This window comes from Variovorax sp. P1_H2 (assembly GCF_056405295.1).
This window is the reverse complement of record NZ_JBFUCJ010000054.1, coordinates 1-43,006: the sequence shown is the minus strand read 5'-3', so window position 1 is coordinate 43,006 and position 43,006 is coordinate 1. Positions and strand designations below refer to the sequence as shown.

The 43,006-nt window shown below is 68.6% G+C and carries 39 protein-coding genes; 20 read left to right on the top strand and 19 right to left on the bottom strand.

What is annotated here, in order from left to right; genetic code table 11:
* On the top strand, positions 1-1,278 hold a 1,278-nt coding region (locus AC1D2E_RS19055), incomplete at its 5' end, for an alpha/beta fold hydrolase (protein WP_478198839.1).
* Between the two features lie 18 nt (positions 1,279-1,296).
* Here the strand turns inward: AC1D2E_RS19055 and AC1D2E_RS19050 are convergent.
* Entirely contained in the window at positions 1,297-1,854 is a 558-nt protein-coding gene (locus tag AC1D2E_RS19050) for an HNH endonuclease (RefSeq protein WP_478172850.1), read from the bottom strand.
* Positions 1,855-2,019: 165 nt separating this feature from the next.
* Here AC1D2E_RS19050 and AC1D2E_RS19045 point away from each other — a divergent pair, with 165 nt between their 5' ends.
* The 4 genes from AC1D2E_RS19045 (at position 2,020) to AC1D2E_RS19030 (ending at position 8,229) form a co-directional block, all read left to right on the top strand.
* Positions 2,020-3,057, top strand: a complete 1,038-nt coding sequence (locus AC1D2E_RS19045) for a bifunctional riboflavin kinase/FAD synthetase (protein WP_478198838.1) — start codon at positions 2,020-2,022, stop codon at positions 3,055-3,057.
* Between the two features lie 110 nt (positions 3,058-3,167).
* A complete protein-coding gene (gene ileS, locus AC1D2E_RS19040; RefSeq protein ID WP_478198837.1) occupies positions 3,168-6,011 on the top strand; it encodes an isoleucine--tRNA ligase in 2,844 nt (947 codons plus the stop codon).
* The gene (lspA, locus tag AC1D2E_RS19035; RefSeq protein WP_478198836.1) at positions 6,011-6,508 is read left to right on the top strand and encodes a signal peptidase II; all 498 of its coding nucleotides are present in this window, start codon (positions 6,011-6,013) and stop codon (positions 6,506-6,508) included. The genes ileS and lspA overlap by 1 nt, the downstream gene beginning before the upstream one ends.
* 65 nt (positions 6,509-6,573) lie before the next feature.
* The gene (locus AC1D2E_RS19030) at positions 6,574-8,229 is read left to right on the top strand and encodes a Na/Pi cotransporter family protein (RefSeq protein WP_478198835.1); all 1,656 of its coding nucleotides are present in this window, start codon (positions 6,574-6,576) and stop codon (positions 8,227-8,229) included.
* A gap of 269 nt (positions 8,230-8,498) precedes the next feature.
* Here AC1D2E_RS19030 and AC1D2E_RS19025 read toward each other — a convergent pair whose 3' ends face one another.
* The 5 genes from AC1D2E_RS19025 to AC1D2E_RS19005 form a co-directional block, all read right to left on the bottom strand.
* A complete protein-coding gene (locus AC1D2E_RS19025) occupies positions 8,499-9,485 on the bottom strand; it encodes a quinone oxidoreductase family protein (RefSeq protein ID WP_478198834.1) in 987 nt (328 codons plus the stop codon).
* A gap of 250 nt (positions 9,486-9,735) precedes the next feature.
* Positions 9,736-10,533, bottom strand: coding sequence for an SDR family oxidoreductase (locus AC1D2E_RS19020; protein WP_478198833.1), 798 nt, complete (start codon positions 10,531-10,533; stop codon positions 9,736-9,738).
* A gap of 16 nt (positions 10,534-10,549) precedes the next feature.
* Complete coding sequence (locus AC1D2E_RS19015; RefSeq protein WP_478198832.1) at positions 10,550-11,467, bottom strand: DMT family transporter; 918 nt, start codon at positions 11,465-11,467, stop codon at positions 10,550-10,552.
* A gap of 101 nt (positions 11,468-11,568) precedes the next feature.
* Complete coding sequence (locus AC1D2E_RS19010; RefSeq protein ID WP_478198831.1) at positions 11,569-13,182, bottom strand: gamma-glutamyltransferase family protein; 1,614 nt, start codon at positions 13,180-13,182, stop codon at positions 11,569-11,571.
* A gap of 1 nt (position 13,183) precedes the next feature.
* Positions 13,184-14,155 carry a Bug family tripartite tricarboxylate transporter substrate binding protein gene (locus AC1D2E_RS19005; protein ID WP_478198830.1) on the bottom strand — a complete coding sequence of 324 codons (972 nt, stop codon included), beginning with the start codon at positions 14,153-14,155 and terminating at the stop codon, positions 13,184-13,186.
* 97 nt (positions 14,156-14,252) lie between these two features.
* On the opposite strand from AC1D2E_RS19005, the gene AC1D2E_RS19000 reads away from it, so the two are divergent.
* Positions 14,253-15,179, top strand: a complete 927-nt coding sequence (locus tag AC1D2E_RS19000; RefSeq protein ID WP_478198829.1) for a LysR family transcriptional regulator — start codon at positions 14,253-14,255, stop codon at positions 15,177-15,179.
* A 54-nt stretch (positions 15,180-15,233) separates the two neighbouring features.
* Here AC1D2E_RS19000 and AC1D2E_RS18995 read toward each other — a convergent pair whose 3' ends face one another.
* The 5 genes from AC1D2E_RS18995 to AC1D2E_RS18975 all read right to left on the bottom strand — a co-directional run bounded on the left by AC1D2E_RS18995 (position 15,234) and on the right by AC1D2E_RS18975 (position 20,535).
* Entirely contained in the window at positions 15,234-16,751 is a 1,518-nt protein-coding gene (locus AC1D2E_RS18995) for a tripartite tricarboxylate transporter permease (RefSeq protein ID WP_478198828.1), read from the bottom strand.
* A 12-nt stretch (positions 16,752-16,763) separates the two neighbouring features.
* Positions 16,764-17,252: a tripartite tricarboxylate transporter TctB family protein gene (locus AC1D2E_RS18990; protein WP_478198827.1), complete on the bottom strand. Its 489-nt coding sequence runs from the start codon at positions 17,250-17,252 to the stop codon at positions 16,764-16,766.
* A 103-nt stretch (positions 17,253-17,355) separates the two neighbouring features.
* Entirely contained in the window at positions 17,356-19,134 is a 1,779-nt protein-coding gene (tfpB, locus tag AC1D2E_RS18985; RefSeq protein ID WP_478198826.1) for a type IV pilus assembly ATPase TfpB, read from the bottom strand.
* 127 nt (positions 19,135-19,261) lie between these two features.
* Positions 19,262-20,005: a class I SAM-dependent methyltransferase gene (locus AC1D2E_RS18980; RefSeq protein WP_478198825.1), complete on the bottom strand. Its 744-nt coding sequence runs from the start codon at positions 20,003-20,005 to the stop codon at positions 19,262-19,264.
* The gene (locus AC1D2E_RS18975) at positions 20,002-20,535 is read right to left on the bottom strand and encodes a DNA-deoxyinosine glycosylase (RefSeq protein ID WP_478198824.1); all 534 of its coding nucleotides are present in this window, start codon (positions 20,533-20,535) and stop codon (positions 20,002-20,004) included. The genes AC1D2E_RS18980 and AC1D2E_RS18975 overlap by 4 nt, the downstream gene beginning before the upstream one ends.
* Before the next feature lie 50 nt (positions 20,536-20,585).
* Between AC1D2E_RS18975 and AC1D2E_RS18970 the strand changes: the two genes are divergently transcribed.
* A complete protein-coding gene (locus AC1D2E_RS18970) occupies positions 20,586-21,416 on the top strand; it encodes a mechanosensitive ion channel family protein (RefSeq protein ID WP_478198823.1) in 831 nt (276 codons plus the stop codon).
* A gap of 55 nt (positions 21,417-21,471) precedes the next feature.
* Here the strand turns inward: AC1D2E_RS18970 and AC1D2E_RS18965 are convergent, their stop codons facing one another.
* Both AC1D2E_RS18965 and AC1D2E_RS18960 read right to left on the bottom strand, forming a co-directional pair.
* Complete coding sequence (locus tag AC1D2E_RS18965) at positions 21,472-21,834, bottom strand: hypothetical protein (RefSeq protein WP_478198822.1); 363 nt, start codon at positions 21,832-21,834, stop codon at positions 21,472-21,474.
* 123 nt (positions 21,835-21,957) lie between these two features.
* Positions 21,958-22,818 carry a TatD family hydrolase gene (locus AC1D2E_RS18960; RefSeq protein ID WP_478198821.1) on the bottom strand — a complete coding sequence of 287 codons (861 nt, stop codon included), beginning with the start codon at positions 22,816-22,818 and terminating at the stop codon, positions 21,958-21,960.
* 88 nt (positions 22,819-22,906) lie between these two features.
* Here AC1D2E_RS18960 and AC1D2E_RS18955 point away from each other — a divergent pair, with 88 nt between their 5' ends.
* From AC1D2E_RS18955 to AC1D2E_RS18930, 6 genes are all read left to right on the top strand, one after another.
* On the top strand, positions 22,907-23,884 hold the full coding sequence (locus tag AC1D2E_RS18955; RefSeq protein ID WP_478198820.1) for a S1C family serine protease: 978 nt from the start codon (positions 22,907-22,909) through the stop codon (positions 23,882-23,884).
* A gap of 22 nt (positions 23,885-23,906) precedes the next feature.
* Positions 23,907-24,917 (top strand): AAA family ATPase, encoded by a 1,011-nt coding sequence (locus AC1D2E_RS18950; RefSeq protein ID WP_478198819.1) that lies wholly within the window; start codon positions 23,907-23,909, stop codon positions 24,915-24,917.
* On the top strand, positions 24,898-25,890 hold the full coding sequence (locus AC1D2E_RS18945; protein ID WP_478198818.1) for a DUF58 domain-containing protein: 993 nt from the start codon (positions 24,898-24,900) through the stop codon (positions 25,888-25,890). The genes AC1D2E_RS18950 and AC1D2E_RS18945 overlap by 20 nt, the downstream gene beginning before the upstream one ends.
* Positions 25,887-26,927, top strand: a complete 1,041-nt coding sequence (locus AC1D2E_RS18940) for a VWA domain-containing protein (protein WP_478198817.1) — start codon at positions 25,887-25,889, stop codon at positions 26,925-26,927. The genes AC1D2E_RS18945 and AC1D2E_RS18940 overlap by 4 nt, the downstream gene beginning before the upstream one ends.
* 54 nt (positions 26,928-26,981) lie before the next feature.
* On the top strand, positions 26,982-27,740 hold the full coding sequence (locus AC1D2E_RS18935) for an SDR family NAD(P)-dependent oxidoreductase (RefSeq protein WP_478198816.1): 759 nt from the start codon (positions 26,982-26,984) through the stop codon (positions 27,738-27,740).
* Between the two features lie 107 nt (positions 27,741-27,847).
* A complete protein-coding gene (locus AC1D2E_RS18930) occupies positions 27,848-28,483 on the top strand; it encodes a dioxygenase family protein (protein WP_478198815.1) in 636 nt (211 codons plus the stop codon).
* A gap of 87 nt (positions 28,484-28,570) precedes the next feature.
* Here AC1D2E_RS18930 and lolD read toward each other — a convergent pair whose 3' ends face one another.
* Positions 28,571-29,248 (bottom strand): lipoprotein-releasing ABC transporter ATP-binding protein LolD, encoded by a 678-nt coding sequence (lolD, locus tag AC1D2E_RS18925; protein ID WP_478198814.1) that lies wholly within the window; start codon positions 29,246-29,248, stop codon positions 28,571-28,573.
* Entirely contained in the window at positions 29,241-30,497 is a 1,257-nt protein-coding gene (locus AC1D2E_RS18920; protein WP_478198813.1) for a lipoprotein-releasing ABC transporter permease subunit, read from the bottom strand. Before AC1D2E_RS18920 ends, lolD begins: the two co-directional genes overlap by 8 nt.
* 124 nt (positions 30,498-30,621) lie before the next feature.
* Between AC1D2E_RS18920 and AC1D2E_RS18915 the strand changes: the two genes are divergently transcribed.
* The 3 genes from AC1D2E_RS18915 (at position 30,622) to AC1D2E_RS18905 (ending at position 34,025) form a co-directional block, all read left to right on the top strand.
* Complete coding sequence (locus AC1D2E_RS18915; protein WP_478198812.1) at positions 30,622-31,590, top strand: hypothetical protein; 969 nt, start codon at positions 30,622-30,624, stop codon at positions 31,588-31,590.
* Positions 31,591-31,592: 2 nt separating this feature from the next.
* A complete protein-coding gene (gene recJ, locus AC1D2E_RS18910) occupies positions 31,593-33,302 on the top strand; it encodes a single-stranded-DNA-specific exonuclease RecJ (RefSeq protein ID WP_478198811.1) in 1,710 nt (569 codons plus the stop codon).
* A gap of 372 nt (positions 33,303-33,674) precedes the next feature.
* The gene (locus AC1D2E_RS18905; protein ID WP_478198810.1) at positions 33,675-34,025 is read left to right on the top strand and encodes an alpha/beta hydrolase; all 351 of its coding nucleotides are present in this window, start codon (positions 33,675-33,677) and stop codon (positions 34,023-34,025) included.
* Positions 34,026-34,029: 4 nt separating this feature from the next.
* Here the strand turns inward: AC1D2E_RS18905 and AC1D2E_RS18900 are convergent, their stop codons facing one another.
* From AC1D2E_RS18900 to AC1D2E_RS18890, 3 genes are read right to left on the bottom strand one after another with little or no spacing between them, the layout of a single operon-like run.
* Positions 34,030-34,695, bottom strand: coding sequence for a hypothetical protein (locus AC1D2E_RS18900; protein ID WP_478198809.1), 666 nt, complete (start codon positions 34,693-34,695; stop codon positions 34,030-34,032).
* Between the two features lie 29 nt (positions 34,696-34,724).
* On the bottom strand, positions 34,725-35,744 hold the full coding sequence (locus tag AC1D2E_RS18895) for a response regulator (RefSeq protein WP_478198808.1): 1,020 nt from the start codon (positions 35,742-35,744) through the stop codon (positions 34,725-34,727).
* Positions 35,741-39,403: a hybrid sensor histidine kinase/response regulator gene (locus AC1D2E_RS18890; RefSeq protein ID WP_478198840.1), complete on the bottom strand. Its 3,663-nt coding sequence runs from the start codon at positions 39,401-39,403 to the stop codon at positions 35,741-35,743. Before AC1D2E_RS18890 ends, AC1D2E_RS18895 begins: the two co-directional genes overlap by 4 nt.
* Before the next feature lie 220 nt (positions 39,404-39,623).
* Here AC1D2E_RS18890 and AC1D2E_RS18885 point away from each other — a divergent pair, with 220 nt between their 5' ends.
* The 4 genes from AC1D2E_RS18885 to ureC all read left to right on the top strand — a co-directional run bounded on the left by AC1D2E_RS18885 (position 39,624) and on the right by ureC (position 42,712).
* On the top strand, positions 39,624-39,926 hold the full coding sequence (locus AC1D2E_RS18885; protein ID WP_478167403.1) for an urease subunit gamma: 303 nt from the start codon (positions 39,624-39,626) through the stop codon (positions 39,924-39,926).
* A gap of 145 nt (positions 39,927-40,071) precedes the next feature.
* Positions 40,072-40,677 (top strand): HupE/UreJ family protein, encoded by a 606-nt coding sequence (locus AC1D2E_RS18880; RefSeq protein WP_478198807.1) that lies wholly within the window; start codon positions 40,072-40,074, stop codon positions 40,675-40,677.
* A gap of 10 nt (positions 40,678-40,687) precedes the next feature.
* Entirely contained in the window at positions 40,688-40,993 is a 306-nt protein-coding gene (locus tag AC1D2E_RS18875; RefSeq protein ID WP_478172884.1) for an urease subunit beta, read from the top strand.
* Entirely contained in the window at positions 40,994-42,712 is a 1,719-nt protein-coding gene (gene ureC / locus AC1D2E_RS18870; RefSeq protein ID WP_478198806.1) for an urease subunit alpha, read from the top strand.
* 3 nt (positions 42,713-42,715) lie between these two features.
* On the opposite strand, the gene AC1D2E_RS18865 is transcribed toward ureC, so the two are convergent.
* On the bottom strand, positions 42,716-43,006 hold a 291-nt coding region (locus tag AC1D2E_RS18865), incomplete at its 5' end, for a type II toxin-antitoxin system death-on-curing family toxin (protein WP_478198805.1).

Below are 43,006 nucleotides of genomic sequence, written 5' to 3'. Positions count from 1 at the left end.
GTGCACGGCAACGGCGACTCGGCGGCCCTCTGGCAGACCACGATCTGGCGCTTCGAGTCGAACGGCTGGCCGCGCGACCGCCTGATCGCGCTCGACCAGCCTTTCCCGCTGGCGCGCGACGACGACGGCGTGGCCCAGCCGGGCCGAAGCTCGACCGCCGAATCGATGGCCTTCCTCCAAGGCGAGGTCGACCGGGTGCTGAAGCGCACCGGCGCCACCAAAGTGGTGCTGATCGGCAACTCGCGCGGCGGCAACACGATCCGCAACTACGTGCAGAACGGCGGCGGCGACCGGGTGGTGAGCCACGTGGTGCTGGGCGGCAATCCGGCGCACGGCATCTGGGCCGTCAAGGGGCGGCTGGAGGGCAGCGAGTTCTCCGGATTGAGCCCTTTCATGCAGCGGCTCAATGCGCCGAAGAACGCCGAGGGCCACGAAGTGACGCCCGGCGTGAAATGGCTCACGCTGCGCTCGGACAACAACGACAAGTACGCCCAGCCGGACGGCCTGTGGATCGGCAGCCAGGGCCAGCCGACACGGGTCGGATTCGACGGACCGGCGCTCAAGGGGGCCACGAACCTGGTGCTGCCGCGCGTCGATCACCGCGAGACTTCGTTCTCGCCCGCCGCCTTCGAGGCCACCTGGCGCTTCGTCACCGGCGAGGCGCCGCGCACCCTGCAACCGGTGCCGGAAGCCTCCGTGGCACTGTCCGGCAGGGTCACGGGACTGGGCCTCGACCCGGCCAACCCGGCCAGCGGCAGCTTTCCCAACAACCTGGCGCTGACGGGCGCCCGCCTGTCGGTGTTCGCCATCGACCCGGCCACCGGGACCCGGCAGGGGCCGGCGGCCTGGGAACAGACCATCGGTCCGGACGGCCGCTGGGGACCCTTCACGGGCCGACCGGACACCGCCTGCGAGTTCGTGATCGCGGCGCCCGGCTACGCCACCACGCACATCTACCGAAGCGCCTTCCCACGTTCGAGCGGCATCGTCCAGCTGCGCCCGGAACGGATCGCGGAGACCGACCGCGATGCGCGGGCGCTGGTGATCTTCACACGGCCACGCGGTTATTTCGATGCCGAACGGGACCGGCTTCGCTTCGTTGGCCAGACCACCCTGCCCGGCGTCCCGCCGAAGGGAGCGGGCGTGTCGAGCGCGAAGATCAAGCTCGACAGCGAGGTACCGCGGTCGGTGGAAGCCGAATTCAACGGCGAAAGAGTGGTCGGGCGGACCTGGCCCGCCGCGCAAGGCGAGATCAGCGTCCTCGAGCTGACCTATTGACGCGCGCCCGCTGCGCGACTACCCGTGCAGCCGGGAACTCTGCGGCAGGTGCGCCATCAGGAACTCCATCTGGTCCGCCAGGATGCGGCGGTTGCGCAGGATGAAGTCCTCCCACAGGCTGGGCACATAGGGCGCATAGAGCAGCGCCATGCCGGCCTGCTCGGGCGTGCGGCTGCTCTTGCGATGGTTGCAGGGCCGGCAGGCCGTCACCACGTTCATCCAGGTGTCGATGCCCTTCTGGGCGAACGGGATGATGTGCTCGCGCGTGAGTTCTTCTTCATGGAAATGCCCGCCGCAATAGGCGCAGATGTTGCGGTCGCGCGCGAAAAGCTTGCTGTTGGTGAGTCCCGGGCGCTGCGTGAAGGGATTGATGCGCGGCACGCCCTTGGTGCCGATGATGCTGTTGATCGCGATCTGCGACTGCTGGCCGGTGACCGCGTTGTGGCCGCCGCGGAATACAGCCACCTGCGCGCCCACCTCCCACCGGACCTCGTCGGAGGCGTAGTGGATCACCGCCTGTTCGAGCGAAATCCACGATTGGGGCAGCCCTTGGGCCGACAGCTTCAAGACCTTCACCAGACGCCTCCTCAATCAAAGAGAACCACGGAAAGACCAGGACATGACGCTCGCCCGATGGGCTTGCGCACGACGCAGTGCGTCACAATATACCGGCTTTGTGACAAAAAGGCCCTGATGTGCCCATTCCATGGGCGCAAAGTGCTATCAAAAAGATACCAGACGATGCAGGTTTTCCGGGGCTTCAGGCATCCGGGCGTGGCTCCGGCCTGTGCCCTGACCATTGGCAATTTCGACGGTGTGCACCGTGGCCACCAGGCGATGCTGGGGCTGCTCAACACCGAGGCCCGCCTGCGCGGGCTGCCGAGCTGCGTGTTGACCTTCGAGCCGCACCCGCGCGACTACTTCGCGGCCCTCACCAAGCGGCCCGAGCTGGCGCCGGCGCGCATCGGCACCCTGCGCGACAAGCTCAGCGAACTCGCGGCCGGCGGCGTGGCGCAGACCATCGTGCTGCCCTTCGATGCCCGGCTGGCCTCCCAGACGCCGGAAGAATTCATCCAGCACGTGCTGATCGAGGGCCTGGGCACACGCTACGTGCTGGTCGGCGACGATTTCCGCTTCGGCGCCAAGCGGGCCGGCGACTACGCGATGCTCGACCGCGCCGGCGAGCAGCACGGCTTCGATGTCGCCCGGATGAACAGCTACGAGGTGCACGGCCTGCGGGTGTCGAGTTCGGCGGTGCGCGAAGCGCTGGCCGAAGGGCGGATGGCCGACGTCCAGGCGCTGCTGGGCCGGCCCTATGCCATCTCCGGCCACGTGGTCCACGGCCGCAAGCTCGGCCGTGCGCTGGGGGCCTCGGAACCCGGGCGCGACGATGGCTTCCGGACCCTCAACCTGCGCTTCAAGCACTGGAAACCGGCCGCCAGCGGCATCTTCGCGGTGCTGGTGCATGGTCTGGCCGCGACACCGCTGCCGGGCGTGGCCAACCTCGGCGTGCGGCCCTCGCTGGACGCCAACGACGTCAACGCCGGACGGGTATTGCTCGAGACCCACTGCCTCGATTGGCCGGCCGAACTCGGCAGCGAGGGGGCCTACGGTAAAATCGTCCGCGTGGAACTGCTGCACAAACTGCACGACGAATTGCGCTACACCAGCCTCGAGGCCCTCACGGCGGGCATCGCGAAGGATGGCCGCGACGCGCGCGCCTTCTTTGCATCCACCCACGCCGAGACCCATCGCCAGACCACGCGCGACCGAATTTAGAGCGGAAACCGTCGCTTTTCCGCCGCGTTCGGCCGCCCTGGGAAGCCAGGGGCCGCATGCCCCCCTCGATCCCCGAGCGCTGCAAGGCAGCGCAGATTTCTGGAACTTCCATGGCTGACAACAAGACCGACGGCGCCACCGACTACCGCGCCACGCTGAACCTGCCCGACACCCGCTTCCCGATGCGCGGCGACCTGCCCAAGCGCGAGCCGGGCTGGGTCAAGGAATGGAACGACGAAGGCCTCTACCACCGCCTGCGCGACGCCCGCCACGGCGCGCCCAAGTTCATCCTGCACGATGGCCCGCCTTATGCCAACGGCCAGATCCACATGGGCCACGCGGTGAACAAGATCCTCAAGGACATGATCGCCAAGGCGCGCCAGCTCGAAGGCTTCGACGCCCTCTACGTGCCCGGCTGGGACTGCCACGGCCTGCCGATCGAGAACGCGATCGAGAAGAAGTACGGCCGCAACCTGAGCCGCGACGAGATGCAGGCCAAGAGCCGCGCCTATGCCACCGAGCAGATCGCCCAGCAGATGGCCGACTTCCAGCGCCTGGGCGTGCTGGGCGAATGGGACCATCCGTACAAGACCATGGACTTCGCCAATGAAGCCGGCGAGATCCGCGCCTTCAAGCGCGTGATCGAGCGCGGCTTCGTCTACCGCGGCCTGAAGCCTGTGTACTGGTGCTTCGACTGCGGCTCCTCGCTGGCCGAGTTCGAGATCGAGTACGCGGACAAGAAGTCGCAGACGCTCGACGTCGCCTTCAAGGCGCATGACCCGGCCAGGCTGGCCGCCGCCTTCGGTCTGCCCGCGCTCGCGAAGGATGCCTTCGCGGTCATCTGGACCACCACCGCCTGGACCATCCCGGCCAACCAGGCCATCAACCTGAACCCCGAGCTCGACTACGCGCTGGTCGACACCGAGCGCGGCCTGCTGGTTCTGGCCGCCTCGCTGGTCGAGATGTGCATGAACCGCTATGCGCTCGATGGCACCGTGCTGGCCACGGTCAAGGGCGAGAAGCTCGGCGGGCTGGAATTCGAGCATCCGCTGTACGACGTCGACGCCGGCTACCGCCGCCTGTCGCCGGTCTACCTGGCCGACTATGCAACCGCCGACGACGGCACCGGCCTGGTCCACTCCTCGCCGGCCTACGGCGTGGACGACTTCAACTCCTGCATCGCGCACGGCGTGGCGTACGACGACATCCTGAATCCGGTGCAGGGCAACGGCTCCTACGCGCCCGATTTCCCGTTGTTCGGCGGGCAGAACATCTGGAAGGCCGTGCCGGTGATCATCCAGGCGCTGCGCGATGCCGGCCGCCTGATGACCACCGAGGCCATCACCCACAGCTACCCGCACTGCTGGCGCCACAAGACGCCGGTGATCTACCGTGCGGCCGCCCAGTGGTTCATCCGCATGGACGAGGGCGAAGGCGTGTTCACCAAGGACAAGGCGCCGCAGACGCTGCGCCAGACCGCGCTGGCCGCGATCGAAGAGACCACCTTCTATCCGGAGAACGGCAAGGCGCGGCTGCACGACATGATCGCCAACCGGCCCGACTGGTGCATCAGCCGGCAGCGCAGCTGGGGCGTGCCGATCCCGTTTTTCCTGCACAAGGATTCGGGCGAGCTGCATCCGCGCACGATGGAGATCCTCGACCAGGCCGCGGCCATCGTCGAGCAGGGCGGCATCGAGGCCTGGAGCCGCGTGACCACAGAGGAAATCCTCGGCGCCGAGGACGCGCCGCACTACACCAAGAGCACCGACATCCTCGAGGTCTGGTTCGATTCGGGCTCGACCTTCTATCACGTGCTGCGCGGCACCCACCCGAACGTGCACCACGCCACCGGCCCCGAGGCCGACCTGTACCTCGAAGGCCATGACCAGCATCGCGGCTGGTTCCATTCGTCGCTCTTGATCGCCAGCGCGCTCGAAGGCCGCGCGCCCTACCGCGGCCTGCTGACGCACGGCTTCACGGTCGACAGCCAGGGCCGCAAGATGAGCAAGTCGCTCGGCAACGGCATCGACCCGCAAGAGGTCAACAAGAAGCTCGGCGCCGAGATCACCCGCCTGTGGGTGGCCGCGAGCGACTACTCGGGCGACATCGCGGGCGACGACAAGATCCTGGCACGCGTGGTGGATGCCTACCGGCGGATCCGCAACACGCTGCGATTCCTGCTGGCCAACACCAGCGACTTCGACATCGCGAAGGATGCGGTGCCGCTCGGCGAGCTCCTTGAGATCGACCGCTATGCGTTGAGCCGCGCCGCCCAGTTCCAGGCCGAGATCCTCGCGCACTACAAGGTGTACGAATTCCACCCGGTGGTCGCCAAGCTGCAGGTGTACTGCTCCGAGGACCTCGGCGCCTTCTACCTCGACGTGCTCAAGGACCGGCTCTACACCACCGCGCCCGGCTCGCCCGCACGCCGCAGCGCCCAGACCGCGCTGTGGCACATCACGCAAGCCATGCTGCGCTGGATGGCGCCGTTCCTGAGCTTCACGGCCGAAGAGGCCTGGAAGTTCTGCGGCGACGGCCGCTCGATCTTCGTCCAGACCTACAGCGACCTCGGCACGCCCGACGAGGCGCTGCTGGCCAAGTGGAGCCGCATCCGCGAGATCCGCGATGCGGTCAACAAGGAGATCGAGACCGTGCGCACGGCCGGCCAGGTCGGCTCCTCGCTGCAGGCCAACGTGACGATCACGGCACCCGCCGATGACCACGCGCTGCTGGCCTCGCTCGGCGAGGACCTGAAATTCGTGCTGATCACCTCGGCGGTCGCGCTGGCGGCGGGCAATGTCCTGTCGGCACAGGTGGCCGCGAGCACCGCGACCAAGTGCGAGCGCTGCTGGCACTGGCGCGACGACGTCGGCCACGATGCGACGCACCCGGGTCTCTGCGGCCGCTGCACCAGCAACCTGTACGGCGCCGGAGAGCAAAGGATGCTCGCCTGATGGCCCGCAAACCTTCGGGCAAGTCGGGCTTGGGGATCTGGCCCTGGCTCGGCCTCGCACTGGTGATCGTGATCGTCGACCAGTTCACCAAGACGCTGATCCTGGGCTACTACAAGTACAGCGACGTGACCTACGTCACCAGCTTCTTCAACGTGGTCCGGGCCCACAACACCGGCGCGGCATTCTCGTTCCTCGCCGATGCGGCCGGCTGGCAACGCTGGTTTTTCACCGCCATCGGGGTGGCGGCGGCGGTGTTCATCATCTGGATGCTGAAGTCGCATGCCGGCCAGAAGCTGTTCTCGTTCTCGATGGCCGCCATCCTGGGCGGCGCCGTCGGCAACGTGATCGACCGGATGATGCACGGCTACGTGGTCGACTTCCTCGACTTCCACATCGCCGGGCGCCACTTTCCGGCCTTCAACGTCGCCGACAGTGCCATCACCCTCGGCGCCCTCTGCCTGATCCTCGACGAACTCCGGCGCGTCCGAAGGAAGTAGCCGCGGCCACAGGCAGGCAGGCGGGATGAATCCGCCGGGGGCTTGGTCTATAGTCCCCTGCTTCCATGAAGCATCTGTTGAATTTACTTGCGGCGGTGGCGCTGCTGGTATGGGGCACCCATCTCGTTCGCACCGGCGTCCTGCGCGTCTTCGGGGCCAACCTGCGCAGGATCCTGGTCCACAGCATGCGCAACCGCTTCACGGCGGCCCTCTCGGGCATCGGCGTGACGGCCCTGGTGCAATCCAGCACCGCGACCTCCCTGATGACCTCGTCCTTCGTCGGCCAGGGCCTGGTGACGCTGCCGGCCGCGCTGGCCGTGATGCGCGGCGCCGACATCGGCACGGCCTTGATGTCGGTGCTGTTCTCGGCCGACCTGTCCTGGCTGTCGCCGCTCTTCATCTTCGTCGGCGTGGTGCTGTTCATCACGCGGCCGTCGAGCGTGGCCGGCCGGGTCGGACGGGTGCTGATCGGACTGGGCCTGATGCTGCTCGCACTGCAGCTGGTGGTGGCGGCCACCGGCCCGCTGTTCGAGGGCCAGGCGATGCGCGAGCTGCTGGGCAGCCTGGGCAGCGACGTGCTGCTCGAGATCACGATCGGCGCCGCGCTCGCGATCGTCGCCTACTCCAGCCTGGCGGTCGTGCTGCTGGTGGCCGCGATGGCCAGCTCGAGCGTGGTGCCGCTCGATGTGGCGATGGGCCTGGTGCTCGGCGCCAACCTGGGCAGCGGCCTGCTGGCGGTGCTGACCACGGCCAAGTCGGTGGTCTCGGTGCGCCAGGTCACGGTCGGCAACCTGGTCTTCAAGCTGCTCGGCGTGGCGATCGCGGCGCCTTTCGTCGGCCTTTGGCTGCGCGAGGTCAGGCCCTACATCTCGGACGCCACGCAATTCGTCGTGCTGTACCACCTGTCCTTCAACGTGCTCGTGAGCGTCGGCTTCATCGGGCTCACCAACTGGGTTGCCAAGCTGGTGACCCGCCTGCTGCCCGTGCCTGTCGAACCGGCGGCCACGCAGCGGCCGCAGCACCTGGACCCCTCGGCCCTGTCGACGCCGACGCTGGCCATCTCGAACGCCGCGCGCGAGGCGCTGCACCAGGCCGACGTGGTCGAGACCATGCTGATCGGCGTGCTCGGCGTGATCCGCAACAACGACCTGCGCCTGGCCCAGGAACTGCGCAAGCTCGACGACACGGTCGACCAGCTGTACTCGGCCATCAAGTACTACATGACGAAGATCTCGCGCGAGGCCCTGGGCGAAGAGGAGAGCCGGCGCTGGACCGACATCATCAGCTTCACCATCAACATGGAGCAGATCGGCGACATCATCGAGCGCGTGATCATCGACATCGAGGACAAGAAGATCAAGCCGCAGCGCAACTTCTCCGAGGCCGGCATGCGCGAGATCGTCGAACTGCACGAGCGCCTGGTAGCCAACCTGCGGCTCAGCATGAGCGTCTTCCTGAACGGCAGCGTGCGCGACGCCCAGAAGCTGCTCGAGGAGAAGGCGCGCTTCCGAGACCTGGAACGCGCCTACGCCACCACCCATCTCGGGCGCCTGTCGGACCAGACCACGCTGAGCATCGAGACCAGCTCGCTGCACATCGACCTGATCAGCGACTTGAAGCGCATCAATTCGCACATCTGCTCGATCGCCTACCCGATCCTCGAGTCGGCCGGCGCGCTGGCCCCGACCCGCATGCGCGAATCGCGGCTGAATGCACTTTAGCTCGCCCCCAGGTTGCCCCGCACTTCGTGTCGGGGCGCCCACCCCCTACCGGGGGCAACACCAGCGGCCCGGCAAAGCCGGTTCCGCGGTGTTTCACCAACGGGCCTGGCTGCGCCGGCCGGTGAATGCTGGCGCTGTGGTTGTTCGACGGCGGCGCGCAGCGCACGCCTGTTCGTGGGCAGTCGCGGAACCGGCTTCGCCGGGCCGCTGACTGCGCCCCCGGTAGGGGGTGGGCGGGCTACACGCAGTGAGCCCAACCTGGGGGCGAGCTACAACGTGAAGATCGTGCAGCCGGTGGTCTTGCGCGCCTCGAGATCGCGGTGCGCCTGCTGCACGTCCGCCAGGGCGTAACGCTGGTCGATCGGGATCTTTACGGCGCCGCTCTCGACCACCGCGAACAGCTCGTCGGCCATCGCCTGCGTGCTTTCGCGCGTGGCGATGTGCGTGAACAGGGTCGGACGCGTGACGTAGTAGGAGCCCTTGGCCAATGTGCCGAGGTTGAAGGCCGCCACGGGCCCCGAGCCGTTGCCGAAGACCGCCAGCAGGCCGAAGGGCCGCAGGCAGGCCAGCGAGCCCTCGAAGGTGTCCTTGCCGACCGAGTCGTAGGCCACCTTGACTCCCATGCCACCGGTGATCTCCTTCACGCGCTCGGCGAAGTTCTCGGTGCTGTAGTTGATCGCGTGTGCGGCCCCGTGGGCCAGCGCGAGCCGGCACTTGGCATCGGTGCCGGCGGTGCCGATCAGTTGGAATCCCAGCGCCTTGGCCCATTGGCAGGCGATCAGTCCGACGCCGCCGGCCGCGGCATGGAACAGGATGAAGTCGCCGGGCTGCAGGCCTTCGGCGGGCAGCGTCTTCTTGAGCAGGTACTGCGTCGTCAGGCCCTTCAGCATCATCGCCGCGCCGGTCTCGAAGGAGATCGCCTCGGGCAGCTTGCAGACGTTCTTGGCCGGCATGACGCGCAGCTCGCAATAGGAGCCGGGCGGCGCGCTGGCATAGGCCGCGCGGTCGCCGGCCTTCAGGTGCGTGACGCCCTCGCCCACCGCCTCGACCACGCCCGAGGCTTCCATGCCGAGCTGCAGCGGCATCGGGAACGGATAGAGCCCGCTGCGCTGGTAGGTGTCGATGAAGTTCAGGCCGACCGCCTTGTGGCGGATCCGGATCTCGCCCGGGCCGGGATCTCCGACCTCGACCTCGACGATCTTGAGTTCCTCGGGACCGCCGTTGCGGTCGATTCGCACTGCCTTGCTCTTGCTCATGATGCTGCTCCTGATAAGTCGCCTATGCTGCCACGCCAACGACTCGCCGTGTCGTGGCCGGCGCAGCCAGGCCCGTTGGTGAAACACCGCGGAACTGGCTTCGCCAGGCCGCTGGTGTTGCCCCCGGCAGGGGGCTGAGGAGCCGCGGCTCCAAGCCTGCCTGCGCAGGCTTGGACGGCTCCGAAGGGCCGCTGCCTCTGGCAGCGACTCGAGGCGCCGGACACGAAGTGCCGGCAACCTGGGGGCGAGCCTAGTACGTCCCGGGATACGCCCCGCCGTCGGCCAGCACGTTCTGGCCGGTGACGTAGGCGGCATGCACGCTGCACAGGAAGGCACAGATGGCGCCGAATTCCGCCGGCGTGCCGAAGCGGCCCGCCGGTATGTTCTTCTGCCGGCTGGCGCGGATGGCGTCGATGTCCTGGCCGGTCTTCTTGGCCGCCCCCGCCAGCGTGCCCTTGAGCCGGTCGGTGTCGAAGGAGCCCGGCAGCAGGTTGTTGAGCGTCACGCCCTCGGCCGCGAGACCGGTACGCGCAACGCCGGCAACGAAGCCGGTGAGCCCGCTGCGCGCGCCGTTGCTGAGGCCGAGGATGTCGATCGGCGCCTTCACCGAGCTCGAGGTGATGTTGACGATGCGCCCGAAGCCGCGCGCCGCCATGCCGTCGACCGTGGCCTTGATCAGCTCGATCGGCGTCAGCATGTTGGCGTCCAGCGCCTTGATCCAGGCCTCGCGGTCCCAGTCGCGGAAATCGCCGGGCGGCGGGCCACCGGCATTGGTGACCACGATGTCGTAGTCGGCGTGCGCAGCGAAGGCCGCGGCACGGCCATCGGGGGTCGTGATGTCGGCCGCCACATGCTTGACGAAGGGCTTGGCCGCGTTGGCCGCCGCCGTGGCCTGCAGGCTCCTTGCCGCCACCTCGAGCGCCTCGGCGCCGCGCGCCACGACCACCAGGTTGACGCCCTCGCGCACCAGCGCTTCGGCGCAGCCGTAGCCCAGTCCCTTGCTGGCGCCGCACACCAGTGCCGTCCTGCCTGCGATTCCCAGATCCATGTTGATTCCTTCGGGCTCAGCGCCCCATTCGTGTGAAGACAAAAATGCCGGTGATGACCAGCACCGTGCCGGCCGCGATCCAGGCGGTGAAGGGCTCGCCGAGCAGCAGCACCCCCATCAGGATCGTCGACATCGGCCCGACCATACCCGTTTGCGCCGCCATCGCGGGGCCGATGCGCTCGATCGCCATCATGACGGCGAGGACAGGCACGGCGGTGCACAGCGTGGCGTTGAGCACCGACAGCCAGATCACCTCGGGCGCCACCTCGAAGGCCGCGCCCATCGGCCGCAGCAGCAGGAACTGGGCGATGCACAGCAGGCAGGCCACGCTGGTGGCCAGCCCGACCAGCCGCAGAGAGCCGAGCCGCTTGACGAACTCGCCGCTGGCGACCAGGTAGATCGCATAGCTCACCGCGCTCAGGAACACCAGGAAGGCGCCCCACGCGGCCGCCGCGCTCTGGCCCAGGCTGAGCTCGTGGCCGAACACCAGGAGCGCGCCCGAATAGCTGATGGCCATGCCTGCGAACTGCCAGCGCGTGATGCGCCGCCGGTAGACGATCCAGCCGAACAGCAGCACCAGCGTCGGATTGAGGTACAGGATCAGCCGCTCGAGGCTGGCCGTGACGTAGGCCAGCCCGGCGAAGTCGAGGAAGCTCGACAGGTAGTAGCCCGAGAAGCCGAGCCCGACCACGCCAAGCCAGTCGCGCCGCGTGAGCGCCGGCTTGCCGCGCCCCGCCCACCACGCCATGAGCGCGAACAGCGGCAGCGCGAACAGCATGCGCAGCATGATCAGCGTCACGGCATCGACGCCGTAGCGATAGGCCAGCTTGACGATGATCGCCTTGCCGCTGAAGGCGATCGCGCCGAAGGTGGCGAGCGCCAGGCCCGGCGCGAGATTCTTGCGTGCGGCGAAGTGGCCCCCACGCTCCGTCACTGCGTGTACTCGCTGCCCCCCGAGGGGGCCGCAGGCCGCCTTGGGAGCGGCCCGGCGCCGGCCTGAGCCTCGCCGTCGGAGGTCCTCCCGTCGCAGGCCATCTAGAACCCGGCAGCCAGGCCGTCGCGGCGGGCGTCGCTGGCCGCAACGTAGCCTTCGACCGCCGGGTCTCCCGCGCGCCAGATGAACTGGCCGGCACCGAAGTCCTGGTAGGAGTCGTTGATGACGTCGACCTTGTGGCCGAGCGCGGACAAGCCTTGCACCGTGGCCGGCGCCATCGCCGACTCGACGTTGATCTCGAGCCCCGCGTTGAAGCGCCAGCGCGGCGCATCGCAGGCCGCCTGCGGGTTCTGCTGGTAGTCGAGCATGCGCACCAGCGTCTGCATGTGGCCCTGCGGCTGCATGTTGCCGCCCATCACGCCGAAGCTCATCACCGGCGCACCGTCCTTCGTGAGGAAGGCCGGGATGATGGTGTGGAACGGGCGCTTGCCCGGCGCCACGAGGTTCGGGCTGCCGTCGTTCAGGCTGAAGCCGTGGCCCCGGTTCTGCAGGCTGATGCCGAACTCGGGCTCGACGCAGCCCGAGCCGAAGCCCATGTAGTTGCTCTGGATGAAGCTCACCATCATGCCGCTCTCGTCGGCCGCCGTAAGGTAGATGGTGCCGCCCTTGACCGGGTTGCCCGCCTTGAAGTCCTGCGCTTTGTTCACGTCGATGAGTTTGGCACGCGAGGCGAGGTAGGCGCCATCGAGCATTTGCAGCGGTGTCACCTCCATCGACGATGGCTCGGACACGTAGCGGTAGGTGTCGGCGAAGGCCAGCTTCATGGCCTCGATCTGCAGGTGCTGCGAGCGCACGGAGTCGACCGGGATCGAGCCGATGTCGAAGTGCTCGAGGATGCCCAGGGCGATCAGCGCCGCGATGCCCTGGCCGTTCGGCGGAATCTCGTGCAGCGTGTGGCCGCGGTAGTCCTGGGCGATCGGCTCGACCCACTCCGGCTTCCAGTTGGCAAGGTCGCTCGCCTTCAGGCTGCCGCCGTTCGCGCGCGAGAACTTCTCCAGCGCCGCAGCGATTTCACCGCCGTAGAAGGCATCCCCCCGGGTCGCCGCGATGGCCTTGAGGGCGCGCGCCGCGGCCGGGAAGCGGAACAGCTCGCCGACCTCCGGCGCCCGGCCCCAGGGCAGGAAGCTCTGCACGAAGCCAGGCTGCGACCGCAGGATCGGGGTCGCGGCGGCCCACTTCTGCCGCACCACCGGCGGCATCAGGTAGCCGCGCTCGGCGATCTCGATCGCCGGCGCCATGAGATCGGCGAAAGGCAGCTTGCCGAAGCGCTCCGACAGCGCGACCCAGCTGCCGACCGCGCCCGGCACCGTGACCGAGTCCATGCCGCGCATCGGCGGCGTCGCGGCGTCGGCGCCGTACTTGCTGCGGAAGTAGTCGGGTGTCCAGGCCGCGGGCGCGCAACCCGAGGCGTTGAGGCCGTGCAGCTTCTTGCCGTCCCACAGGATGCAGAAGGCGTCGCTGCCGAGGCCGTTGCTGACCGGCTCGACCAGCGTCATGACCGCAGCGGTCGCGACGGCGGCGTCGACCGCGTTGCCGCCCTGCTGCAGGATGCGCAGGCCGGCCTGGGCGGCCAGGGGATGCGAGGTCGACACCACATTGCGGGCGAAGACCGGGATGCGGGTGGAGGTGTAGGGGTTTGCGTAGTCGAACTTCATGTCAATCGCCGGTGATCTTTCTGTCGATGATGATCTTCTTCCACTTGGCGGCGTCTTCCGCCACCATGCTCGCGAGCTGCGCCGGCGTGCTGGTGGTGGGTTCGATGCCCAGCCGTGCCAGCTTGTCGCGCACTTCCGGGTCGCTCAGCGACTGGTTGGCGGCGCTGTTGATGCGGGTCACGAGATCGGCCGGCAGGGCCTTCGGGCCGTACAGGCCGAACCAGGTATTCGACTCGAAGCCCGGCAGCACATCGGCGATCGGCGGCAGCTCCGGCGCCAGCGGGCTGCGCTTCAGCGTCGTCACGCCCAGCGCCCGCAGCCGGCCGTCGCGCACGTGCGGCATGCCGGTCGGCAGCGAATCGAACAGCACGTCGACCTTGCCGGTGATCAGGTCGGGGATCGCCAGAGCGGTGCCCTTGTACGGAATGTGGGTCACGAAGACACCGGCCTGCGCCTTGAAGAGCTCCGCCGTGAGCTGAACGATGGTGCCGTTGCCGCTCGACGCGTAGTTGAGCTTGCCCGGGTTCTTCTTGGCATAGTCGATCCACTCGCGCACGGTCTTCGCCGGCGAGTTGTTCGGCACCAGCATGATGCTGGGCGCGTCGCCCACGTGCGCGATCGGCGTGAAGTCGCGCACCGTGTCGTAGGGCAGCTTGGGCGTGATCGCCGGCCCGATCGAGTGGGTGCTGGTGGTGGCCAGCAGCAGCGTGTAGCCGTCGGGCGGCGACTTGGCCGCGGCGTCGGAGCCGATCGCGCCGCCGGCGCCGGGCTTGTTGTCGATCACCAGCGTGGTGCCGAGCTTCTCGCCCATCTTCTGCGACAGCGTGCGCGCGAACAGGTCGGTGGCGCCGCCGGCCGGGAAGGGCACGATCAGGCGGATCGGCTTGGTTGGATAGCCTTGTGCCAGGCCGGCGGGCGATGCGGCCACGCACAGCGCGGCGGCACAGGCCTGAAGGAACCTGATTCGTTTCATGGTCTGGATTCTGTCCCTGTGGAGATGAAATCGAATGCTATGCAAGGCCAGGACATCAAGCCAGATAATCCAGCTTATCGAACTATAAATACGGCTTATGACGAGGAACTCCACCGAAGAGATCTCCCTGCAACAGCTCCGGGCCCTGTCGGCGGTGGCCGAAACGAGCAGCTTCACCCTGGCTGCGGAGGCCCTGCAGCTCACGCAGCCGGCGATCAGCCATTTGATCAAGCGCATGGAGCACGAGCTCGGGCAGCCGCTGGTGGTGCGCGGCCGCCGCATCCGGATGACCAATGCGGGCCAGATGATGGTCGATACCGCCGTGCGCGCGCTGCGCCTGATCGATGAGTCCGTCGACGCCTGCCGGTCGCAGTCCGAGCTGCGGGAGGGGCGCGTGGTACTGGCGGTGGGCCATCTCACGGCCGGCGCCCTGCTGCCGCCGCTGCTGGGCCGTTTCTCGCAGCAGCACCCGGCGCTGGCGACGGCGCTGATGGACAGCACGGCCGAGCAGATGATCTCGCGCATCCTCTCGCAGGAAGCCGACCTGGGCTTCGGCTCGGACATCGGCCAGAAACACTCGGAGCTGGCCACCGAGCCGCTGTTCAGCGAGCGCATGGCACTCTTCGTGCGCGAGGACCATCCGCTGGCCCAGCGGGTGGTGATCGATGCCAGGCACCTCGACGCATTGCCCTTCATCCACGTCAATCCGGATGCCAACATCTGGCGCTCGGTCAGCCGCCAGCTGTCGAGCGTGGCCAACGTGTACCCGCGCGTGGTGCACCACGTGTCGATGCTGTCGACGGCCTTCGGGCTCATCCAGTCGGGTGCGGGGGTTGCACTGTTGCCGCGCTATGTGGAGGTGCTGATGCCCGGCAACCTGCGCGCCGTTGCCGTGACACGTCCCACCCTGGAGTACCCCGTCGTCGCCGTGCGGCTTGCAAAGCATCCGCTCAATCCCGCGGCCATGGCTTTCCTGGCGATGGCGCGGCAGCACATGAAGTCGACACGCATCTCGAAGCCCTGAAAAGCAAAACGGCACCCGAAGGTGCCGTTGGAGAGCAAGGCTATCCGCCCGCGGTCAGGCCTCTTCCTCGTGGAAGGCTTCCTCGCGCTTGGACTTCACGGCCGGCAGCAGCACGATCACCAGCAGCAGCAGCGCCGCAGCGAGCAGGCCGGCAGAGATCGGGCGTGTGACGAAGACGATCCAGTCGCCGCGCGACAGCAGCAGCGCACGGCGCAGGTTCTCCTCCATCATCGGCCCGAGGATGAAGCCCAGCAGCAGCGGCGCCGGTTCGCACCCGAGCTTGAAGAAGCTGTAGCCGATGAAACCGAAGATCGCCACCATCCAGATGTCGAAGGTGTTGTTGTTGGTCGAGTACACCCCGATCGCGCAGAACAGCACGATGGCCGGGAAGAGGTACTTGTAGGGCACCGACAGCAGCTTGATCCACATGCCGATCAGCGGCAGGTTCAGGATGATGAGCATCGCGTTGCCGATCCACATCGAGGCGATCAGGCCCCAGAAGAGTTCGGGGTTGCTGGTCATCACCTGCGGGCCCGGCTGGATGTTGTGGATGGTCATCGCACCCACCATCAGCGCCATCACGGCGTTGGGCGGAATGCCCAGCGTCAGCAGCGGGATGAAGGAGGTCTGCGCGCCGGCATTGTTGGCCGACTCCGGCGCCGCGACGCCGCGGATGTTGCCCTTGCCGAACGGCACTTCGCCCGGATGCAGCTTGGTCTTCTTCTCGATGGTGTAGGCCGCGAAGGCCGCCAGCAACGCGCCGCCGCCGGGCAGGATGCCGAGTGCCGCGCCAAGCGTCGTGCCGCGCAGCACCGCAGGCAGCATGCGCTTGAAGTCTTCCTTGGTCGGGAACAGGCCGGACACCTTGGCGGTGAACACTTCGCGCTCGTGCTCGGGCCGCGACAGGTTGGCGATGATTTCGCCGTAGCCGAACACGCCCATGGCGATGGTCACGAAGCCGATGCCGTCGGTGAGTTCGGGGATGTCGAAGCTGAAGCGCGCGACACCCGAGTTCACGTCAGTGCCGACCAGACCCAGCAGCAGGCCCAGCACGATCATCGCGATGGCCTTGAGCAGCGAGCCCGAAGCCAGCACCACGGCGCCGATCAGGCCCAGGATCATCAGAGAGAAGTATTCGGCAGGGCCGAACTTGAAGGCCAGTTCGGTCAGCGGCGGCGCGAAGGCCGCCAGGATCAGCGTACCGACGCAACCTGCGAAGAACGAGCCCAGGCCGGCAGCGGCGAGCGCGGGACCGGCCCGCCCTTTCCGGGCCATCTGGTAGCCGTCGATCACGGTCACCACGGAAGACGATTCACCCGGCAGGTTGACCAGAATCGCAGTGGTGGAGCCGCCGTACTGCGCGCCGTAATAGATGCCGGCCAGCATGATCAGCGCCGACACGGGCGGCAGCGCGTACGTGGCGGGCAGCAGCATCGCGATGGTCGCGACAGGGCCGATGCCCGGCAGCACGCCGATCAGCGTGCCCAGAATACAACCGGCCAGGCAGTACAGCAGGTTGGTGAAGGTGAAGGCGACGCCAAAACCCAGCGAGAGATTTGCGATGAGATCCATTTTTTGTCGTCCTCAACCCGTGATGAAGGTGGGCCACACCTGGATCTGCAGTTTCAGCGCCCAGATGAAGGCGATGTAGCTGCCGATGGCCAGCGCCGTTGCGAGCACCAGCACCTTGGGGAGGTTGAACTCGCTGCCCGCCAGGCTGGCAATGATCACGAGCGCGTAGATGGCGATGATCATTCCCATGGCAGGCACGCCGACGCTCGGCAGGCCACCGAGCAGCAAGCCGAAGGCAAGGTTGGCGCCGATGATGTAGACCACCTGCTTCCACGCCCACTTGCCGATCAGTTCACCGTCCTCGGTCTCGACCGTGAGGCCGGTGAACATGATGGCCAGGCCGATGACGGCCATCAGGATGCCGAGCATCAGCGGGAAGTAGCCGGGGCCCATGCGGGCGCCGCTACCGACGTTGTAGGTTGTCGCCCCCCAGGCGAACGCAACTCCCACGACGGCGAACATCACCCCCGAGAAGAAGTCTTTCTGACTCTTGATTTTCACGACAGTCTCCACGAAAAAACTCGATCGGAGATTGTGTGGTCAGGTACGAGTCAGCTCGATGTGGATTCCACCTATCGGGCCTTCAGGGTAATCCCTGCTTGAATCATTCCAGCGGCGGTGTCGCGCTGAGCACTTCCTCGATGGTGGTCACGCCCTCGGCGACCCGCAACGCGCCGGCCAGCCGCAGCGGCCGCATGCCGTCGGCCACAGCCTGGCGGCGCAGTCCGACCGTGTTCGGCTCCTTCGTGACCAGGGCCTTGAACTCCTCGCTGATGCTGAGCAGCTCGTACAGCCCCATGCGCCCCATGTACCCGGTCATGCGGCAATCGACGCAGCCGACCCGCTTGTAGGCCCGCACCGAGCCGTTGATCTGCCAGGGCTTGACGAACTCGGCCAGCTTCTCGCGCGTGATCGACGCGTCAGGTTCCTTGCAATGCGGGCACAGCGTGCGCACCAGCCGCTGGGCCAGCACGCCGAGCATCACGGCGTTGATCAGGTAGGAGGGCACGCCGAGCTCCATCATCCGCGTGATCGCGCTCGGCGCATCGTTGGTGTGCAGGGTGCTGAAGACCAGGTGGCCCGTGAGCGCCGCCTGCACCGCCATCTCGGCCGTGGCGAGGTCGCGGATCTCGCCGACCATGATGATGTCCGGATCCTGGCGCATCAGCGCCCGCAGGCCCTCGGTGAAGCCGAAGTCGAGCTGGTGCTGCACCTGCGTCTGGTTGAAAGAGGGTTCGATCATCTCGATCGGATCTTCGACCGTGCTGACGTTGACCTGCTCGGTGGCGACGCGCTTGAGCGTCGAATACAGCGTGGTGGTCTTGCCCGAGCCGGTCGGCCCGGTGACCAGGATGATGCCGTGCGGCCGCGTCACCAGCTTCTCCCAGCGCTGGGCGTCGTGCTGGGCGAATCCGAGGGCGTCGAGGTCCTTGACCGCGGTGTCGGGGTCGAAGATCCGCATCACCATCTTCTCGCCGAAGGCGGTGGGCAGCGTCGACAGCCGCATCTCGACCTCGTCGCCGCGCAGGTTGCGGGTCTTGATGCGGCCGTCGAGCGGGCGCCGCTTCTCGACCACGTCCATGCGGCCCAGCAGCTTGATGCGCGCCACCATCGCGTTCATCACGCCCATCGGCATCTGGTAGGCCGGGTGCAGCACGCCGTCGATGCGGAAGCGGATCACGCCCTGGTCGCGCCGCGGCTCGAGGTGGATGTCGCTGGCGCGCTGGTCGAAGGCGTACTGCCACAGCCAGTCGACCACCTGCACCACGCTCTGGTCGTTGGCGTCGAGCTGCTTGTTGCTCTTGCCGAGCTCGACCAGCTGCTCGAAGCTGGCGCCGCCGGTGTTGCCGCCGGCCTTCTGTGCCGCCCGCACCGATTTGGCAAGAGCGAAGAATTCGGCCGTGTAGCGCTGGATGTCGGTCGGGTTGGCGACCACCCGGCGCACCGCGCGGCGCGACTGGCGCTCGACCTCGGCGATCCAGTCGGTCAGGAAGGGCTCGGCCGTGGCCACCACCACCTCGCTGGGCGTCACCTGCACCGGCAGCACCTTGTGCCGCTCGGCATAGGCTGCGCTCATCGTGTCGGCCACCTTGCCGACATCGACCTTCAGCGGATCGATGCGCAGGTAGGCGAGCCCGGCCCGGCCGGCCAGCCACTGCGTGAGCATCTCGAGATCGAGCGGCTTGCCGTCGCTCTCGCGTGTCATCGCGACGTTGGCCAGCCGCACCAGCGGCGCCTGGCGGCTCTCGGCCTGGGCGCAGCGCGCCAGCGTGCGCTTGGCCTCGACCGGCGAGATCAGGCCATCCTTGGCCAGCCATTCGATCAGGTGGCGCAGGACCAGCGGGCCTTCATGGCCGGAAGAAGAAGACAGTACAGCGTTCATATCCAACCCAAAGCGACGTCTACGTCTGTTTCAGAAACACCGCGGAACCGGCTTTGCCGGGCCGCAGGTGTTGCCCCCGGCAGGGGGTGGGCGGGCTACACGCAGTGAGCCCAACCTGGGGGCGAGCTTAGTCTTGCGGTTTGAATACCCGCAGCCACTTCGGTGCAGGCAGGCCCCAGCGAGTCTGGATGCTTTGGGCCCGATCGGCAAGCGCGGGGCGCTTCGGACGGCTGGCGCTCGCCTGGGCCAGCACCACCGTGTTGCCTTCGCGCGTCGGCTTGAAGGCCCAGACCGCCTCGGCGCCGAAGGCGGCCGTGATCTTCTCGAGGCTGCGCTCGTAGCTCGAGGAGCGGCCGAAGAGATTGACCGTCATGGCGCCGTCCTCGGTCAGCAAGGCGCGGCAGTCGGCATAGAAGTCTTCGCTGTCGAGTACCGGTGCGGCCGCCTCGTGGTCGTACAGGTCGACCTGCAGCGCATCGACCGTGCCGAGCCAGCGCGGCTTGCGAATCTCGGCGGCGGCATCGGCGACCACGACCTCGAGCTTGGCATCGTCGGCCGGCAGCTTGAACCAGCCACGGCAGGCCGCCACCACCTGCGGATTGAGCTCGACCGCGGTAGTGCGCATGCGCAAGGTCTTGCGACAGAACTTGGTCAGGCTGGCGGCACCCAGGCCGAGCTGCATCGCGTGACGCTGGGCAACGCCGGCCGGATCGGCGAACAACAGCCAGACCATCATGCGCTGCACGTATTCGAGCTCGATCTCGAAGGGCGCATCGAGCTTCATCGAGCCCTGCACCCACTCGGTGCCGAGGTGCAGATAGCGGACATCGCCCCAGTCGGAAAAATTGACCTCGGGAAGGGAGAGCTTCATGGAATGACCAGATACCTTTCAAACACCTCGCGCCAGGCCTGGACCTTGCGATCGAAGCTCCAGCTCGCATTGGCCGGGCTCGACGACGGCAGCCGATGCACCGGCACCCCGAGCACCCGCGTGTGCCGCGCGTGCCGGAAGCTCTCGCCGCCGTTGTGCGCGATGGCCGCGAGCCGGGGCAGCCGCAGGCTCGCGATGTCGTTCGCCACCGGGTCGCGGATCGCCGAATCGAGGCTTCCCTCGCGCTCGCAGCTGGCATACACGTCCCACACGCCGAGACCGCGGTCGAGCAGCCACCTGCTACGCTTTTGATAGCTATCTTCGCCCACTGGCAGCGGGTTTCCGGGCCACAGCGCCTGCAAAATTCTCCAGAAGTGATTCTGCGGGTGCGCATAATACCGCTGCTGCGCAATCGACCGGGCCCCAGGAAAGCTGCCGAGTATCAACAAGGCAGTGTTCTCGGAAACGATCGGAGCAAGCCCCGTGAGCACGGCCTTGACGTCGTCTGGGCGCGAAGCCGGCTTATTCATCACGAACGCTGCACGGCCTGCCGAGGCACCGGCACCTGCGAGGAGAAGAAATGAATACGGAAGCGATCTGGATTTTCCTGACGACGCAAGGCATGGATTTTGGCCTGAAAGTGATCGGCGCCCTGATTGCCTGGGGCGTCGGCCGCTGGTTGATCGGCCTGGCGCAGCGCCTGGTCGCCAAGGCCCTCGAGCGCGGCAAGCGCATGGACCCGACCCTGAGCCACTACCTGGTCTCGATCCTCGGCGTGCTGCTCAACATCGTCCTGATCCTTTCGATCCTCGACATGTTCGGGGTCCGCACGACCTCGTTCGCGGTGCTGCTGGCCGGCGCCGGCCTGGCGATCGGCACGGCATGGGGCGGCCTGCTGGCGCACTTCGCCGCCGGGGTCTTCCTGCAGGTACTGCGACCGTACCGGGTCGGCGACTACGTCACGGTGGGCGGCGGCATCAACGGCACCGTCAAGGAACTGGGCCTGTTCGGCACCACGCTGGTCACGCCCGACAATGTGGTCACCACGGTGGGCAACAACAAGGTGCTCTCGGATCCGATCCAGAACTTCAGCCAGTTGCCGTTCCGCCGGGTCGACGCCACGGCCAAGATCGCCAACGGGGTCGACGTGAACCAGGCGATCGCATTGCTCAAGGCCGCAGTCAGCCAGATCCCGAATGTCTCGACCGAGCAGCCGCCCGACGTCGAGATCCTGCAATTCACGCCCGAAGGACCGCTGCTCGCCGTGCGGCCCTACACCCACACCGACCACTACTGGCAGGTGTACTTCGACACTCACAAGGCGGTCGTCAAGACTTTCGGCGCCGCCGGCTACCCGACGCCCGAAACGCCCCTGGTGCATCGGAACATCCAGCCACCGGCCACGGCATGAAAAAACCCGCCGCGGCGGGTTTTCATTGGGGCTGCGAGAGCGCCGGTGCGCGCGCTCAGGGCTTCTTGGCGGCTTCGCCCTTGGCGGCTTCGTTCTGGACCGTGCCCGGGATCTTCTCGCCGATCTTGTCGCCCACCTTGCGGGTCCCAGAAGCGGCATCGGAAGCCACGTCGTCGATCGCCTTGCCGGTCGCCTTGGCCCCCTTCTCGGTCGCCTTCGCGGCCTTCTTGGTGCCGCTCTTGGTGGCATCCCAGGCCTTCTCGGTGCCTTCCTTGGTCTTGTCCCAGGCCTTTTCGCCTGCGTTTTCCGCCTTCTGGGTGGTGCTCGGGGCCGTGGTTTGCGCGATCGCCGACGCGCCGACGCAGGCGAGGGCCAGCGTCAGGGCGGCCGGCAGGGTGCGAACGATGGATGAGTTCATGGGGAAGCTCCTTGTTGAGTTGGCGTGACTGGCTTGCCACTTGGATGCAACGACTGCACGAACCCAAAGGATGACACCAAAAACCCGTGCCGCGCCGCAGCGGGCCCAAGTCGGGGCCTTCGCCTACGCCGCGCCCGGGCGTTCGGCCGACAGGCCCATCAGCGAAACGAGACGCGGCAGCGCGGCAGCCGCGTTGCGGGTGGTCGCTTCGGCCAGCGCCGATGCCTCGATGCCGCGCAGGCCTGCCACCACTTCGGCGATGCGCGGCAGCTCGCCGGGCTCGTTGCGCCCCTGCGACTCGCCCGCGACCCGCTGCGCCTGCGTCCGGTAGAGCCAGTGCGGCGGGATGTCGGGTGCGTCGGTCTCCATCACGATCGCCTCCAGCGGCAGCGTGGCGGCAAGCCGACGCAACTGCAAGGCGCGCTCGAAGGTCACGGCCCCGCCGAAGCCGAGCTTCAGGCCGAGTTGGACACAGGCCAGCGCCTGCTGCTCGCTGCCATTGAACGCATGCGCGATGCCCTGCCAGCGCTGGCCGGGCGCCACCTGGCGCAGGTGCTTCAGCACCTTGTCCACCGATCGGCGGACATGGATGATGACCGGCAGCCCGTGCTTGCGCGCCAGCTGCAACTGAGTGTGAAAAAAGCGCTCCTGCTTGTCGGCGTCCAGGCCCGGGTCGAAGTAGTCGAGGCCGATCTCGCCGACCGCCACCAGGCGCGGGTCGTCGCGTCGGCGGACGAGTTCCTCGTCGAGCAGCGCGAGGTCCTCGTCGCGCGCTGCGCCGGTGCACAGCGGATGGATGCCGAGCGCGTAGGCATCGCCCTGCCGATGCGCAAGCTCGCGCACCGTCCCGAAGTTGAAGGCGGCGACCGCGGGGATGACGCAGAGCGCGACGCCGGCACGCTGCGCACGGGCCCGGACTTGGAGCATTTCCGATCCGAATTCGGGCGCATCGAGGTGGCAATGGGTGTCGACGAAGATGGCCATCGCGCGATGATGCCCGAAGGGATGCAAGGCGGCGGAAAGCGTGCTACCGTGATTCCTACAGCGACTCTCTTTTGCACGGAGGTGCCCGATGCGCAGGCCTGCTTTCTACAGCCGCTCGCCCCGAGGGCCGCAGGATGCGGCCGAGCCCGGCACGCCCACCGACGCCACCGAGGTCCAAGCCACCGCCCGGCCTCCTGCGGCGACCTGGCAGCCCGGCCGCCGCAGCTTCGGGCTGCTGCTGGCACTGGTCGTCGGCATGGGCGGCACCGGCGCCTACCTGTGGCCGCGACAAGGAACGCAGGCGCTCACTCAGAAGGACATCGACGCGGCGGTCCTGCGCACCCTGCAGACGCAAGCCCTGCCCTCGGCCGCCGCCCGCGCCGCCGAGATCATCCGCCCCTCGGTGGTGCGCGTGGTGGGTTACGGCACCGAAAAGAACACGCCCGAGGCCAAGACCGAGAAGCGCGGCCGCAACATGGCCAAGGGCAAGCCGCCCGAGGCCACCGACGAAGTGGCCGGCAAGCAAGTGGAACGCGGCGTCGGCACCGGCGTCGTGATCGTCGACAAGGGCGTGATCCTGACCAATCTGCACGTGGTCGCAGGCGCCGAGACCATCAAGGTCACCTTCGCCGACGGCCTCGAGGCGCCGGCCATCATCACCGCCCTGCAGCCCGAGAACGACTTGGCCGTGCTGCAGGCACAGAAGCTGCCCGACGACCTGATCCCGGCCACCATGCGTTCGACCGCCGACCTGATGCCCGGCGACGAAGTGGTGGCGGTCGGCTTCCCCTTCGGCATCGGTCCCTCGGTGTCGGCGGGCGTGGTGTCCGGCCTCAACCGCTCTTTCCGCTCGCCCGAGGGCAAGCAGGAGCTCGGCAACCTGATCCAGTTCGATGCGGCCGCCAATCCCGGCAACTCGGGCGGCCCGCTGATCAACATGAGCGGCGAGGTGCTCGGCATCGTGACCGCCATCCTCAATCCGACCCAGCAGCGCACCTTCATCGGCATCGGCTTCGCCGTGCCGATCGAGAACGCCGCCTCCGCCGCCGGCTCGCCGCCCTTCTGACCCACCGACGAAAGCAATCCCCATGAGCACAGAGTTCGAATCGCCCTCCCCGGTCACGGCCGAGCTGATGGAGCAGATCCTCTATCAGGTGAAGCGCGTGGTGGTCGGCCAGGACCGATTTCTCGAGCGGGTCATGGTGGCGATGCTGGCCGGGGGCCACCTGCTGGTCGAAGGGGTGCCGGGGCTGGCCAAGACGCTCACCGTCAAGACGCTGGCCGACACCGTGCGCGGCCGGTTCAAGCGGATCCAGTTCACGCCCGACCTGGTGCCGGCCGACCTGGTCGGGACCCGCATCTACAACCAGAAGACCGGCGACTTCAGCACCTCGCTCGGCCCGGTCTTCGCCAACCTGCTGCTGGCCGACGAAATCAACCGGGCGCCCGCCAAGGTGCAGAGTGCGCTGCTCGAGGTGATGCAGGAGCGCCAGGTGACCATCGCCGGCGAGACGCACAAGGTGCCGCGCCCCTTCCTCGTGATGGCGACGCAGAACCCGATCGAGACCGAAGGCACCTATCCCCTGCCCGAGGCCCAGGTCGACCGCTTCATGATGAAGGTACTGGTCGACTATCCGAGCGACGAGGACGAGTTCGTCATCGTCGAGCGCGTGATCGGCCCGCCGGTCGAGGCCATGCCGGTCGCTACCACCGACCAGCTCGCGATCCTGCAGGCCGAGGCGCAGCGCGTCTACGTCGACCCCTCGCTGATCCAGTACGCAGTCAAGCTGGTGTCGGCCACGCGCACGCCCGAGAAGCACGGCCTGAAGGACATGCGGCGCTTCATCACCTTCGGCGCCAGCCCACGCGCCAGCATCAACCTGACCCAGGGCGCACGCGCGCTGGCCCTGCTGCGCGGCCGCAGCTATGCGCTGCCCGAGGACATGATCGCACTGGTGCCAGACGTACTGCGCCACCGGGTCACGCTGTCCTACGAGGGCCTGTCCGAGGGCCTCACGCCCGACAGCCTGGTCGACCGCATCATGCGGGCCGTGCCCGCGCCTGCCAAGCCGCTCGAGCATGAAAAGCTGGTGGCCTAAGCGCGCGAAAGCCGCGAACGACGAGCAGCTCGCGGCCGCCGACGCCGCGGCCAGCGGCGTCGAGCGCGCGCTGCGCCGGCTCGAGTGGACCGTGATCCGCCGGCTCGACGGCCTGCTGCAGGGGGACTACCGCACCCTGATGCGCGGCACCGGCCTCGACCTGGCCGACCTGCGCGAATACCAGCACCATGACGACGTGCGCCACATCGACTGGAACGTCACGGCACGGCTGCAGACGCCGCACGTGCGCGTCTTCACCGAAGACCGCGAGATGGCTGCCTGGTTCGTGCTCGACCTGAGCCGCTCGGTCGACTTCGGCTCCGGCATCAAGGCCAAGCGCGAGATCTCGGCCGGCTTCGTCGGCGTTATCGCCCGCCTGCTGACGCGACACGGCAATCGCGTCGGCGCCATGGTCTACGGCAACGACGTCGAAGCCGTGATCCCGCCGCGCACCGGCCGGCGCCACGTGCTGCACCTGCTGCACGCGATGGAGCGCCGCTCGGCCGAGCGCACGCCCGACCAGAAGGGCATGACCCGGCTGGCCGACCTGCTCCAATCCGCCGCGGTGCTGATGCCGCGCCGCTCGACCGTGTTCGTGGTCTCCGACTTCGTTTCCGAGCCTGGCTGGGAACGACCGATGTCGCACCTGGTGCAGCGCCACGACGTCGTGGCGGTGCGCCTGTTCGATCCGCTCGAGCTCGAGCTGCCCGACCTCGGCCTGGTGCCGCTGCGCGATGCCGAGACCGGCGAGCAGCTCTGGGTCGACACGCACGACGCCGGCTTCCGCAAGCGCTTCGCGCGCATCGCCGCCGATCGGGAGGCCCACCTCCGCGAGTCACTGGCGAAGATCGGCGTCGATGCCCTCGAGCTCTCGACCGCCGACGACCTGGTCGAAGCCATCGTGCGCTTCGCCGACATGCGCAAACGCCGCGTGCGTCGTGGACAATCGAACTCCAGTACGGTGGCCGCATGAACTTCCTCTGGCCTCAATTCCTCTGGCTGCTGCTGGCAGTGCCGCTGCTGGTGCTGCTGTACCTCTGGCTCATCCGGCGCAAGAAAAAACTGGCGCTGCGCTATGCCAGCCTGTCGATCGTGCGCGAGGCCATGAGCGCCGGTCAGAGCGTGCGGCGCCACATCCCGCCGCTGCTGTTCCTGCTGGCGCTGACCGCGATGCTGATCGCTGCCGCGCGGCCGATGGCGGTGGTGGTGCTGCCGTCGAATCAGCAGACCATCATCCTCGCGATGGACGTCTCGGGCAGCATGCGCGCAGCCGACGTGCAACCGAACCGGCTGGTCGCCGCGCAGGAGGCAGCCAAGAGCTTCCTGAAGGAGCTGCCACGCACCGTCAAGGTCGGCATCGTCGCCTTCGCGGGGAGCGCGCAGGTGGCGCAGCTGCCGACCACCAATCGCGAAGACCTGGTCACGGCGATCGACTCCTTCCAGCTGCAGCGGGCGACCGCCACGGGCAACGCGATCGTGGTCTCGCTGGCGACGCTGTTCCCGGACGCCGGCATCGACATCTCCGATTTCGCCCCCAAGAGCCGCCAGACCGGCGTCGCCATCGAGCGCGCCGGCAAGCCGCCGCCGAAGGAGTTCACGCCGGTCGCGCCCGGCTCCTACACCTCGGCCGCGATCATCATGCTGACCGACGGCCAGCGCACCACCGGCGTCGATCCGCTCGATGCGGCCAAGGTGGCGGCCGACCACGGCGTCCGTGTCTACACGGTCGGCATCGGCACGGTGGACGGCGAAACCATCGGCTTCGAGGGCTGGTCGATGCGGGTGCGGCTCGACGAGGAAACACTCAAGGCGATCGCCAACAAGACCCAGGCCGAGTACTTCTATGCGGGCACCGCGAACGACCTCAAGAAGGTCTACAACACGCTGAGTTCGCGGCTCACGGTCGAGAAGAAGGAGACCGAGATCTCGGCCCTCTTCGCGATGTGCGCCGCGGCGCTCGCATTGCTGTCGGCCGGCCTTTCGGTGCTCTGGTTCAACCGCATTCTCTGAATCCGCCCGTGCGGGGCGTTGAATCGTGCGCCAGCACGACAGCAAGGGAATTTCATGTTCGATCTGAAGGGGAAGGTCGCGCTCGTGACCGGCGGCAATGGCGGCATCGGTCTCGGCATGGCCAAGGGGCTGGCCGAAGCCGGGGCGCGGGTGATGGTCGCGGCGCGCAATCCGCAGAAGTCGGCCGACGCGGTCGCGGCGCTGAAAGCGCTTGGCAGCGACAGTTTCGCGCTGGCCGCGGACGTGACCGATGAAGATTCGGTCAAGACGCTGTTCGACCAGGCCGCGGCACGCTGCGGCCGGCTCGACATCCTGGTCAACAACGCCGGCACCACGGTGCGCAAGCCGGTCGACCAGCTGTCGCTGGACGAATGGAATCAGGTGATGAACACCAACCTCACAAGCGCCTTTCTCTGCTGCCGCGCGGCCTATCCGCACCTGAAGGCGGCGGGCGGCGGCAAGATCATCAACATCGGCTCGATGATGTCGATCTTCGGCGCCCCCTATGCCCCGGCCTATGGGGCCAGCAAGGGCGGCATCGTGCAGCTGAGCCGAGCGATGGCGGCGTCCTGGGCCGCCGATGGCATCCAGGTCAACGCGGTGCTGCCGGGCTGGATCCAGACCGAGCTGACCGATGGGGCGCGTTCGCAGGTGCCGGGGCTCAGCGAGCGGGTGGTGGCACGCACCGCGGCCGGCCGCTGGGGTCGGCCCCAAGACCTGGCCGGCATCGCGGTGTTCCTCGCCAGTTCGGCATCGGACTTCGTGACCGGCACGGCCATCCCGGTCGACGGCGGCTACTCGATCGCCGCGTGAGGCCGCCACGTGACGGTGGTCGCCGCAGGGTGCCTGGCGGCGGTGACGATCGAGCGGCTGCTGCGTCCTTGATGGAACTCGCTCGCGCACGCGGACTCGAAGAGCCGATGACCACCTCGCCCCTCCCCCGCGGCCTGCCCCGGCGCACGATCGCTGCGGCAGCGATTGCGCTGCCGGCATTCTGGGTGGGCGCGCGTGCGCAGCCCGCCGCCCCCCGGCGCCCGACACCGTCGCAGACCGAAGGGCCGTTCTACCCCGTGGCCCTGCCGGCCGACTCCGACGGCGACCTGCTGCGCAACGGCACACTGAGCTACGCCGCCACCCAGCCGGCCTGGGTCGACGGCACGGTCACCGACCTCGACGGCCGGCCGCTGCGCGGCGCGCAGGTCGAAATCTGGCAATGCGACGAGGCCGGCCACTACCACCACCCGGGCGACGGCGACCGCGCCGACCGCGCCTTCCAGGGCTTCGGCAGGGTGACGGTGGATGCCGATGGCCGCTACCGCTTTCGCACCATCCGGCCGGTGCCCTACACCGGCCGCACGCCGCACATCCACGTCAAGGTCAAGCTGGACCGCCGCGAACTGCTGACCACTCAGCTCTATGTGGAAGGCGCGCCGGGCAACGCGCGCGACGGCCTCTGGCGCAGCCTGCCGGAGGAGGCACGGGCCGCGCTCACCGTGCCCTTCGAGCGCGCCTCGGACGGCTGGAAGGCCAGCTTCCCGATCGTGGTCAGGGCCTGAGGCCCCCACGCTCCCTCACTTCGTGTGGTCGCTGCCCCCCGAGGGGGCCGCAGGCCGGCTTGGGGCGGCCCGGCACCGGCCTGAGCCTCAATCCGCCAGCCGCCCGGCGGTGAGCCTCAGCACGCGATCGCAGCGCGCCGCCAGGCTTTCGTCGTGCGTCACCATCACGAAGGCCGTGCCGCGATCGCGCGCCAACTGCAGCATCAGCGCGAAGACGCCGTCGGCGGTCGCGCGATCGAGGTTGCCGGTGGGCTCGTCGGCCAGCACGCAATCGGGCTGGGTCACCAAAGCGCGCGCGATCGCCACGCGCTGGCGCTCGCCGCCCGACAGTTCCGCCGGCCGGTGCTGCAACCGGTCGCCGAGGCCCACGGCACTCAACATCGCGACCGCCGCCGCGCCGGCCTGGGCCGGCGGCGTGCGCCGGATCTTGAGCGGCATCGCAACGTTGTCGAGCGCGCTGAACTCCGGCAGCAAATGATGAAACTGGTAGACGAAGCCGAGGTGCCGATTGCGCAGCCGGCCCTGCTCGGCGGCGTCGACATGGGCGATGTTCTCGCCGTGCAGCTCGACGCTGCCCGCGGTCGGCGCATCGAGGCCGCCCATCAGGTGCAGCAGCGTGCTCTTGCCGGAGCCCGAGGCGCCGACGATGGCCAGCGTCTCGCCGGCATGCACGTCGAGGTCGACACCGTGCAGCACCGTGAGGTCGATGCGGCCTTCATGGAAGCGCTTGGTCAGGCCTCTTACCTTCAACACCACCTCACTCATAGCGCAGCGCCTCCGCCGGGTTGACGCGGCTGGCGCGCCAGCTCGGGTAGAGCGTGGCCACGAAGGCCAGCACCAGCGAGATGAGGGTGATCGGCAGGATGTCGCCGCGCTGCGGATCGCTCGGCATCTTGCTGATCAGATAGATGTCCTTGGGCAGGAAGCTGGCATGGAACAACCGCTCGAGCGCCGGCACGATGACGTCGATGTTGTAGGCGATGCCCAGTCCCAGCAGCAGGCCACCCAGGGTGCCGATGACGCCGACCATGGCCCCCTGCACCACGAAGATGCCCATGATGCTTTTCGGACTCGAGCCGAGCGTGCGCAGGATCGCGATGTCGGCACGCTTGTCGGTCACGGTCATCACCAGGGTCGAGACCAGGTTGAAGGCCGCCACCGCCACGATCAGCGTGAGGATGATGAACATCATGCGTTTCTCGACCTGCACCGCCGCGAACCAGGTCTTGTTGGCGCGGGTCCAGTCGCGGATCAGGAACTGGCCCGGCAGCGTGGCCGCCAGCTGGTCGGCCACCTCGCGCGCCTGGTGCAGGTCCTTGAGCTTGAGCCGCACGCCGGTCGGGCCCTCGAGGCGGAACACGCGGGCGGCGTCCTCGGCATGGATCATCGCCAGCGCCGAATCGTATTCGTAGTGGCCCGAATCGAAGGTGCCGACCACGGTGAAGGGTTTGAAGCGCGGCATCACGCCGGCCGGCGTGACCTGGCCGCCGGGGGCCACCAGCGTGACCTGGTCGCCGACCCGCACGAACATCGAGCGTGCCAGCTCGATGCCCAGCACGATGCCGAACTCGCCCGGCACCAGCTTGTCGAGCGCGCCCTGCTGGGCGGTGGTCGAGATGTCGGTGACCTGCGGCTCGAGCATCGGGTCGATGCCGCGGATCAGCGCGCCCTTCATGTCCTCGCCGCGCGCCAGCAGCGCCTGCGCCGCGACGAAGGGCGCGACGCCGATCACCTCGGGGTTCTTGCGGGCGTCCTCCATGATGGCGTCGATGTCGGCCAGCGCCTGGCCATCGCGCGAGAAGATCTCGATGTGCGAGATCACGCCGAGCATGCGGTCGGTGACTTCCTTCTGGAAGCCGTTCATCACGCTCAGCACGATGATCAGCGCCGCCACGCCGAGCGCGATGCCGAACATCGAGACGCCGGAGATGAAGGAGATGAAGCCGTTGCGCCGCGTGGCCCGGCCGGCTCGGGTGTAACGCCAGCCGAGTTGCAGTTCGTAGGGGAGTCGCATTCAGGCCTCCCGCCGGGCCGCCCCAAGGGAGGCCGGCACCCCCCCGGGGGGCAGCGAATACACGAAGTGATGAGCGTGGGGGCAGTTCATCTGTTTGATTGTGGCATCCCGGACAATAGGCCCCATGTCCGTACCGCCCAACGCCCGCCACCTGCTCATTCCCTTCGCCGGCCGCAGCTCCCCGGCCTGCCGCGAGGCACTGGCCGGGCTGCGGCTGCCGAAGCTCGAAGCCCTGCTGGCGCGGCTCACGCGGGTGCACGAGGATTCGCAGGACGACAGCAGCCGTTCGCCGCCGCACGAGCGTGCGCTGGCCGAGGCCCTGGGCATCGCGGCCGCCGACGGCTGCATTCCCTGGGCCGCACTGGAAGCCAGGCAGGCCGGCCTGAGCCCGACCGACGGCGGCCAGGCCTGGGGCATCGCCACGCTGTGCCATTGGCAGGTCGGCATCGACGACGTGATGCTGGGCGACCCGGCCGCGATCGAGATCGACCCGGCCGAATCCGAAGCGCTGCTGGCCGCGGCGCGCCCCTTCTTCGAGGAGGACGGCATCGCGCTGCATGCCTCGGCGACGCCGGGCCGCTGGCTGGCCCAGGGCCCGATCTTCGACGGCCTGGCGACGGCGTCGATCGACCGTGCGGTCGGCTTCCCGATCTCGCAATGGTCGCCGCTGTCCGACGCTGGACGCCCGCTGCGCCGCCTGCAGAACGAGATGCAGATGCTGCTCTACACCGAGCGCGTGAACGACGCCCGCACCGCGCGCGGCGTGCCGCCGATCAATTCCTTCTGGCTCAGCGGCACCGGCAGCCTGCCCGCCGCATTCGCCCCGAAGGCCAGCGCCCCCACTGTGGCCGATGCGCTGCGCCTCCCCGCCCTGCGCGATGACGGCGCCGGCTGGGCCTCGGCCTGGCAAGCGCTCGATGCCGGCCCGGTGGCCGATTTTCTGGCGGCCAGCGCTCGCGGCGAAGCCGTCACGCTGACGCTCTGCGGCGACCGCAGCGCCCAGCGCTTCGCGCTGCAGCCGCGCGGCTTCGCGGACTGGGCCAAGGGGCTGTTCGGCCGCCCCTCGGCGGCCTCCTTCCTCGAGGCGCTGTGACGATGAAGATCCAGGCCAGGGACATCCCGCCGCGCAGCGCCTGGGCGCTCGAGCAAGCCGGCGTGCATCCGCTGCTGGCGCGGCTCTACGCCGCGCGCGGCGTGCGCGCCAAGGAAGAACTCGACGACGGCCTGGCGCTGCTGCTGCCGCCGAACACGCTGCGCGGCACCCGCGAGGCCGCCGTGCTGCTGGCCGATGCCATTCGCGACGACAAGCGCCTGTGCATCGTCGCCGACTACGACTGCGACGGTGCCACCGCCTGTGCCGTGGCGGTGCGCGGCCTGCGACTGCTGGGCGCGCGCCATGTCGCCTACCTGGTACCCGACCGCGTGGTCGATGGCTACGGCCTGACGCCGCCGATCGCCGAGCGCGTGGCCGCGAGCGGTGCCGACCTGCTGATCACGGTCGACAACGGCGTCGCGAGCGTGGACGGCGTGGCCGCCGCCAAGGCGCGCGGCCTGGCGGTGCTGGTGACCGATCACCACTTGCCGGGCCCGGTGCTGCCCGACGCCGATGTGCTGGTGAATCCGAACCAGCCCGGCTGCACCTTCGACAGCAAGAGCATCGCCGGCGTCGGCGTCATGTTCTACGTGCTGCTGGCGTTGCGCAGCGAGCTGCGCGCGCGCGGCGTGTTCGACCTCGGCAATCAGCCCAAGCTCGATGCACTGCTGCCGCTGGTCGCGCTCGGCACCGTCGCCGACGTGGTCCGGCTCGATGCCAACAACCGGCGCCTGGTGGCGCAGGGCCTGCGCCGCATCCGCGCCGGCGTCATGCAAGCCGGCATCGCCGCGCTGTTCAAGGCCGCGGGCCGCCATGCGGCCGCGGCCACCACCTTCGATTTCGGCTTCGCGCTCGGGCCCCGCATCAACGCCGCCGGCCGCCTGGCCGACATGACGCTCGGCATCGAGTGCCTGCTGACCGACGACGCCGGCCGCGCCGACGAACTCGCGCGCATGCTCGACGGCATCAACCGCGAGCGGCGCGACATCGAGGGCGGCATGCGCGACAAGGCGCTGGCGCTGGCCGAGACGCTGTTCGACGACAGCCAGGCACCGCCGGCGGCGATCAGCGTCTTCGGCGCCGACTTCCACGAAGGCGTGGTCGGCATCGTGGCCTCGCGGATCAAGGACCGCTTCCACCGGCCGACCTTCGTCTTCGCGGCCAGCGGCGCCGACGGCAAGGCGCATGAACTGAAGGGCTCCGGCCGCTCGATCCCCGGCTTCCACTTGCGCGATGCACTCGACCTGGTGGCCAAGCGCCATCCGGACGTGCTGCTGCGCTTCGGCGGCCACGCCATGGCGGCCGGCTGCACCGTGGCGCGCGAGCAGTTCCCGGTCTTCGAGCAGGCGCTGGCGCAGGTCGCGCAGGAGTGGCTCGACGCCGCCACGCTGACGCGCCGGCTCGACACCGACGGGCCGCTGGCGCCCGAATACCTGCGCGTCGACATGGTCGACACGCTGCACCGCGAGGTCTGGGGCCAGGGCTTCGCGCCGCCGACCTTCAGCGAGGAGGTCGAGGTGGTCTCGCAGCGCCTGGTCGGCGAGAAGCACCTGGCGCTCAAGCTCAAGCACCGCGGCAAGCCGGTGGACGGCATCTGGTTCGGCCACACCGAGCCGCTGCCGACCCGCGTGGTGCTGGCCTGGCGGCTCGATGCCGACGAATGGCAGGGCGTGCGGCGTGTCAGGTTCCTGGTCGAAGGCGCCGAGATCTAGGGCGTGTTCCCACTATTTCCAGGGTCGCGAAGGCATGCCAAGAGGGGCCAATCAAGGCGCGCGACGCCGCATGTGCGTTGGCACATGCAAGACGTGCAACGCGGAGTGGCACGTCTTGGCATGCCTTCCCTTCGGGTTGCCCGGCCAAGGGGCCGCCTGCGGCGTTGCCCGCGCTTGCAAGGCGAACGCCTTGCTGCGCGCGGGCGCCTTGCATCCAGCCCCTTGGCCGGGCAACGCGATCCCTGGAAATAGTGGGAACACGCCCTGGATTGTTTCCAGGCCGCTAACGCCGCGGTTCCTTTTGCGGCGGTTGTGCGAAGGGCTTTGGCACCAAACTTCCTCTCACCGACAAACCCTTGTGAAGGAACCAAAATGAATGCCTCGAAAGTCATCGCCGCCGCTGCACTGTCCCTGCTCGCCGCTGCCGGCGCCCACGCCGAAACCTATGACGGCGTGCACTCGCTGACCTCGTCCGCCAGCCGCACCGAAGTCGCCGGCCAGGCCGTCGTCGCCGCGCGTGCAGGCAACGCCTATGGCGAAGGCGCCAGCGCTGGTGCGCAGCCCTTCGCCTCCACCGCCAGCCGCAGCGCCGTGCGCGCCGAAGCGGTCGCCAAGGCGCACGACCCGCTGGCCAGCCTCGACCGCCGCGCGTTCTACCGCGACCAGGTGCCGGCCGCGTACAGCAAGCCGAAGGTCTCGTTCACGCGCCAGGCTGCGCTGTAATCGGCTAGCGCTGGAAGACCTGGTTGAGCCCGATCGCGTAGCCCCGGACACCGTCCGGGCCGCTGCGCGCGACGCTCAGGTCGACGCTGATCGTCGGCGTCAGATTGAAGCGCACGCCGGCGCGCGAAGTCCAGACGTCGAAGGCTCGAAAGCGCTCGAAAACCAGCCACAGCTTGTCGTTGAAGGCCCAGGCACCCTGCAGGCCGCCGCGCCCGGTTCGCTCGCCGCTGCCGGGCGTCCAGTCGTAGCCGAGATTGAAGTTGACATACAGGCTGTCGAGCGGATGCCAGGTCACGGGCACCACGAACTGGCCGCCCGCACGACCGCCGTGCGTGACGTCCCACACCGCACTGAAGAACAGCGCTGAGCTCAGTCGGGCGTCGTCCTCCTTCCCCATGAAGGTCCACTTGAGCTGCGGCCCGGCGCCGTAGGCCTTGTCGCCCGGCACCGACGCGCGATCGATGTTGAAGCCCAGCTCGACCGGCCCGACGCGGCAGGCCGGACCGAAGTGGTAGTCGGTGACTGGCGCGGTGCCGAAGCGCCCGCCCCAGACTTCGTACTGGCACTGGCCCGGGTCCAGCGTGCCGGCATCGTCGATGTCGAAATGGCCGGCGGCATGGACCTGCATCGCGAGGACGCAAAGGAGCAGGGGAAGAATACGTCGGGCCATGGCCGCGCATTCTAGGAGCCGCCCGTGACTCAGATCTCGAATTGCGGCTGCAGCTCGCGAATGCGTTTCATTGCCACGCCGGCGGCGGCCGTGCGGGTCTCGACGCCCAGCTTGACATAGACCCGTTCCAGGTGCTTCTTGGCGGTCGCGGGGCTGCTGCCGAGGATCTCGCCGATGTCCTTGTTGGTCTTGCCCTTGACCACCCAGTACAGCACCTCGGCTTCGCGCGCCGTCAGCTTGAGGCTCAGGCTCATGGCCTCGATCACGGCGGTGTCCGACACCTCGCGCATGATGATCAGCCAGTCGTCGCCCTCGTCGTCGTGGCCGGTCTGCTGGTGCAGGCGCAGGCTGAGGCTGGCCGAACCCTGCTGCGTGATCGACAGCGCAGGAGGTTCGATCTGGCGCTGCTGCGCATCGGGCAGGTGCCGCCGCAGCCATTCGAGCACCGCGGGCGGCGTCACCGGCGCACTGGTGCCGCAATAACGCAGCAGCATGTCGCGCGCCAGCGCGGTCTGCCAGATCAGCTTGCCCTCGGGCATCCGCACCGTGATGCTGGCGTAGCCGAAGGCATCGAGCGCATTGCGCGCCTGGCCGGCCTGCTGCGCTTCCTGCCGGGCGCGCCGCGCCCCCTGCAGATGAACGTTCATGCGCGCCAGCACCTCCTTGGGCTTGATCGGCTTGGTCACGTAGTCGACGCCGCCGGCCTCCAGCGCGGCGACCAGGTGCTCGGTCTCGGTCAGCCCGGTCATGAAGACGATCGGGATGTGGGCGGTCGCGGCATCGGCCTTGAGCCGGCGCGCCACCTCGAAGCCGTCGATGCCCGGCATCATCGCGTCGAGCAGCACGATGTCGGGCCGCGCCTGGGCCGCGCGCTGCAGCGCCTGCTCGCCGCTGGTGGCGACCAGCACGGTGTAGCCCGACTCGTCGAGCGCATCGTGCAGCACCGCGAGGTTGTCGGGCACGTCGTCGACGATCAGGACGAGGTCGCTGTTGCCGCCGCTGCCGCGCAGCGTGTCGACCAGCATCGATGGCTTGTTCGCGCCGCTCATGGGGCTCCCACCGCCGCGCCGAGGGCCCGGCTCATCGCCTCGAACTGGAACTGTCGCGCCAGGGCGCGCTGGGCGGCGGTCCAGGCGGCGCACTCGGGCTGGGCCGCGTCGATATCGTCGAGCTGATTCATGATGCCCCGAAAATAACCCAGGCCGACCGCTTCCTCGAGCGCACGCAGTCGTGCGGTCGAGGGCAGCACCACCGCGGCCTGCTCGGCGGCGGGCGGTGCGGCCGGGCTCTCGGTCCAGCGGATGCCGAGGCGGCGCTCGAGCCAGTCGAGCAGTTCGCTGTGGCGCACCGGCTTGACGAAGAAATCATCGGGCGTGATGCCGACGTCGTTGTCCAGGCGCTTGTCGAAGGCGTTGGCCGAGACGATCGCCACCGCGGCGCCGGCCAGCCCGAGCGCGCGCGAGCGGCGGATCGTCTCCCAGCCGTCGATGCCCGGCATCGCGAGGTCGACGAACATCGCATCGGGGTGCCAGCCGGCCGCGACCAGGTCCAGCGCATCGTGGCCGCTGGCGGCGGTGCGCAGCTCGAAGCCCAGCGGCGCGAGCACCTGTACCAAGAGCTCTCGATCGGCCTCCTCGTTGTCGACCACCAGCAAGCGACGGCGCCGGCCCTCGTAGCCGCGCCGCGGCCGTGCTGCCGGTGCCGGCAGGCGGCGTCCGATACCGGCGGGCAGCTCGTGCACGTGCGGCAGGAACAGCCGCACGCTGAACACCGAGCCGACGCCGGGCGTGCTCTGCACGCGCATCTCGCCGCCCATCAGGTCGATCAGCATCTTGGCGATCGTCAGCCCGAGGCCGGCTCCGGGCGCTGCCGGCCCGGCCGTGGCGCCGCGCGCGAAAGGCTCGAAGATGCGGCCGAGTTCTTCCGCCGACATGCCCGGCCCGGTGTCCTCGATCTCGATCGCAGCGAACTCGCGCGCATAGCGCAGCCGCAGCGTGACCTGGCCGGCGGCAGTGAACTTGATCGCGTTGCCGAGCAGGTTGATGAGGATCTGCCGCACGCGCTTCTCGTCGGCCCGCACCAGCTCGGGCAGCGTGCCGCTGGGCTCGAAGCGGAAGGCCAGGCCCTTCTCGGCGGCCTCGAGCTCGAACATGTCGGCCAGCTCGCTCATCAGGTCCGCGAACGCCATCGGCCGGGCATTGAGCGTGAGCTTGCCGGCCTCGATGTGGGCGATGTCCAGCGTGCCCTCGATCAGCGACAGCAGGTGCTCGCCGCCGCGCCTGATCACCGCCACCGCCTGCCGGCGATGCGGCGGCACGGCGGCGTCCTCGCCCATCAGCTGCGCATAGCCCAGGATGCTGTTGAGCGGCGTGCGCAGCTCGTGGCTGATGGCGCTGATGTAGCGGCTCTTGGCCTGGTTGGCCTGGTCGGCCGCGCGCTTGGATTCCTCGGCGATGCTGCGCGCCTGGTCGGCGCTCTGCTTGGCCGCCTGCAGTGCCCGGTCGGTCTTGCGGTGCAGCTCGATCTCGCGCACCAGCAGGTGGGTCTGGCGGTTCGACTCCTCCTGCGCCACCTTGCGGCTCTGGTGCGCCAGCACCAGCCACCAGGCGACGATGCCGGCGATCACGAGCAGCGCCATGTAGGCCTTGAGGAAGCCCGAGCGCAGCGACGCCGGCTGCATGCCGGGCATCGCGACCTCGCCCATCGCCGCGTCGCCGAGCGCGCGCAGCTCCTGCTGGTAGAGCACGCCGAAGACACCGGCCAGTAGCGGCACCACGATCAGCATCAGCAGCAGGAAATGGCCGAGCCCGGTGTCGAGGTAGGGCCAGACCCGGCGCGGCAGCAGCCAGCGCAGCGCACCCGACCATTGCGCCGACAGGCTCGCCTGCGGCTTGCAGAGGTCGCCGCAGCGCGCGTCCAGCGTGCAGCAGAGCGAGCAGATCGCGCCCTGGTAGGCCGGGCAATGCGCCATGTCCGGGCCTTCGTATTCGCGCTCGCAGATCACGCAGAACTGGGTGGAGGGTCCGCCGCCGGGCCGCCCCAAGGCGGACTGCGCCCCCTCGGGGGGCAGCGACGACACGCAGTGCGGAGCGTGGGGGCTCAGAGTCCGGCGGTAGCTGCCGGCGCCGGACTCGACCCGCGCCCAGCGGATCGCCGAGCGGCGCGTCGACGGCGCGAAGGGCGCGGCGCCATCCTCGTCCGAGACCCGCGCGATGTAGTACTTGCCGCGCGTGGCCCAGGCGATCAGCGGCGCCGTGACAAAGGCGGTGCCGAGCGCGATCAGCGCCGAGAAGGCCTGCGCCAGCGGTCCGAACACGCCCAGGTGCGCGGTGATCGACAGCCCCGAGGCCAGCGCCATCGCGCCGACGCCGACCGGGTTGATGTCCCACAGGTGCGCGCGCTTGAACTCGATGCCCGGCGGCGACAGCCCCAGCGGCTTGTTGATGACCAGGTCGGCCACCACCGCCATCATCCAGGCAATCGCGATGTTGGCGTAGAGGCCGAGCACGTCGCCCAGCGCCTCGAACACGTTCATCTCCATCAGCATGAAGGCGATCAGCGCATTGAAGACCACCCACACCACGCGGCCCGGATGGCTGTGCGTGACGCGCGAGAAGAAGTTGCTCCACGCCAGCGAGCCGGCATAGGCGTTGGTGACGTTGATCTTGAGCTGCGAGATGACGACGAAGATCGCGGTCGCCGCCACCGCCCAGCCGAAGTTCGGGAACACGTACTCGTAGGCCGCCAGGTACATCTGGTTCGGGTCGACCGCGCGCTCCGGCGGCACCATGTGGCTGATCGCCAGATAGGCCAGCAAGGCGCCGCCGAGCATCTTGAGCACGCCGAGCACCACCCAGCCGGGTCCGCCCGCCAGCACGCCGGCCCACCAGCGGCCGCGGTTGGCGACCGTGCGCGCCGGCATGAAGCGCAGGTAGTCGGCCTGCTCGCCCATCTGCGTGATCAGGGCGATGCCGACCGTCAGCGCGGCACCGAAGAGGTGCAGATCGAAACCATCCGCCTTCGATCTGACACCGATGTAGTGCGTCACGCCCGAGAACGCACCAGGATCGCGCGCCAGCACGTAACCGAAGGGCACCACCAGCATCAGCAGCCAGATCGGCTGGGTCCACACTTGCAGCCGGCTGATGGCCGAAATGCCGTGCGTGACCAGCGGGATCACCACCAGCGCGCAGACCAGGTAGCCCCAGACCGGCGGGACGCCCAGCGCCAGTTCGAGCGCATAGGCCATCACCGCGGCCTCGAGGGCGAAGAAGATGAAGGTGAAGGAGGCGTAGATCAGCGAGGTCAGGGTCGAGCCGATGTAGCCGAAGCCGGCGCCGCGCGTGAGCAGGTCCATGTCGACGCCATAGCGCGCCGCATAGACGCTGATCGGCAGGCCGGCCAGGAAGATGATCAGCCCGGTGACCAGGATCGCCCAGAAGGCATTGACGAAGCCGTACTGCACCAGCAGCGTGGCGCCGACCGCCTCCAGGATCAGGAAGGACGCGGCGCCGCCGAAGGCGGTGCTCGCCACCCGCCACTCGGACATCCGGCGGAAGCGCTGCGGCGTGTAGCGCAGCGCGTAGTCCTCCAGCGTCTCGCGGGCGACCCAGCTGTTGTAGTCGCGCCGGACCTTGACGATGCGCTGCGGCGCTTCGTCGCTCGGAGCGGGGGGAACGGCGGTGGTGTCCACACCAGATCGGTGCAGGTTCCGTGCCCACCTGTGCTCACCCCCAGGTTGGCTCACTTCGTGTAGCCGCCCACCCCCTCGCCGGGGGCAACACCAGCGGCCCGGCAAAGCCGGTTCCGCGGTGTTCCACCAACGGGCCTCGCTGCGCGGGCCGGCCGCTAAACGCGCGAGGCACGACTGTTGCAAAGGTTCACGACTGCCCAATAATGGCCTGCCTCAAGACGCCACCCCCGCACCCATGGAACTCACACCGCGCGAAAAAGACAAGCTGCTGATCTTCACCGCAGCCCTGCTGGCCGAACGACGCCGGGCCCGCGGGCTCAAGCTCAACTACCCCGAGGCCGTGGCGCTGATCTCGGCCGCCGTGATGGAAGGCGCGCGCGACGGCAAGAGCGTCGCCGCCCTGATGAGCGAGGGCCGCGCCGTGCTGACCCGGGCCGACGTCATGGACGGCATCGCCGAGATGATTCCGGACATCCAGGTCGAAGCGACGTTTCCGGACGGCACCAAGCTGGTGACCGTGCACCAGCCGATCTTATGAGCCCCCACGCTCCCCCACTGCGTGTGGCTCGCTGCCCCCCGAGGGGAATCAGCAGGCCGCCCGTCAGCGCGAAGCGCGGACTTCGCCGCGCAGGCGGCCCGGCGCCGGCCTGAGCCCTCCTCTCACGACAACAAGGACCCTCACCATGCGCTTCACCCGTACCGCACCCGTCCTCGCGCTGCTGTTCGCCGCGCTGCCGCTGGCCGCCAGCGCCCACACCGGCGTCGACGCCGGCCTGCATCACGGTTTCCTCGCCGGCTTCCTGCATCCGCTGACCGGGCCCGACCACCTGGCTGCGATGGTCGCAGTCGGCCTCTGGAGCGCACTCGCCGCGCGCCGGGCCTGGCCCGACCTGCTGTGGGCACCACTGGGCTTCGCGCTGATGCTGCTCGCGGGTGCGCTGGCCGGCCTGGGCGGCCTGCAACTGCCGGCGGTCGAGCCGATGATCGCGGCCTCGCTGCTGGTGCTGGGCCTGCTGGTCGCCACGCGCAAGCGGCTGCCGGCCTTTGCGACGGCCGCGCTGGTCGGTGTCTTTGCGATCTTCCACGGCCTTGCGCACGGCCAGGAGTTGCACGGTGAAGCCGGCGCCGCCCTGGCACTGGCCGGCATGCTCGCCGCCACCGTGCTGCTGCACGCGACCGGCATCGCCGCCGGCTGGACGCTGCGCCACGGCCATCGCTGGCTGCCGCGCATCGCGGGCGCCGCGGTGGCGCTGTTCGGCGTCGCGCTGCTCGGCGGCGCGCTGGCCTGAGGCGACCTCGATGATTCCCGGCGAACTCATCACCGACGAGGGCGATCACGTCCTCAACCCCGGCCGACGCGCCATCACGCTGGTGGTCCAGAACACCGCCGACCGGCCGATCCAGGTCGGCTCGCACTACCACTTCGCCGAGACCAACGGCGCGCTCGGCTTCGACCGCGAGGCCGCGCGCGGCATGCGGCTGAACATCGCCTCGGGCACGGCGGTGCGCTTCGAACCGGGCCAGCAGCGCACGGTCGAGCTGGTCGATTTTTCGGGTGACCGCGTGATCTACGGCTTTCGCGGCCTCGTTCAAGGAAAGCTCTAGATGGCAACGATCGGGCGACGCGCCTACGCAGAAATATTCGGTCCCACCGTCGGCGACCGCGTGCGGCTGGCCGACACCGACCTGGTGATCGAGGTCGAGGAGGACTACACGCTGCACGCCGGCGGCTACGGCGAGGAAGTCAAGTTCGGCGGCGGCAAGACCATCCGCGACGGCATGGCGCAAGGCCAGCGCACCCGCGCCGAGGGCACGGTCGACACCGTGATGACCAACGCGCTGATCCTCGACCACTGGGGCATCGTGAAGGCCGACATCGGCTTGAAGGACGGCCGCATCGTCGCCATCGGCAAGGCCGGCAATCCCGATGTCCAGCCGGGTGTCGACATCGTGATCGGCGCCGGCACCGAGGTGATCAGCTGCGAGGGCAACATCGTCACGGCGGGCGGCATCGACAGCCACATCCACTTCATCTGCCCGCAGCAGATCGAGGAGGCGCTTGCGTCCGGCGTGACCACCATGCTGGGCGGCGGCACCGGCCCCGCGACCGGCACCTTCGCGACCACCGCGACGCCCGGCCCCTGGCACATCGAGCGCATGCTGCAGGCCGCCGACGCCTTCCCGATGAACCTCGGCTTCCTCGGCAAGGGCAACGCCAGCCTGCCGGCAGCGTTGCACGAGCAGATCGACGCCGGCGTGATCGGCCTCAAGCTGCACGAGGACTGGGGCACCACGCCGGCCGCGATCAGCAACTGCCTGGACGTGGCCGATGCCACCGACACGCAGGTGGCGATCCACAGCGACACCCTCAACGAGTCGGGCTTCGTCGAGAACACCATCGCGGCCGTGAAGGGCCGCGCCATCTGCGCCTTCCACACCGAGGGCGCGGGCGGCGGCCATGCGCCGGACATCCTGCGGGTGGTGGGCGAGGCCAACTTCCTGCCCTCGTCGACCAACCCGACGATGCCCTACACCGTGAACACGCTCGACGAGCACGTCGACATGCTGATGGTGTGCCACCACCTCGACGCCGGCATCCCCGAGGACCTGGCCTTCGCCGAGAGCCGCATCCGCAAGGAGACCATCGCGGCCGAGGACATCCTGCACGACCTCGGCGCGATCAGCATGTTCAGCTCCGACAGCCAGGCCATGGGCCGGGTCGGCGAGATCGTGATCCGCTGCTGGCAGACCGCGCACAAGATGAAGGGCCAGCGCGGCAAGCTGCCCGAGGACAACGCGCGCAACGACAACTTCCGCGCCAAGCGCTATGTCGCCAAGTACACGATCAACCCCGCGCTCGCGCACGGCATCGCGCACGAGGTCGGCAGCATCGAGGTCGGCAAGTGGGCCGACCTGGTGGTCTGGAAGCCGGCCTTCTTCGGCGTCAAGCCCTTCACGATCATCAAGGGCGGCACGATCGCGATGGCCGCGATGGGCGACCCCAACGCCTCGATCCCGACGCCGCAGCCGGTGCACTACCGGCCGATGTTCGGCGCCTATGGCGGCTCGCTCGCGAAGAGCTCGCTGACCTTCGTCTCGCAGGCCGGACTGTCGGCGGGCATCGGCGAGCGCTACGGCCTGGCCAAGACGCTGAGTGCGGTGAAGAACATCCGCGGCGTGCGGAAGCACCACATGGTGCACAACGCCTACACGCCAATGATGGAGATCGACCACCAGACCTACGCGGTGCGTGCGGACGGGAAGCTGCTGGTGTGCGATCCGGCGGTGTCGCTGCCGATGACGCAGCGGTATTTTCTGTTCTGAATGTCAGGCGCGCCGAGTCGCGAGGCGGTCGCGAATCCACTGCGCGAGCGCTGCTTCGTCGAGCTGGCCCGCTGCAAGCCGGAGCGTCGCGAGAACGCAATCCTCATCGGTGGCATCGAGCTCGAGCCCGTTGAGGTCGAGAAAGACCTCCAAGGCCACGAAGGCCGTCCTCTTGTTGCCATCAACGAACGGATGGTTGCGGGCGATGCCGAATGCGTAGCTCGCCGCGAGGGTTGCAGCGTCAGGCGACTCATACAACGCCCGGTTCTGTGGACGGGCCAACGCAGAAGCGAG

Bases quoted from the DNA above. Each gene is read 5' to 3' on its own strand.
- AC1D2E_RS19045 (WP_478198838.1), top strand. From the start codon at position 2,020: ATGCAGGTTTTCCGGGGCTTCAGGCATCCGGGCGTGGCTCCGGCCTGT.
- ileS (WP_478198837.1), top strand. From the start codon at position 3,168: ATGGCTGACAACAAGACCGACGGCGCCACCGACTACCGCGCCACGCTG.
- lspA (WP_478198836.1), top strand. From the start codon at position 6,011: ATGGCCCGCAAACCTTCGGGCAAGTCGGGCTTGGGGATCTGGCCCTGG.
- AC1D2E_RS19030 (WP_478198835.1), top strand. From the start codon at position 6,574: ATGAAGCATCTGTTGAATTTACTTGCGGCGGTGGCGCTGCTGGTATGG.
- AC1D2E_RS19025 (WP_478198834.1), bottom strand. From the start codon at position 9,485: ATGAGCAAGAGCAAGGCAGTGCGAATCGACCGCAACGGCGGTCCCGAG.
- AC1D2E_RS19020 (WP_478198833.1), bottom strand. From the start codon at position 10,533: ATGGATCTGGGAATCGCAGGCAGGACGGCACTGGTGTGCGGCGCCAGC.
- AC1D2E_RS19010 (WP_478198831.1), bottom strand. From the start codon at position 13,182: ATGAAGTTCGACTACGCAAACCCCTACACCTCCACCCGCATCCCGGTC.
- AC1D2E_RS19005 (WP_478198830.1), bottom strand. From the start codon at position 14,155: ATGAAACGAATCAGGTTCCTTCAGGCCTGTGCCGCCGCGCTGTGCGTG.
- AC1D2E_RS19000 (WP_478198829.1), top strand. From the start codon at position 14,253: ATGACGAGGAACTCCACCGAAGAGATCTCCCTGCAACAGCTCCGGGCC.
- AC1D2E_RS18995 (WP_478198828.1), bottom strand. From the start codon at position 16,751: ATGGATCTCATCGCAAATCTCTCGCTGGGTTTTGGCGTCGCCTTCACC.
- tfpB (WP_478198826.1), bottom strand. From the start codon at position 19,134: ATGAACGCTGTACTGTCTTCTTCTTCCGGCCATGAAGGCCCGCTGGTC.
- AC1D2E_RS18980 (WP_478198825.1), bottom strand. From the start codon at position 20,005: ATGAAGCTCTCCCTTCCCGAGGTCAATTTTTCCGACTGGGGCGATGTC.
- AC1D2E_RS18975 (WP_478198824.1), bottom strand. From the start codon at position 20,535: ATGAATAAGCCGGCTTCGCGCCCAGACGACGTCAAGGCCGTGCTCACG.
- AC1D2E_RS18970 (WP_478198823.1), top strand. From the start codon at position 20,586: ATGAATACGGAAGCGATCTGGATTTTCCTGACGACGCAAGGCATGGAT.
- AC1D2E_RS18965 (WP_478198822.1), bottom strand. From the start codon at position 21,834: ATGAACTCATCCATCGTTCGCACCCTGCCGGCCGCCCTGACGCTGGCC.
- AC1D2E_RS18960 (WP_478198821.1), bottom strand. From the start codon at position 22,818: ATGGCCATCTTCGTCGACACCCATTGCCACCTCGATGCGCCCGAATTC.
- AC1D2E_RS18955 (WP_478198820.1), top strand. From the start codon at position 22,907: ATGCGCAGGCCTGCTTTCTACAGCCGCTCGCCCCGAGGGCCGCAGGAT.
- AC1D2E_RS18950 (WP_478198819.1), top strand. From the start codon at position 23,907: ATGAGCACAGAGTTCGAATCGCCCTCCCCGGTCACGGCCGAGCTGATG.
- AC1D2E_RS18945 (WP_478198818.1), top strand. From the start codon at position 24,898: ATGAAAAGCTGGTGGCCTAAGCGCGCGAAAGCCGCGAACGACGAGCAG.
- AC1D2E_RS18940 (WP_478198817.1), top strand. From the start codon at position 25,887: ATGAACTTCCTCTGGCCTCAATTCCTCTGGCTGCTGCTGGCAGTGCCG.
- AC1D2E_RS18935 (WP_478198816.1), top strand. From the start codon at position 26,982: ATGTTCGATCTGAAGGGGAAGGTCGCGCTCGTGACCGGCGGCAATGGC.
- AC1D2E_RS18930 (WP_478198815.1), top strand. From the start codon at position 27,848: ATGACCACCTCGCCCCTCCCCCGCGGCCTGCCCCGGCGCACGATCGCT.
- lolD (WP_478198814.1), bottom strand. From the start codon at position 29,248: ATGAGTGAGGTGGTGTTGAAGGTAAGAGGCCTGACCAAGCGCTTCCAT.
- AC1D2E_RS18920 (WP_478198813.1), bottom strand. From the start codon at position 30,497: ATGCGACTCCCCTACGAACTGCAACTCGGCTGGCGTTACACCCGAGCC.
- AC1D2E_RS18915 (WP_478198812.1), top strand. From the start codon at position 30,622: ATGTCCGTACCGCCCAACGCCCGCCACCTGCTCATTCCCTTCGCCGGC.
- recJ (WP_478198811.1), top strand. From the start codon at position 31,593: ATGAAGATCCAGGCCAGGGACATCCCGCCGCGCAGCGCCTGGGCGCTC.
- AC1D2E_RS18905 (WP_478198810.1), top strand. From the start codon at position 33,675: ATGAATGCCTCGAAAGTCATCGCCGCCGCTGCACTGTCCCTGCTCGCC.
- AC1D2E_RS18900 (WP_478198809.1), bottom strand. From the start codon at position 34,695: ATGGCCCGACGTATTCTTCCCCTGCTCCTTTGCGTCCTCGCGATGCAG.
- AC1D2E_RS18895 (WP_478198808.1), bottom strand. From the start codon at position 35,744: ATGAGCGGCGCGAACAAGCCATCGATGCTGGTCGACACGCTGCGCGGC.
- AC1D2E_RS18885 (WP_478167403.1), top strand. From the start codon at position 39,624: ATGGAACTCACACCGCGCGAAAAAGACAAGCTGCTGATCTTCACCGCA.
- AC1D2E_RS18880 (WP_478198807.1), top strand. From the start codon at position 40,072: ATGCGCTTCACCCGTACCGCACCCGTCCTCGCGCTGCTGTTCGCCGCG.
- AC1D2E_RS18875 (WP_478172884.1), top strand. From the start codon at position 40,688: ATGATTCCCGGCGAACTCATCACCGACGAGGGCGATCACGTCCTCAAC.
- ureC (WP_478198806.1), top strand. From the start codon at position 40,994: ATGGCAACGATCGGGCGACGCGCCTACGCAGAAATATTCGGTCCCACC.